The following is a 55,359-nucleotide window of genomic DNA, read 5'->3' as shown; positions in this document are numbered from 1 at the left end:
GAGACGATCGCGCAGTTGTGGAAGCCGCCGGACTCCGGCAGGTGGTAGTCCACGATGTCCGGGACGATCACCTTGAGCAGGGGCAGGAAGAAGCGCTCGGTGGCGCGGCCGAGGGGGCCGTCCTCCGTCGGCGGGCGGCCCACGACGATCGACTGGAGCAGCGGACGCTTCCGCATCGTCACGCAGTCGATCTTCAGGGCGGGGAACGGCTCCTGCGGCGTGTAGAAACCGGTGTGGTCGCCGAAGGGGCCCTCCGGGAGCATCTCGCCCGGCTCCAGCCAGCCCTCGATGACGACCTCGGCGTGCGCCGGCACCTGGAGCGGGACCGTCTTGCAGTCGACCATCTCGACGCGCTTGCCCTGGATGAACCCGGCCAGCATGTACTCGTCCATGTCGCCGGGCAGCGGCGCGGTCGACGCGTACGTCACGGCGGGCGGACAGCCGAAGGCGATCGCGACCGGCAGCTTCTCGCCCCTGCGGGCGGCCACCTGGTAGTGGTTGCGGCTGTCCTTGTGGATCTGCCAGTGCATGCCGATGGTGCGCTTGTCGTGGCGCTGGAGGCGGTACAGGCCGAGGTTGCGGACGCCGGTGTCCGGGTCCTTGGTGTGGGTCAGGCCCAGGTTGAAGAAGGAGCCGCCGTCCTCGGGCCAGGTGAAGAGCGCGGGCAGCTTCTCCAGGTCGACGTCGTCGCCGGTGAGGACGACCTCCTGCACGGGCGCGTTGTCGGACTTCACCTTCTTCGGCGGTACATGCGTCATCGCGCCGAGCTTCCCGAAGGCCTCGCGCACGCCGACGAAGCCGTGCGGCAGCTCCGGCTTGAGGAGGCCGCCGATCTTCTCGCTGATCTCGCTGTACGACTTCAGGCCGAGCGCCTTCAGGAGGCGGCGGTCCGTCCCGTACACGTTCATCGCGAGGGGCATCGCCGAGCCCTTGACGTTCTCGAAGAGGAGCGCGGGGCCGCCGGACTTCTGCACCCGGTCGGTGATCTCGCCGACCTCCAGATGCGGATCGACCTCGGCCTTGATGCGCTTGAGATCGCCCTCGCGCTCCAGTGCACGGAGCAGGGAGCGAAGATCGTCATAAGCCATGCGTTCCAGTATCGGTCACGGGCTACCCTGGCCGGGTCACCGGGGCCCGCACGCCGCCCTTCCTTCGTCCTTTGGGGAATCGCGCCACCATGCTCAGGTATCTGCCGTTCCTGCTGGTCCTGGCCGTGTGGATCTACGCCTTCATCGATGTCCTGAACACTCCGGAGAAGGAGATCAGGCATCTGCCGAAGGTGGTCTGGGTCATCATCGTGCTGCTCTTCGGCGAGGTTCTGCTCGGTCCGATCGCCTGGTTCGTCACGGGCAAGGTGCGTCACGCTCCCGCCGGAGGCGGCCCTCGCGGCGAGCGCGGCGGGCAGTGGGTCGCGCCGGACGACAACCCGGAGTTCCTGAAGTCCCTCAGGGACGAGGACCCCGGCAAGGACCCCGACGACAAGAAGCGGGACAGGGGCACGGAGAGCTGATGCCAGATCCCTCCCCAAGCTCTCGGCTTCGCTCGACCAGGGGAGACCCGATCTGGAGTCCTCGCCCGGCACCGAGCTCTTCGACCGGCTCGGCAGCGGCATCCGCCTGACGGAGGCCGGTGAGCGCCTGCTCCCCTACGCGGCACGATCGAGGCCACCCAGCGGGGCGTCCTGCCGATGGGGTCATCGGCGGGGACGATGACCCCTGACGAAAGGTGCTCGGATGGATCAGACACCGGTGGATCAGGCACAGGCCCGCGCATGGCTCGCGACCGCCGTCGACGAGGCCAGGCTGAGCCTCGCGGAGGGCGGTGTCCCGGTCGGCGCCGCGCTGTACGGAACGGACGGGGCCCTGTGGGGGCGCGGGCGCAACCGCCGCGTCCAGGAGGGTGATCCGTCCCTGCACGCGGAGACGTCGGCGTTCCGGGCCGCGGGGCGGCGGCGCACGTACCGCGGGACGACGATGGTCACGACGCTCTCCCCGTGCTGGTACTGCAGCGGCCTGGTGCGGCAGTTCGGGATCTCGCGGGTGGTCGTCGGTGAGGCGCGGACGTTCCAGGGCGGACACGACTGGCTGGCGGAGCACGGCGTGGAGATCGTGATCCTCGACGATCCGGCGTGCGCGGCGATGATGCGGGACTTCGTCGCGGCGCGGCCGGAGCTGTGGCACGAGGACATCGGCCTCGACTAGCCGGCCTGCCCGGCCGCCGAGCGGTCCGGCCGGTCCGTGTGGTCCGAGTGGTCCGGCCGCAGGACCAGGGCGAGCAGCCCGGGGAAGCGCGCCTCGAACTCCTCCCGGCGCAGCCGGTTGACCCGCTTGGGCCCCTCGTCCCGCTGCTCGACGAGCCCCGCTCCCCGCAGCACCCCGAAGTGATGGCTCAGCGCGGCCTTGCCGACGGGCACGTCGAAGCTGCCGCAGCTGCGGGTCCAGTCGGGGGACGAGGCCAACTCCCGTACCAGTTCGAGGCGTACGGGGTCGCCGAGCGCGGTGAGCGCGGCGAGCACGGACACCTCGTCGGGATGGACGTGCACCGGCGCCGCGCGGTGGTGCGTGTTCGCCACGACCGGACTCCCTTCACCTCGGCCTTCGACTCGACCCCTTGCCGAGTGTTCGATGAAAACCATACACTCCTGAGTGTTCGCTTCCCGTTGAACACTCATCGGGCTCCTGCTTGACCACTCGAAGGGTGCACAGCCATGCCCACCATGCGCGCGATCCAGTTCCAGGAGTACGGCGGCCCCGAGGTCCTCACGGTGACGGAGGCTCCCGTCCCCGCACCCGCGGCGGGCCAGATCAGCATCGACGTCGCGTACACCGGCGTGAACTTCGCCGACCTGAAGGCCCGCTCCGAGGGCTACCGCGTGCCCTCGCTCCCCTACGTACCCGGCCTCGAGGTCTCCGGGCGCGTCCGGGAGGTCGGCGCGGGCGTCGAGGGGTTCACGGCCGGGCAGGAGGTCGTCGCGCTCACCGAGGGCGGCGCGTACGCGGAGGTCGTGGTCGCCGCGGCGGCGACGGTGTTCCCCCTGCCGGACGGCGTGGACCTGCGGACGGCGGCCACCCTGCCCACGGTCCTGCCCACCGCGCACGCCCTGCTCCACGAGGTGGGCAGGCTGAGCGCGGGCGAGAGCGTCCTCGTGCAGGGCGCGGCGGGCGGAATCGGCACGGTGGTGGGCCAGTTGGCGAAGGCGGCGGGCGCGGGCGCGGTGTACGGCGTCGTGTCGAGCGGGTCCAAGGCGAAGTACGCCCTGGAGCACGGCTACGACGAGGTGTTCGTCGGGGACTCCGGCGACGGCTTCGCCGCCGAGGTCCGTGCCGCCACCGGCGGACGCGGCGTCGACCTCGCCCTCGACCCGGTCGGCGGCGACGCCTTGCGCGGGGGCCTCGACGCGCTCGCCGTCTTCGGGCGGCTCGTCTCCTTCGGCAACGCCAGCTCGGCCGAGCCGTGGCGGGTGGGCCAGCCCGAGCTGTACCCGGCGGGCCTCGGCGTCTTCGGCTTCTCGATCCTGTCCCTCGCCGCGTCGGCGCCGCAGGCCCTGCGCGAGATCGCCGCACGGGCCTTCGCGAAGGTGGCCGACGGCACGGTGACGCTGCCGGTGACGGCGGAGTTCCCCCTGGCCGATGCCGCCGAGGCACACCGCCTGATGGGCGCCCGCACGAGCACGGGAAAACTGCTCCTGAGGGTCACCGCAGCCTGACTACAGCTCACTCCCGCACGGCCGGCCGGTCACTGCTTCCGGTACGTCTCGCGCAGTTCCCGCCACGGTTCCAGGCTCCAGGTCGACCAGTCCTTGGGCCGCCCGTCGAGCGCGTCGACGAGGAACTCGAAGTGGTTGTGCCAGCCGGCGAGGCAGTCGAGCCGCAGCGCGTCGTCGCCGTCGAACTCGTTGGTGAAGCGGAGGGTCGTGCCGGTCTTCCCGTCGGCCGCCTCCAGGTGGAAACGGCACCGTCCGTGCAGGTCGATCGTGTACTCGGCGACCCGCTCCGGGTCCCACGCCGTGATGTGCCCGGAGTGGGAGGCCGACTCGTCACCGTTGAGCCACCGCAGCGTGACGGCTCCGCCGAGCCTCGGCTCGAACACGTCAGCGGCGGCCAGCCACCCCGGAAGCCCCTCCGGGGTGGCCACCGCCGCCCAGACCTTTTCCACAGGGTGGGGAAGGTGAAGTGCGTAACGGAGATGCTGCGTGGAGCCGTCCGTCCGGCTCGCACCCTGCCCGATCGTCGCGGTCATGCCCCAACCCTCACCCGACACGGGCCACCTCGCACTCCCGGCGGGTGCTTACGGGCGCTGCGGGTCAGACTCCGGCGTACGAGTGTTTGCCGGTGACGAAGATGTTCACGCCGTAGTAGTTGAACAGCCAGCAGCCGAAGGCGATCAGGGCGAGGTAGGCGGCCTTGCGGCCCTTCCAGCCTGCCGTGGCGCGGGCGTGGAGGTAGCAGGCGTAGGCGACCCAGGTGATGAAGGACCAGACCTCCTTGGGGTCCCAGCCCCAGTAGCGGCCCCACGCGTCACCCGCCCAGATCGCGCCCGCGATGATCGTGAACGTCCACAGCGGGAAGACGGCGGCGTTCACGCGGTACGAGAACTTGTCGAGGGTGGCCGCGGCGGGGAGACGCTCCAGGACGGAGGAGGCGAAGCGGCCTGGCTTGCCGCCCGCGGCCAGCTTGTTCTCGTAGGAGTCGCGGAAGAGGTAGAGGATCGTCGCGACGCCGGCCAGGTAGAACGTCGCGCCGCAGAAGATCGCGGTGGAGACGTGGATCCACAGCCAGTACGAGTGAAGGGCGGGAACCAACTGGTCGCTGGCGGTGTACAAGACAGTGACGGCGAGACCGAGATCGAGGAGGACCGTGGTGACCAGCGGAAGGCCGAGCCAGCTGACGTTCTTCTTCAGCGCCATGAGCACGAGGTACACCCCGACGGCCATGGTGGAGAACGTCAGGTTGAATTCGTACATGTTGCCCCACGGCGCCCGCTGCACCGACAGCGCGCGGGTGAGCACACCACCGGCCTCGACGAGGAACGCGAGCACGGTGAGGGACACGGCGATACGGCCGTAGAGGTCCCCCTTCTCGTCACCGCCCGAGGCGCCGGGGCCGTCCGGCACGTCGCGCGTGCCGGTGACGGAGCGGGTGACGACCTTGGGGGCCGACGCGGGGCGGTCGAGTACGGCGGTGCCGGTGCCGTTCCTGGCCTTGACGGTGACGGCGGGCGCCTTGGCGGAGGCCTCGGTCCGGGGGGTCAGCGCGGCGGCCGTGCGGCCGACCTTGCTGCGGCTGCCGAGGATCCACTCCGCCATGTGCGCGAAGAAGGCAAGGAGATAGACGGCCATCGCGGAGTAGACCAGCACATTGCTGATGTGCGCGAGGTTCTCGTTCGGTTCGGCGGCGAGGGTGGTGGCGAGATTCACTTCTCAGCCCCTTCGGCAGGAACATCTTGGGGGGTGGAGTCGCCATGCGCGGCACTTGCGTGAGCTGCGTGATCGGCATGATCGGCTTGATCGGCGGGGTCTGTTTCGGGCGCGCTCGGCGCCTTCTCGTAGAGGTGCGCGGCGAGGTCGCCCAGCTCTTCGGGCAGCTTCGCGGACTCGCTGCGGCCGAGCCCGGCCATCTCGACGACGGTGACGCCGTCGGCGCCCCGGACGGCCCGCACCCACACGCGGCGGCGCTGGATGAACAGCGATCCGGCGAGGCCGACGATGGCGGAGACCGCCCCGACGAGCGCCCACATGGAGCCGGGCTGCTGGGAGACCTGGAAGGTCGCCCACCGCTTGATGTCCTTCTCGAAGGTGATCGAGCCGGCACCGCCGGGCAGCTTCATCGTCTCGCCGGGCCGCATCCGCTGCTTGAGGAGCTCGCCCTTGGAGTCCTTGAACTTGTCCATCTTGCTGGTGTCCAGCTGATAGACGTTCTGCGGCAGACCGGAGTCCACGCCGAGGCTTCCGTGGTACGCGGACAGCGCGAGCACGGGGTAGTCCAGTGCGGGGAACTGGGAGAACATCTGGCCCTGGCCCTCGCCCGCGAACGTCGGCACGAAGAAGGCGTTGAAGCCGAGCTGCTCCTTCTTGCCATTCTGGTCGCGGTAGCCGTCGAGCACCTTGATGGCGCCGGTGGCCGTGCCGTTCGAGTCGATGGGCAGCAGCGGCACGGACATCCTGGAGACGACCTTGCCCTTGCCGTCCCGGACGGTGACGGTCGGCGCGTAGCCCTGGCCGATCAGGTAGACCTTCGAGCCGTCGACCTCGAGCGGCTTGTTGACCTCGATCGACTTCTTCTTCTCCGGACCGTCGACGCCCTCGGTGTAGGTGACGTTCGCCCGGTAGGTGCGGGCGGTCCCCTTCTCGGGGCCCTTCCGCTCGAACGTCGACTCGAAGCTGTCCAGCTTGAAGCTGAACGGCGCCAGGTCGTCGGTGTTGAAGAGGCTGCCGGACTTGAAGTTGTCGTACTGGGTGAGGGTGTTGGCGAACCCGTCGCCCTGGACGATGAGCTTGCCGCCCTCGGACTTGAACAGGGCGCCGACGGCGAAGGCGATCAGGAGCACGATCAGCGAGATGTGGAAGAAGAGGTTGCCCGCCTCACGCAGGTAGCCCTTCTCCGCGGCGACGGACGCCCCCGCGCCGCCCTTGCCCACCGTGAGGTCCGCGCGGAAGCGGCGGCCCTTGAGCAGGCCGAGCGCGGCGTCATGGACCTGCTCGGGCTCGGCCTCGGTGCGCCACGTGGTGTACGCGGGCAGCCGGTCGAGCCGCCTGGGCGCGCCCGGCGGCCGGCCGCGGAGCTGGCCGACGAACTGCCAGGTGCGGGGCACGATGCAGCCGATGAGGGAGATGAAGAGCAGGATGTAGATCGCCGAGAACCACACGGAGCTGTAGACGTCGAACAGCTGGAACTTCTCGTAGATCGGCGCGAGCGTGGTGTGCGCGGTCTTGAAGTCCTGGACCTTCAGCTCGTCGATGCTGGTCTGCGGGATCAGCGAGCCCGGGATCGCGCCGAGCGAGAGCAGGAGCAGCAGGAGCAGCGCGACCCGCATCGAGGTCAGCTGCCGCCACATCCACCGCGTCCAGCCGACGACTTCCTTGCCGGTCCAGACGAGCCAGCCCGCGGCGCCCGGGGCACGCTTGCCGCCGAAGGAGCCGGGCATCGCCCGGTCGACGGGGGCGGTGGACAGCTGGGAGCCCGCGGCACCCAGGTCGCTCTGTTCTTCAGGGGCTTCGGTCTTGCTCATGGATCAGATCCCCACCGTGTAGCCATTGGACCAGACCTGCATCTGCTGCACGATGGTGTCCCAGACGCCGGTGACGAGCAGCAGTCCGGTCGCGATCATCATGATGCCGCCGATGCGCATCACCCAGACGTAGTGCTTCTTGACCCAGCTGAACGCGCCGAGCGCCTTGCGGAAGGCGATGGCCGCGAGGATGAACGGCAGCCCGAGCCCCAGGCAGTACGCGACGCTCAGTATGGCCCCGCGCCCCGCGCTCCCCTGGTCGAGGGCCAGGGAGTTGACGGACGTCAGCGTGGGCCCCACGCAGGGCGCCCAGCCCACGGCGAACAGCGCGCCGAGCACCGGGGCGCCCGCGAGTCCGGCGGCGGGCTTCTTGTGGAAGCGGAACTCCCGCTGCGACAGCCAGGGCATGAGCCCCATGAAGAAGATGCCGAGGACGATCATCAGCACGCCGAGCACCTTGGTGATGACGTCCTGGTATTCCTGCAGGTTCTGCCCGACGAACCCGAAGAGCGCGCCGGTGGAGACGAAGACGGCGGTGAAGCCGAGCACGAAGAGCCCGGCCCCCGCGGCCATCCGCCCGCGCTTGGCCTCGGCCAGGTCGGTGCCGCCGACGCCGGTGACGTACGACAGATAGCCCGGCACCAGCGGGAGTACGCACGGGGAGAAGAAGGAGACGAGACCGCCGAGGACCGCGACGGGCAGCGCGACGAGAAGCGCTCCGTTCATGACGGTCTGGTTCGCTTCGCCGACGGCGGCGAGAGTGGACATCACGGGGAAATCACTTCTCCGCGATCAGCGGGTCGATCATCTTGCGCAGCTTCTCTTCGTTGAGCGCCTGCTGCGAGCGGGCGGCGATCTTTCCCTCGCGGTCGAGGATGATCGTGGAGGGGATGAACTTCGGGTTCATCGTGCCCTTGGGGAAGCGCAGCATCAGCTTGCCCATCGGATCGTGCAGGCTCGGATAGGAGATCTTCCACTCCTTCTCGAACGCCAGCGCAGGGTCCTTCTGCGGGTCCCGGGTGTTGATCCCGACGAACTGCACGTCCTTGCCCTTGAGGTCCTTCGAGACCTTCGCGAAGTTCGGCGCCTCGGCCCGGCAGGGCGAGCACCAGGAGCCCCAGACGTTCAGGACGACGATCTTGCCCTTGTAGTCGTCGACGTCGAGGTGCTTGCCCGTGAGGGTCTCCCCCTCGAGCTTCGGCCCGTCCTGGCGGTCACCCTTGCCCGCGGTGGCGATGCCGTCGGAGCCGGTGACGAAGTTGGTGTTCCCGGAACCGCCGGACGTGCCGCCGGAGCTGCACGCCGACAGGGTCAGCGCGGCGACCGCGGCCCCAGCGCCCAGGAGGGCGGCGCGGCTGCGGCTACGGCTGCGGTTCGTGCTGTGGGGGGCGCGGCAGGCGGCACTCATGTGAAAAGTTTCGCATGTCTGTTTCGGGGATCTTCCGCACCCCCCGGGGTTGCGGAAAGTCCCATTTCAGACGGCCTTCCCGAGTCCCTTCCAGCCACCGGTCGGCGCCTGGCCGACTTCGAGGCCCTGCAGGTCGGCGAGGACCTTCGGGTCCTGGACGTCGAGCCAGTCGACGAACTGCCGGAAGGAGACCAGGCGTACGTCCTTCTTGCCCGCGATGTGCTTCAGGGCCGCCTCGACGGCGTCCATGTAGATGCCGCCGTTCCACTCCTCGAAGTGGTTGCCGATGAAGAACGGGGCGCGGTTGGACTCGTAGGCGCGCTTGAATCCGGCGATGTAGGACTCGGTGGCCTGCTTGCGCCAGCCCGGGTAGTTGGCCGGCGGGGCCTTCGTGGAGTTGTTCGACTGGTTGGCCAGGATGTTGTAGTCCATGGACAGGACCTCGAAGGAGTGCCCGGGGAAGGGCATCGCCTGCAGCGGCAGGTCCCAGATGCCCATCTTCTTCTGGGGCCAGCGCTGGCGGCCGCCGGGCGACGAGGCGTCGTAACGCCAGCCGAGCTTCTTCGCCGTCGGCAGCAGATTGTCCTGGCCGAGGAGGCAGGGGGTACGCCCGCCGACGAGTTCCTTGTCGTAGTCGAAAGGCAGCGACGGCAGGTCGGTCCAGCCGGTATTCGTGCGCCATTCCTTCACGAAGGAGGTGGCCTGGTCGATTTCGCTCTGCCATTGCGCGGGCGTCCAGTTGGCGACCGTGCCGTTGCCCGTGCAGAAGTGTCCGTTGAAGTGCGTGCCGATCTCATGGCCCTCGAGCCATGCCTGGCGTACGTACTTCAGCGTCTCCTTGATGTGACCGTCGGTGAGATAGCCGATGTCGGAGGCGCCGACCGCGTTGTTCGGCGGCTTGTACATCCGCTTCTTCGATTCGGGCAGCAGATAAAGACCCGAGAGGAAGAACGTCATCCGTGCGTCGTGTTCCTCGGCCAGCTTGAGGAAACGCGGGAAGAGACCGTTGCCGACCTCGCCGGCCCCGTCCCAGGAGAAGATCACGAACTGCGGCGGCGTCTCACCCGGCTGCAGGGGGACGGGCTTGCCCGGCTGGTTCGGCTGCTTCCCCGTGTACGAGGTGGAGCCGTCGCCGATCGGCTTGGCCGGGTGCTTGTCGCCGCCCCGGCCACCGTCCTCGCGCCCCGATGAGCCGGTCGAATTGCCGTCGCTCGTGCCGCAGCCGGCAAGTCCCAAAGCGGCTGCGGTCCCGACTCCGAGGCCGAGCATTCCCCTGCGACTGATGTCGCGCATTCCATCCCCATTCGTCGCGCCCTGCAGCCCTGCATGCGTCCATGCACGATGGACGCCCCGTTAGAGGGCGCGACGAACAATGAGGTTCCTGCAACAAGCACATATTTAGCGCTTTTTGCCGAGAAGGGACATACAGTCGCCAGCCAATTACTCGACGTCGACAACGAATCGAAGGTATGCCCCCGAAGGCCCAGGCGCTGCGACGCTATGCGCCGAACGCCTTGGCCTTCCCCTTCACCGGCTTGGCGCCCGCGAGGAGATGCGCGGGGACGAGATCCCGCGCGGGCTCCGTGTACCCGACGGACACGATCTTGTCGCCGCGGTACGTGAACGTCGTCAGCGAGGCCAGCGTGCACTGCCGCTTGCGCGGGTCGTGCCACAGGCGCCGCTTCTCCACGAAGCTCCGCACGATCCAGATCGGCAGCTGATGGCTGACGCACACCGCTTCATGTCCGCGGGCCGCGTCCTTCGCCGCGTCCAGGGCGCCCATCATCCGCACGACCTGCTCGACGTACGGCTCGCCCCAGGACGGCTTGAAGGGGTTGACCAGGTGCTTCCAGTTCTCCGGGTTCTTCAGGGCGCCGTCGCCGACACCGAAGGTCTTGCCCTCGAAGACGTTGCCCGCCTCGATGAGCCGCCCGTCCGTCGCCAGCTCAAGGCCGTGCTCCTTGGCGATCGGCGTCGCCGTCTCCTGCGCGCGGTCGAGCGGCGACGCCACGACGTGCGTGATGTCACGCGGGGCGAGGTGCTCGGCGACCCGGTCGGCCATCTGCCGCCCCAGCTCGGAGAGGTGGTAGTCGGGAAGGCGCCCGTAAAGGATCCCGTCCGGGTTCTCCACCTCCCCGTGGCGCATCACATGGACGACTGTGAGCTCGCTGCCCGCGCTCATGCGGTGGCCTCCGTGGTGGTCTCAGTGGCTTCGGCGGCCGCGCGCGCCGCCGACGGCAGGGCCGCGGCGATCCGCTCGATCGCCCGGTCGTCATGGGCGGTGGACACGAACCAGGACTCGAAGGCCGACGGCGGGAGATACACGCCCTGCGACAGCATCGAGTGGAAGAACGCGGTGAAGCGGAACGACTCCTGCTTCTTCGCGTCGTCGTAATTGCGCACCTCACCGTCGGTGAAGAAGACGGAGAACATGTTCGACGCGTTCTGCAGCCGGTGCGCGACGCCCTCCTTGGAGAGCGCGTCCGTGACGAGAGCGCGCAACTGCCCGGAGACGACATCGACCTTGTCGTACGCGTCGTCGTCCAGGAGCCGCAGCTGGGCGAGGCCCGCGGCCGTCGCGATCGGGTTCCCCGACAGGGTGCCCGCCTGGTAGACGGGGCCGACCGGGGCGAGGTGCTCCATGACGTCGGCCCGGCCACCGAAAGCGGCGGCCGGGAAGCCGCCGCCCATGACCTTGCCGAAGGTCATCAGATCGGGACGCACCCCGTCGACGCCGAACCAGCCCGCCTTCGACGTACGGAAGCCGGTCATCACCTCGTCCGAGATGTACAGCGCGCCGTTCTCCCTGCACAGGTCCGCGAGCCCCTGGTTGAAGCCCTCGCCCGGCGGGACGACGCCCATGTTGCCCGGCGACGCCTCCGTGATGACACAGGCGATCTCACCGGCGTTCGCGGCGAACGCGGCACGCACGGCATCGAGGTCGTTGTACGGGACGACGATCGTGTCGCCGGCCTGGGCGCCGGTGACGCCCGGGGTGTCCGGCAGGCCGAACGTGGCGAGGCCGGAGCCGGCCGCGGCGAGCAGCGCGTCCACATGGCCGTGGTAACACCCGGCGAACTTGATGATCTTGGCGCGGCCGGTGAAGCCGCGGGCCAGCCGGATCGCGGACATCGTTGCCTCGGTGCCACTGGAGACCAGACGCACCTGCTCGACGGGCGCGATGCGCGCGACGATCTCCTCGGCGAGCGCGACCTCGCCCTCGCCGGGCGTGCCGAAGGACGTGCCGCGCGAGACGGCCTCCTGGACTGCGGCGATCACGTCGGGGTGGGAGTGGCCGAGGATCATCGGCCCCCACGAGCAGACGAGGTCGACGTACTCACGGCCGTCGGCATCCGTCAGGTACGGACCGGTACCGGACACCATGAAGCGGGGCGTACCGCCCACAGCGCGGAAAGCGCGCACGGGAGAGTTCACACCGCCGGGCGTCACGGCCGCCGCACGGTCGAAGAGAGTCTGCGAAACTGGGGCGCTATACGGGAAGCTCACATGAACCATGGTGTCAGAGGCTTCGGACATCCTGCGGACAGGTGTTTCACTCCACGTTTTAGCCGGTGACCGTGGGGGAGGTCACTGACACGATGATCGGGTTGCGCGGCGGGGCCGCGAGGCCTAGAAAAGCAGGGGCGGGCGCCCTGGAAAAGCAGTCGGGTGGAGATATGCATCGCGGTGGCGGACTGGGCGAGGGGACCGACGGCCTGGGTCCGCGGCGTGCCCGGCGGATCGGCAAGCACCGGCGCGAGGCGGAAGCGGCCGAGGCTGAGGCCTTGGCGCGGGGCGAGACGGAGCAGGACCGGGCGGGAAGCAGGAGTGGCCGGGTGGGCGGGGTGACCTACAAATACTTCGGGGCCCCGGACGGCGCGACCGCCGCCCGCGTACCCATCTCGATGCGTCCCGAGGAGCTCGGGGGCGACGAGCTCGGCATGAACGGCATGTTCACGAAGATCAAGCCGGAGACGGTGGCCGCGATGGTCCTGACCGGCATCGAGGGCATACCCCTGTCCAAGGTGCCCCCGCTCGAACTGGTCGTCATGCACCCCGACTACGCCGTGGTGAAACTCCCCATGACGGTCGTCGACCCGCTGCGCGGCATCGGCGAGGAGTCGGTGGGCGCCGCCGCGTTCATCTGGTCCACGGTCCCCGACCGCGGCGGCCCGCGCGACGCCTTCAACGTCTACCAACTGCTGCACGAATGGCAGGACTTCAGCCACCGCCTGCACGACGCGGGACACCAGGCGTACTGCCTGGTGTGGCCGTGAGCGTGGGGCCGTGAGCCCCGCGTCCGGGCCTACTCGGGCCTGAGCGCCGCCAGTTGCTTCTCGAAGGGGATCAGCTCCTCCGCACGCACCGGCGCCGGCCGCATGATTCCGGCCAGTTCGGCCGCGGCCCTCTCCACACGCTCGTCCAGGCCGTCCGCGCCCCAGTGCTCGGACGCCGCGTACACGGCCGTCGGCAGGACCACCGCCCGCAGGTACGCGAACAGCGGGCGCAGCGCGTGTTCCAGGACCAGCGAATGGCGCGGGGTGCCGCCGGTCGCCGCGATCAGGACCGGCGTACCGGCGATCGCGTCCTTGTCCAGGACCGTCAGGACGTCGAAGAACGACTTGAACAGGCCGCTGTACGAGGCGGAGAAGACCGGCGTGACGGCGATGAGCCCGTCCGCGCCCTTCACCGCTTCCGCCGCCGCGCTCAACTCCGGGCCGGGGAACCCGGTGACGTAGTTGTGAGCGATCTCCACGGCCAGGTCGCGGAGTTCGACGACCTGGATCTCGACGTCGGCGTGGCGTCCGGTGGCCGCGGCGAGGCGGTCGGCGAGGAGGCGGGTGGAGGAGGGAACACTCAGTCCCGCGGAGACGACGACGAGCTTCATGCGCTTCATGCGCTTCATGCGGTGACCTCATCACTCTGATGGGCCGCCACGCGGGCGGCGTGCGTCGGGGCGTCCGGGACGTTCGCCGGGCGGTTCTTGGCGAACTCCTCGCGCAGGACCGGGACGACCTCCTCGCCGAGGATGTCCAGCTGCTCCAGGACCGTCTTGAGGGGCAGACCGGCGTGGTCCATCAGGAAGAGCTGGCGCTGGTAGTCGCCGACGGAGTCGCGGAAGGACAGCGTCCGCTCGATCACCTGCTGCGGCGACCCGACGGTCAGCGGCGTCTGGGAGGTGAACTCCTCCAGGGAGGGCCCGTGCCCGTACACCGGCGCGTTGTCGAAGTACGGCCTGAACTCGTTCACCGCGTCCTGGGAGTTCTTCCGCATGAAGACCTGCCCGCCGAGCCCGACGATCGCCTGCTCGGGCGTGCCGTGCCCGTAGTGCGCGAACCGGCGGCGGTAGAGGTCGACCATCTTCTTGGTGTGCTCCTGCGGCCAGAAGATGTTGTTGTGGAAGAAGCCGTCGCCGTAGTACGCGGCCTGCTCGGCGATCTCCGGGGAGCGGATGGAGCCGTGCCAGACGAAGGGCGCGACGCCGTCCAGCGGGCGGGGCGTCGAGGTGAACGACTGCAGGGGCGTACGGAACTTGCCCTCCCACGTCACGACGTCCTCGCGCCACAGGCGGTGCAGGAGCGCGTAGTTCTCGACGGCGAGGTTGATGCCCTCGCGGATGTCCTTGCCGAACCACGGGTACACCGGGCCGGTGTTGCCGCGGCCCATCATCACGTCGGTCCGGCCGCCGGCCAGGTGCTGGAGCATCGCGAAGTCCTCGGCGATCTTCACCGGGTCGTTCGTGGTGATGAGGGTGGTGGAGGTGGAGAGGATCAGGTTCTCGGTGCGGGCGGCGATGTAGCCGAGCATCGTGGTGGGCGAGGAGGGGACGAACGGCGGGTTGTGGTGCTCGCCGGTCGCGAAGACGTCGAGCCCGACCTCCTCGGCCTTCAGCGCGATGGCGACCATGGCCTTGATGCGCTCGTGCTCGGTGGGGGTGCGGCCCGTCGTGGGATCCGGCGTCACGTCGCCGACGCTGAAGATCCCGAACTGCATGCCGGATCCGGACTGCGACTGCATGGCTGACTCACTCTCCGCAGGTTGTTGACGGTTCAACTATACCTACGGAACTGTGGTGGGGTGCGGGGTATTCCCGGGAGCGCCGCCCGCCGCGGCGCTCGATGTGGACCTGGGGCTGGACCTGGGCCGCGGAGAGGGGTTCGGCGCGTTACGGGGTCCAGCGGGGGTCCCGGCCGGTCTCGGCCAGGAGCCGCTCCAGCTCGGAGGCTCCCTCGGGCACGGGGAGCGGCTCCCCGAAGACGCCCATCTTCCGGGCCGTCGGACCCAGGTTCGCGACGGATTCCCGCAGCGCGGCGACGACGCCGCTGCTCTCCGGGGCGGGCTCGTAGTCCTGACCCGTGGCGCGGGCCAGGTCCCAGGCGTGCACCGTCAGGTCGAGCAGCACCATGCAGCCGACGGTCCTCGCGGGCATGTCCATCGCGCCGGTGGTGCCCTCTTCGGCGCCGGGGGCGGCCCAGGCCGCGACCAGCTTCCCCGCCTCGTCGGCGAAACGGCCGCGCCAGTCGGGGGTCTCGGCGACGTAGTCCGGGGAATCACCGAAGTCGGAGTTCTGCTTCGCGGCCAGCGCCTGGAACTGGACGATCACCTGGAGGAGGTGGTTGACCAGGGCCTTCACGTCGTACTCGGCGCAGGGCGTGGGGGCGGCGAGGCGGTCATCGGTGATGGCGCGGACCACGGGAACGGCTTGGGTGGTGGCCGCCTTCAGAAGGTCGGCGATGCTGTTCTCACTGGGGGCGGTGCTGTTCTCACTCATGGTCCGACCGTAGGGCGGCGGCCACTCCCTGGCTTGAAGAAACGCGACACGGGTTCGGGACCCCGGCATACGATCCAGCCATGGCCGACGCCGACGCCTCTGCCGCTTCCTCCGGCGCTTCCTCCGCACCGGCTCCCGGGCCGCGCACGGACACCCGCGGCATCGTCGATGCCGCCGGGCTCTTCGCCCGCGTGGACTTCCGCCGCCTCGCGCCGGGGGCGACCGCCCTGCACCCTTATGTGGAGCAGTACTGGCTGATCGACTGGGACCTGTCCGAGCCGTACGCCTCGCACATCGTGCCGCACCCGTCCGTGAACGTCGTCTTCCAGAGGTTCTCCGGGCAGGAGCCCTTCGCCGAGGTGGCCGGGGTCGGGCTCGGCCTCTTCACGCAGAAACTGGAGGGGACGGGACGGGTCTGCGGGGTGAAGTTCCGTCCCGGCGGCTTCCGGCCGTTCGCCCCTTCGGCGCCGGTGTCCGCGTGGACGGGGCGGCGGCTGCTGCCGCTGGAGGAGGTGTTCGGGGAGGTCCCCGAGGGTGCGCTCGACGCGGTCCTGTCCCCCGACGAGGAGCACGCGCGCGTGGCGGCGCTCGACGCCTTCCTGCTGGGCCTCGGGCCCGCACCCGACCCGCAGGCGGACCTCGCCATGGCCCTGGCCGAACGCATCCGCACGGACCGCGGGATCCGCCGGGTCGGCGAGTTCGCGGAGGCGGAAGGGCTTTCGGTCCGGGCACTTCAGCGGCTGTTCTCGGCGTACGTCGGGGTGGGCCCGAAGTGGCTGATCCTGCGCCACCGGATCCACGAGGCGCTGGAGCGGGCGGAAACGGACCGGGAGGTGGACTGGGCAGCCCTGGCAACGACCCTGGGCTACGCCGACCAGGCCCACCTGATCAGAGACTTCACCACCACGGTAGGCGTCCCGCCCACGGCATACGCCCCGCAGCCGCACCCCTCGCAGTAACCCACCCCAGCCTCACCCGAGCCTCACGCCTGCCTCACCCCCACCTCCCCGCGCCCCGCCACCTGCCTCACGCCTGCCCGCCCCCCTCACCCGGCGCCTCACCACCGCCTCAGCCGAGCCTCGCCCCACACCTGCCTGACCCGCGCCTTACCGTGCCCGCACCTGCTCACGCCTGCCCCGCCCCCCCCTCAGCCGGCGCCTCACCCCCGCCCCACACCTGCCTCACCCGCGCCCTACGCCTGCCCGGGGCCCCTCGCCCCCGCCTCACCCCTCCCCCAGATCAACCCTCCAGTCGTTGCACCGCATCCAGTGCCCCTTCGGGTACTCGAAGTCGGACTCGCCCCGGAGCGTGAACCCCGCCTTGCGGCATACGCCGTTCGAGGCGGGGTGCTCCCGGGAGGGGAAAGCGTGAAGGTAGCGGTGCCGGCCCGCGGCCCTGGCCTCCGCGATGACCAGCCGGGCGGCGGCCGCCGCGATGCCGCGCCCCTGGAACTCGGGGAGCACGCCCCACCCCGTCTCCCACGCGGGCGCGCCCTGCCAGGTCGTCTCCCAGTACCCGATGGAGCCGACGGCCTCACCGTCCAGCGCTATCCGGAACATCCGCCCCCGCTCCTCCAACGCGAGGTAGCGGCGGTGCCGCGACACCAGCTGCTCCTGCGTCTCGGGGCCGCCCAAGTGCGCCGTCATCTCAGGCGAGTTGTTGGCCTCAAGCAGCGCGAAGTCCCCCTCCGACCAGGGAACGAGTTGCAGACCCGCAGATCGCTGTCTCTCCATACCCGCCAAGGTACGGCGAGCCACTGACAACGCCCCCGCCCGGCACGCACCACGTACAGCACGTGCCGCACGTGCAGCGGACGCCGCCCAGCCACGCCCCTCCTGCGAACCGCCTTGACAGTACGAGCCCCATGCCGCACATTTATCTGCGTGACGCAGCTTCTGCACAGCGCCGCACACTTTCGTGCCCCGCCGTGACTGCGTACCGCCTCTCTCTCGCTCTCCCAAGACCTCGCAAGACCTCGCGAACGAAGGACCCTCCCGTGCCCATGGACTCCCCGACCCCCGCCCCCGCCCACACTCACGACGCACCCCCACCGGACACCGCCCCACTAACCCCGCTCACCCCCCGAAAACGCTGGGCCGTCCTCGCGGTGATCATCGCCGCCGATGTGCTCGACCTCGTGGACGCCACTGTCACCAACATCGCCGCCCCCACCATCGCCAAGGACCTCGGCGGCGGCCCCGGCCTCATCCAGTGGCTCGGCGCCTCCTACGCGCTGGCCCTCGGCGTGCTCCTCGTCCTCGGCGGACGGCTCGGCGACAAGTACGGCAGGCGGCGGCTCTTCCTGCTCGGTCTCGGCGGGTTCACGCTCGCCTCGGTCGCCTGCGGGCTCGCCTTCAGCCCCGAGTCGATCACCATCGCCCGCCTCGCACAGGGCGCCTTCGGAGCACTCGTCATCCCGCAGGGCTTCGGCATCCTCGGCTCGGTCTGGCCCCGCGAGGAGATCGGCAAGGCGTTCAGCCTCTTCGCCCCCGCCATGGGTCTCTCCGCCGTCGGCGGCCCCATCCTCGCCGGGTTCCTGATCGACGCCGACCTCGCCGGCCTCGGCTGGCGCCCCATGTTCCTGGTCAACCTCATGCTGGGCGGCGCGGCCCTCATCGCCGCCCTCCGCCTGATCCCCAAGGACCCCGGTGACCGCGCCACCTCGATCGACGGCGCAGGCTCCGCCCTCCTCGGCGCCACCATGCTCGGACTGCTCTCCGGCCTGATCGAGGGCTCCACGAACGGCTGGACCCCCGCACCCCTCCTGCTGATCGCCGCGGGCCTCGTCTTCTTCGCGCTCTTCTGCCGCCGCCAGCGCACCGCACCGAACCCGCTGATCCAGCCCTCGCTGCTGCGCAACCGCGGCTTCACCTCGGGGCTCGTCCTCTGCGTCGCCTTCTCCGCCGCCGTGTCCGGGCTGCTCTACGTCATCTCGCTCTACCTGCAGGAAGGGCTCGGCCGCTCACCCTCCGACACCGCGCTCGGCCTCGTCCCGCTCTCCGCGGGCATCGTCATCGCGTCCATCGCCTGCCACGGCCTCATCGGAAAACTCGGCCGCAAGCTTGTCCTCATCGGCCTGCTGATCATGCTGACCGGCACCGGATATTTGTTGGCACTCGTCGCGAACTCACCGACCCACCCCGCCGGCTGGGCCCTGCTGCCGCCCATGCTCATCATCGGCCTGGGCATGGGCACCTGCTTCGGCACCGTCTACGACATCACCATCGGCGACATCGCCCCCGACGAGGCGGGCAGCGCGAGCGGCTCACTCAGCGCGGTGCAGCAACTGGCCAACGCGATCGGCGCGGCCACCGTCGTCACCGTCTTCTTCAAGACCGTCGACGGCGGCCCGGCCCACGCCATGACCGTCACCCTCACCGTCGTCGCGGGCGTCACGCTGCTCTGCTGCGGCCTCGTAGGACTCCTGCCCCGCAAGGCGCAGGAGGACCAGCACCACTGAGCCCCGCCCGGCCTCAGTGCCCGCTACCCGTCCAGCTCCCCGCCCCGCAACCGCGCCACCTGCGCCGCACTGAACTCCACGGTGCGGCGCATGTGCGTGATGAGCAGGGCCAGTTCGGCATCGTCGTACCGCTCGAAGAGCGCGAACCAGCCGCCCCCGAGCTTGTCCCACATCCGCCCGAACTCCGCCACCTTCTCCGGCACCGTCGACACGAGGACCCGCCGCCGGTCGGCGGCATCCCGCTCCCGTACGACATAGCCCGCCTTCTCCAGCCGGTCCACGAGCCGCGTCGCCGAACCGGTCGTGAGGCCGGTCAGCTCGGCGATGCGGCCCGTGGTGACCGGCTTCTCCTCCAGGCCGAGCAGGTTCACGCACTGCAGGTCGGTGGGGTGCAGGTTCAGGTGGTCGGCGACGGCCTGATTGAAGAGGGCGTACGACGCCATGTAGCGCCGCGACTCGACGGACAGCTCGTCCAGCAGGGCATCGCGCCGCGCCCCGGCACCGTTCTTCTCGCTGGCCACGGCGGACCACCCTCCTCCAGGTATCTGCGTCAGACAGAAAGCGTACGACGCAGACTTCCGAAGGCCCGCCGGATTCGGCGCCCATGCCACGATTCCCCCATGCTCATCGCCCGCTCCGCCGCCCTCTTCGTCCTCGCCGCGCTCTTCGAGATCGGCGGCGCCTGGCTGGTCTGGCAAGGAGTGCGCGAGCACAAAGGGTGGGCGTGGATCGGCGCGGGCGTCATCGCACTCGGCGTCTACGGCTTCGTCGCCACGCTCCAGCCAGACGCCGAGTTCGGCCGCATCCTCGCCGCGTACGGCGGCGTCTTCGTCGCGGGATCCATCGCCTGGGGCATGGTCGCCGACGGCTACCGGCCCGACCGCTGGGACGTGACCGGAGCGCTGATCTGCCTGGCGGGGATGGCCGTGATCATGTACGCGCCACGGGGCCGCTAGCCGGTCGGCCTCCGGCCCTCGGCCTGCACCCCTCGGCCTGCGCCCCTCGGCATCCGGCAGCCGACCTATCCTGGCGGGACGACAGGCAGGAACACACGTACGCCCAAGGAGCAGCCATGACCGCCGCCGCGAACGCCGCGCCCGCCGCCACCCGCATCGCGATCGTCACCGGCGCGAGCAGCGGCATCGGCGCCGCCACCGCGCGCGGCCTCGCGGCCGCCGGCTACCGCGTCGTCCTCACCGCCCGCCGCAAGGACCGCATCGAGGCCTTGGCGGCCGAGATCACGGCCGCCGGGCACGACGCGATGGCGTACGCCCTCGACATCACCGACCGCGCGGCCGTGGACGAGTTCGCCACCGCCTTCCGCACGGTCGCGGTCCTGGTCAACAACGCGGGCGGCGCGCTCGGCGCCGACACCATCGCCACCGGTGACCCCGCCGACTGGCGCCAGATGTACGAGACGAACGTCATCGGCACCCTGAACGTCACCCAGGCCCTGCTCCCCGCGCTCACCGCGAGCGGCGACGGCACGGTGGTCGTCCTCTCCTCGACCGCCGGGCACGGCACGTATGAGGGCGGCGGTGGCTACGTGGCCGCCAAGCACGCCGAGCACGTCCTCGCCGAGACCCTCCGCCTGGAGATCGTCGGCACCCCGGTCCGCGTCATCGAGGTCGCCCCCGGCATGGTCAAGACGGAGGAGTTCGCGACGACCCGCTTCGGCGGTGACACGGAGAAGGCCGCGAAGGTCTACGCGGGCGTGGCCGAGCCCCTCTCGGCGGACGACGTGGCGGACACGATCACCTGGGCGGTCACCCGCCCGCCGCACGTCAACATCGACCTCCTGGTGGTCCGCCCCCGCGCCCAGGCCTCGAACACCAAGGTCCACCGGGAACTGTGACGCGGACGCAGGACGCGGAAGGCGGGGGCAGGGCCATGAGCGGCTCTGCCCCCGCCTTCCGCACGCGCCTCAGCCCTTCACGCAGATGACCTGCTTGAGCTTGGCCACGACCTGAACCAGGTCGTTCTGCTGTTCCATGACCTGCTCGATCGGCTTGTACGCGCCCGGGATCTCGTCCACGACGCCCGAGTCCTTTCGGCACTCGACGCCCCGCGTCTGCTCCTCCAGGTCCTTCGTCGAGAAGCGCTTCTTCGCCGCGTTCCGGCTCATCCGCCGACCCGCACCGTGCGAGGCCGAGTTGAAGGACGCCGTGTTTCCGAGGCCCTTCACGATGTACGAACCGGTGCCCATCGAGCCGGGGATGATCCCGAAGTCGCCGCTGCCGGCGCGGATGGCGCCCTTCCGCGTGACCAGCAGGTCCATCCCGTCGTACCGCTCTTCGCTGACGTAGTTGTGGTGACAGGAGATCACCGGCTCGAAGGTCACCTTGGCCTTCTTGAACTCCTTGCGGACCACGTCCTGGAAGAGCCCCATCATGATCGAGCGGTTGTACTTCGCGTACTCCTGCGCCCAGAAGAGATCGTTCCGGTACGCCGCCATCTGCGGGGTGTCCGCGATGAACACCGCCAGGTCGCGGTCGATGATTCCCTGGTTGTGCGGCAGCTTCTGGGCGACCCCTATGTGGTGGTCGGCCAGTTCCTTGCCGATGTTCCGGGAGCCCGAGTGCAGCATCAACCAGACCGCACCCGACTCATCGAGACAGAACTCGATGAAATGGTTTCCGGATCCGAGCGTTCCCATCTGTTTCGTCGCCCGATCCTGACGAAATTTGACCGCATCGGCGATCCCGTCGAAGCGTGACCAGAAGTCGTCCCAGGCGGACGTGCCGAACCCATGGAGCCGCCCCGGATCCACGGCGTCGTCATGCATCCCCCGTCCCACCGGAATCGCCTGCTCGATCTTCGAGCGCAGGCGGGACAGGTCGCCCGGCAGGTCGTTCGCCGTCAGGGAGGTCTTGACCGCCGACATTCCGCAGCCGATGTCGACACCCACCGCCGCGGGGCACACCGCTCCCTGCATGGCGATCACCGAACCGACCGTCGCGCCCTTGCCGTAGTGGACGTCCGGCATGACGGCCAGGCCCTTGATCCACGGCAGGGTCGCCACGTTCTGGAGCTGCTGGAGTGCGACATCCTCGACCGAGGCCGGGTCCGTCCACATCCGGATCGGTACTTTTGCCCCCGGAACCTCCACGTACGACATAACGTCCTCATTCCCCCGTAGTTGAACAACACCGCTGAAAGTCTTGAAGCGCAAATACCGGCGCCAAGGTCAACGAAAGGGATCGCGGACCGGCATCCACGGCATTGCGTGCGATACACATTGTGTCCACCGGTCGCCCACCAGCGGCAACCCAATATCCCCGGCGAGAAGGAGCCCATCGGTGCAGCGGAAGGCGTATGTACCAGGCGTCGCGGCTCTCATCGCGGCGCTGCTCGCCGGATGCACGGGCGGAGGTGCGCTCGGCGGTGAGCCGGACGACTCGAAGCCCGGCGACACCGGCGGGACGACCGCGGCCGCCGAGCCCGGCAAATACCGCACCCTCCCCGAGCCCTGCGGCCAGGTCGACCGCGGCACGCTCGACTCGATGCTGCCCGGCATCGAGGAGATCCCGGGCGAGGAGCAGCAGGAGAGGGCGTACGAGGGTGCGCCCACCGTCACGTACGACACCGACCGGCGTGTGGGCTGCCGCTGGAAGGTGGAGTCCTCGGACGCCACCCACCATCTGCTCGTCGACTTCGAGCGCGTCGTCTCGTACGACAACTCTGTGAGCGATGACACCCGTGCGACGGAGGTCTACTCGTCGAAGGCGCAGAAGGCGGATCTGGCCGCGCCCTCCGGCACCCCGTCCGCCGGTGCCGCGGACGAGGGCGGCGCGGAGGGTTCGGCTCCCGAGCCGTCCGACGGCGCCGAGACGGGGAAGGGTGACGGAAAGGGCAAGGGCCAGGACAAAGGCAAGGGCAAGGGGGACGCGGGCGGGAGTGCCTCCAGCGACTCCAGCGGCTCCAGCGGCTCTCCGGAAAACGGCGTCACGGCGCCCGGTCTCGAGCCCCGCATCCTCGACGACCTGGGCGACGAGGCCTTCCTCGACGACGCGCTCACGACCTCCGGGTCCGCGACCCGGCACCGCACGGTGACTGTGGTGTTCCGCACGTCGAACGTCATCGTGACCGTCGAGTACGACGAGCAGCCCGGGCGTCGCACGGAGATCCCGGACAGCAAGGAAATGCAGGAAAAGGCGCAGGAACTGGCCGGAAAGCTGGCCGACGGGTTCAGCGAATAGCGGCGGTTCGGACGGGGCACCGGCTGTCCGGAAGCGGAGTCGTCCGCGTCGGGCACGGCGTACCGTGGCCCATCGAACCGACGACAGCCGTCTTGAGTGACTTGAGTGAAGGAACCATGCACCGACCAGCACAGCGACTCACCCGCATACTCACCTGCGCAGCCGCCGTACCGGTGATCCTCGTTGCCTCCGGCTGCTCCTCCGACTCGGGCTCGGACGGGGCCAAGAAGGACTCGGGCTCGAAGGCCTCCGCCTCGGCCTCGGGCAAGGACAAGGACAAGGCCGCGAGTGTGGAGAAGGCAGCGTTCAGCAAGCTGCCCGAGCCCTGCGAGGTCCTGTCGAAGAAGACGCTCGAGGACCTCGTACCGAAGGCCAAGGACAAGTCGGGCAAGGCGGGCACGTCCGATGACACGTCGGCGCGTGGCACCTGCTCCTGGGACAGCCTCGACAACAACGGCGTCGACGGCTCGCAGTTCCGCTGGCTCCGTGTCTCGCTGATGCGCTTCGACTCGGACGCCTCGCTCGGCAGCGGCGCCAAGCGCGCGCAGAACAACTTCGCCAAGCAGGTCGCGGACGCGCAGGCGACGGAGGGCGCGAAGAGCGTCAAGACGGAGCCGGTGCCGGGGATGGGCGACCAGACGACGGTCGTGCACTACGACCTGAAGAAGGACAAGGAAAACTTCAAGCAGCAGACGGTCGTGACGCGCGTGGAGAACGCCGTCGTCACGATCGACTACAACGGCGCGGGCCTCGCGGGCGACAAGGCGCCGAGCTCGAAGGACCTGTCCAAGGCCGCCGAGAAGGCCGCGAAGGAAGCCTCCGAGGCGGTCGTCTCCGCGAACAAGGCGGGTGGCGCGGGCGGCACGGGTGGCACGGGCGACGACTCGAAGTCGAAGGAGTCCTCCGCTCCCAAGGGAGACTCCAAGGACGACTCCAAGGACGACTCGAAGGCCTCCAAGCCCAGCTCCAAGCAGAGCTCCAAGTCCGCCTCCAAGTCCAGCTCCAAGACCAAGAGCTGACGCCGGGCGCGTAAAGCGCGGCGCGCGTCATACGCGCGTCACGCGCGCAACTCGCGGCGCAGTCACGGCAGTTGCAGAGCCCGGCCCCTGGTGGGCCGGGCTCCTGCCGTACCGGCACACCGGCTTCCGCATACGTGTGCCAGGCTGTCGCTCGCAACAAACCGAACAGGGAGGGGTTCGCGGGTGGCCGCGATGCAGCTGACACGCACGCACCGAATACTCATCGGCGTGGTCGTCGCCGGTGCGGTCGTCATCGCCGGCATCGGTTTCGCGGGGTCGTACGCGGCCGTACGCGAGCTGGCCGAGAAGAAGGGCTTCGGCAGCTTCTCGGCGGTCTTCCCGATCGGCATCGACGCGGGCATCTGCGTCCTGCTGGCGCTGGACCTGCTCCTGACCTGGATCCGTATCCCCTTCCCGCTGCTGCGCCAGACGGCGTGGCTCCTGACGGCGGCGACGATCGCCTTCAACGGCGCGGCGGCCTGGCCGGACCCGCTGGGCGTGGGCATGCACGCCGTCATCCCGGTCCTGTTCGTGGTCGCCGTCGAGGCGGCGCGGCACGCGGTGGGCCGGATCGCGGACATCACGGCCGACAAGCACATGGAGGGCGTACGCCTCACGCGCTGGCTCCTCTCGCCCGTGCCGACGTTCAAGCTGTGGCGCCGGATGAAGCTGTGGGAGCTGCGCTCCTACGAGCAGGTCATCAAGCTGGAGCAGGACCGCCTGATCTACCAGGCCCGCCTGCAGGCCCGCTTCGGCCGCTCCTGGCGCCGCAAGGCTCCGGTGGAGTCGCTGATGCCGCTGCGGCTCGCGCGGTTCGGCGTGCCTCTGGCGGAGACGGGTCCCGCGGGGCTCGCGGCGGCGGGCATCGAACCGGCGCTGCTTCCGCCGGCGCCGGTGCCGGTGCCTACGGCGGTGGCCGGGGAGGCGCAGCAGTCGCAGCATCCGGAGCTGGTGGCGCCGCCCGCGCCTCAGCTGGAGGCCGAGCCGCAGGTGCAGCACGCGCAGCCGCAGGATCAGGGCCAGGGCCAGGGCCAGCCGCAGCCCGCGCAGGAGGCCGAGGGTGCGCATGTGAGCCCCTGGTTCGCGGCTCAGCAGCCTTCGTACGTTCCTGAAGAGCCGCACGACCAGTGGTACGCGGACCAGCAGGCGTACGCGGAGCAGCAGGCCTACGTCGAGCAGCAGGAGTATCTGGAGCAGCAGCAGGCGTACTTCGACGAGCAGGACCGTGCCGGTCAGGCGGAGGTCGACCCCGCGTTCCAGGTCCCCTCGGGCGCGCCCGGCCGCACCCGGCCCCTCAGCGGCCAGCATCTGATCCCGGGCCCGCGCGAGGAGGCCGAGACGGCACAGCAGCCGGCCGAGCAGGCGGAAGAGGCGGCGGAGGAGCTGCCGATTCCGGATGACATTCCCGGGCTGCCGGACGACGTGTCCCGCGAGGAGGCGTACTTCGTGGCGTTCCGGAAGTACGTGAGCGAGCTTGGCGATTACCCCAACGCCCGGCAGTTCGGCCTGTACTTGATGGACCTGTACGGCGTCACCGGCCAGGCGGGCGGCCCTCCCGCGGAGAGCACGCTGCGCCCGTACCTGCGTGACTTCCGGGGCCGCTACCAGGAGGACCTGGACTCCGAGTACAGCGCGTAGCGGCGCTCGGGGCCCGGTGGCTCAACCGCTGCTGCGGGCGCGCTTCTTGCTGCTCTCGCCCCAGATGGCGAGGGCGGTGCCCACGGCGAACAGGGCGAGGTATCCGGGGGTGGGGATGTCCCACCACTTGTGGAGGAGGCCCCACGACTCGCCCCCGAAGATGCGCCCGGCTGCGCCGAGGGCTCCCTGAATCCCGACGACCCATCCGACGATGGAGATGATTTCCTTCATACGTCCACGATCACTCGCCCCTGGGCGCCGTTCGTCCTGCCCGGGACGGATCCCGGAGTAATCCAAACGATGCAGGCCTGCGGCAGCGCCCCCTCCCCCACCTCCCGCCGCTTCGCGGCGGATGTCTCCCACCCGCCCACCCGGCACCCCGGGGCAATCGGGTGGGTGGGCGGGAAAACTCTGCCGCGAAGCGGCAGTCCAGTCCGCGGCACGCGAAGCGAGGCGCCGCCGAAGACGCCCGCCCAGCCCGCGGCACGCGAAAGGGGCGGCGCCCGTGACAGCTGGGCGGCGCCCCTTACACGTAACGCAAAGCGCGAGCGCTACGCGCCCAGGAGCTTGCGGACCCGCTCCGCGCCCACGGCGAGCAACAGCGTGGGCAGGCGCGGCCCCGTCTCCCGGGTCACGAGGAGGCGGTAGAGGAGGGCGAAGAAGGACCGCTGCGCGACCTTGATCTCCGGCGGGAGTTCCTTCGCCGTGGCGTCCGCGGAGAACCCGGCCTGCACCTTCGGCACGCCGTACACCAGGTGCGTGAGCCCGTCGAGGGACCAGTGCGAGTCGAGGCCCTCAAGGAGCAGCCGCAGCGACTCGCGGCCCTCGTCGTCCAAGGACGCGAGGAGCTCGGCGTCCGGCTCCGAACGCACGATCGTGCGCGCGTCGGCCGGGACCTGGGTGGTGATCCAGTTCTCGGCACGGTCGAGCCGCGGCCGGGCCTCGTCCAGGGACGAGATCGGGTCCGACGGGTCCAGGTCCCGCAGAATGCGCAGGGTCTGGTCCTCGGCGCCCGCCGTGACATCCGCGACGGACGCGAGCGTCCGGTACGGAAGGGGACGCGGGGTCGCGGGCAGCGGCCCCGCGGCCGTACGCACCGCACGCGAGTGCGCGGCGGCGTCGGCGGGCAGCACGGAGCCGTCGGCGACCTTCGCGTCGAGCTTGTCCCACTCGTCGTAGAGCCGCTGGATCTCCTGGTCGAAGGCGATCTTGAAGGACTGGTTCGGCCTGCGGCGGGCGTACAGCCACCGCAGGAGCGGCGCCTCCATGATCTTCAGCGCGTCGGCCGGAGTCGGCACGCCGCCCTTGGAGGACGACATCTTCGCCATCCCGGAGATGCCCACGAACGCGTACATCGGCCCGATCGGCTGCACGCCGTCGAAGATCTCGCGCACGATCTGCCCGCCGACGACGAACGACGACCCGGGAGACGAGTGGTCCACGCCGCTCGGCTCGAAGATGACGCCCTCGTACGCCCAGCGCATGGGCCAGTCGACCTTCCAGACCAGCTTGCCGCGGTTGAACTCGCTGAGGTGGACCGTCTCGCTGTGCCCGCATTCCGCACACACGTACGACAGCTCGGTGCTGGCGTCGTCGTACGACGTGACCGTCGTCAGGTCCTTCTCGCACGCCCCGCAGTACGGCTTGTACGGGAAGTACCCACTCCCGCCACCGCTGCCGTCGTCCTCGCTCGCGGCGCCGGACCCCTCGGCGGCCTCCAGCTCGGCCTCGTCGACCGGCTTCTGCGACTGCTTCTTGCCGGGCGCCTTCTTGGTGCGGTACTGGTCGAGGATCGCGTCGATGTCACCGCGGTGCTTCATGGCGTGCAGGACCTGCTCGCGGTAGACGCCCGAGGTGTACTGCTCGGTCTGGCTGATCCCGTCGTACTCGACACCCAGCTCGTCGAGCGCCTCGGTCATGGCCGCCTTGAAGTGCTCGGCCCAGTTCGCGTACGCGGACCCGGCCGGGGCGGGCACGGAGGTGAGGGGCTTGCCGATGTGCTGGGCCCAGGACTCGTCGATGCCGGGGACGCCTGCCGGGACCTTGCGGTACCGGTCGTAGTCGTCCCAGGAGATGAGGTGGCGGACCTCGTGCCCGCGCCGCCGGATCTCGTCGGCGACCAGGTGCGGGGTCATGACCTCGCGGAGGTTGCCCAGGTGGATCGGCCCCGAGGGCGAGAGCCCGGAGGCGACGACGACCGGTTTGCCCGGGGCACGACGCTCCGACTCGGCGATGACCTCGTCCGCGTAGCGGGAGACCCAGTCGGTGGTATCGGTGCTCTGAGCCACGATCGGCACGCCTCTCTTCTTCCACTCTTCTTCTACGTGAGTACCGCTTGACGGAGTCATTCTCCCAGGTCGACCCGTAACCGCGAAAACCGCTTTTCACCCCGTGGGATACTCGAATTTCTCGACCCCCAGCAACCAGGCACCCGAGCAGAACGGCACCCATTCATGGCCTCGGTCACGTCCCTCACCGCCTCCGTCCACCAGCGCCTCGCGGACGCCCTCTCGGCTGCCCTGCCGGAGGCCGGCTCCGCCGACCCGCTGCTGCGACGAAGCGACCGGGCCGACTACCAGGCCAACGGGATCCTGGCGCTCGCCAAGAAGCTCAAGGGCAACCCGCGGGAGCTGGCCACGCAGGTCGTCTCGGGGATCACCGCGCCCGACCTGATCAAGGACATCGAGGTCTCCGGACCCGGCTTCCTGAACATCACGGTCACGGACCGGGCGATCACCGAGAACCTGTCCGCCCGCGCGGCGGACGCCCGGCTCGGCGTCCCGTACAACGAGAACGCCGGGACGACCGTCATCGACTACGCCCAGCCGAACGTGGCCAAGGAGATGCACGTCGGCCACCTCCGGTCGGCGGTCATCGGCGCGGCCATGGTGGAGATCCTCGAGTTCACCGGCGAGAGCGTCGTCCGGCGCCACCACATCGGCGACTGGGGCACCCAGTTCGGCATGCTCATCCAGTACCTCCTGGAGCACCCGTCGGAGCTGGACCACGGCGACGCCGCGAGCGTGGACGGGGAGGCGGCGATGTCCTCCCTCAACAAGATCTACAAGGCGTCCCGCGTGCTCTTCGACTCCGACGAGGAGTTCAAGACCCGCGCCCGGGACCGGGTCGTCGCGCTCCAGGCGGGCGAGCCCGAGACGCTCGCGCTGTGGCAGCGGTTCGTCGACGAGTCGAAGATCTACTTCTACTCGGTCTTCGACAAGCTGGACATGCAGATCGCCGACCCCGACATCGTCGGTGAGTCCGGCTACAACGACATGCTCGAAGAGACCTGCCGCATCCTGGAGGAGACCGGCGTCGCGGTCCGTTCCGAGGGCGCGCTCTGCGTCTTCTTCGACGACGTCAAGGGCCCGGACGGCAACCCGACCCCGCTGATCGTCAAGAAGTCCAACGGCGGTTACGGGTACGCGGCCACCGACCTCTCCGCGATCCGCAACCGCGTCGGCGACCTTAAGGCGACCACCCTGCTGTACGTGGTGGACGTCCGGCAGTCGCTGCACTTCAAGATGGTCTTCGAGACGGCCCGCCGGGCGGGCTGGCTGACCGACGAGGTCAAGGCCCACCAACTGGGCTTCGGCACGGTCCTCGGGAAGGACGGCAAGCCGTTCAAGACCCGTGAGGGCGAGACGATCCGGCTGATCGACCTCCTCGACGAGGCCGTCGACCGGGCCACCTCGGTGGTGCGCGAGAAGAACAACGCGAAGATCGGCCTGAGCGAGGCGGAGATCGTCGAGAACGGCGCGCAGATCGGCATCGGTGCCGTGAAGTACGCCGACCTGTCGACGTCCGCCGCCCGCGACTACAAGTTCGACCTGGACCAGATGGTCTCGCTGAACGGCGACACGAGCGTCTACAGCCAGTACGCGTACGCCCGCATCCGGTCGATCCTGCGCGACGCGGGCGAGCGCACGCCCGTGGCGCACCCGGAGCTCGAACTCGCCCCGGCGGAGCGGGCGCTCGGCCTGCACCTCGACCAGTTCGGCGAGGTCGTGGCCGAGGCGGCGACGGAGTACGAGCCGCACAAGCTGGCCGCGTACATCTACCGCCTGGCGTCGCTCTTCACGACCTTCTACACCGAGTGCCCGGTCATCAAGCCCGCACCGGCCCTCGAAGTCGCGGAGAACCGCCTGTTCCTGTGCGACCTGACGGCCCGCACGCTCCACCAGGGCCTGGCCCTGCTGGGCATCAGGACGCCCGAGCGCCTCTGACCGTCCGTACCCGTCGTCGTACGGGGTGAGGCCCCGCAGCCCGTAAGGGTCCGGGGCCTCACCCCTGCCGGGGGCAGCCCGCGGCTACCCCCCAAGCGCCTCCCCCAGCCTCCCAAGCCCCTCCGCGATCTCCTCGGGCGTCTGCGTCACGAAGCACATCCGCAGGGTGGCGACGTCCGGCTCCCCCGCGTAGAACGGCGCCCCGGGAACGTACGCCACGTCGTGCTTGACGACCTCCGGCAGCAGCGCGGTGGTGTCGTACCCCTCGGGCAGCTTCGCCCAGATGAACATGCCGCCCTCGGGCCGGATCCAGCTCGACCCCTCGGGCAGCGCCGCGCCGAGCCCCGCGAGCATGGCGTCGCGCCGCTTCGCGTACGCGTCCGCGACCCGGGCCACGTGCGCGTCGAGGTCGTTGTCCGCCAAGTACCGCGCCGCCGCGAGCTGGTTGACGGTCGGCGTGTGCAGATCCGCGGCCTGCTTGGCGATGGCGCAGGCCCGCAGCGAGGCCGCGGGCCCTCGCATCCAGCCGAGGCGCAGGCCGGGTGCCATGACCTTGGAGAAGCTGCCGAGCAGCACCGTGCGGTCCTCGGCCCCGGGGTACGTCGCGATCCACGGCACCCGCTCGCCCTCGAACCGCAGCTCCCCGTACGGGTCGTCCTCGACGATCCACAGCCCGCGCCGGGCGGCCACGGCGGCGATCTCCGCGCGCCGTCCGGCGGGCAGCGTGCGGCCCGTCGGGTTCTGGAAGGTGGGGACGGTGTAGAGGAGCTTCGGCCGGTGCGCGGCGACGAGTCCGTCGAGCGCGGCCGGGTCGAGGCCTTCGTCGTCACCCGGTACGGCGACGACGTGCGCCCCGGCGAAGGAGAACGCCTGAAGTGCCGCCAGATAGCAGGGGCTTTCGACGAGGACGGTGTCGCCGGGCTCGACGAGTGCCGTGGCGAGCAGCGAGAGCGCCTGCTGCGAGCCGGTGGTGACGAGGATGCCGTCCGCGTCAGTGGGCAGACCGCGCGCCGCCGTCCGGCCGGCGATCGCGGCACGGAGAGCGGGCTCGCCCTCCGTGGTGGAGTACTGCAGTGCCGTCCCGGGCGTCCCCGTCAGGACCGCCTGGAACGCGGCGGCGACCCCCACCGCGTCGAACAGCTCGGGCGCGGGCAGCCCGCCCGCGAAGTTGATGACCTCGGGGCGGGCGGTGACCGCGAGGATGTCCCGTACGGGCGAGCCCCCGACGGCGGCGGCGCGGGCCGCGAACGCGGGGACGGGCGCCGGGCCCTGGGACTGGCCGGTGGGGACGGGGGCAGGGGCGGGGGCGTCGGTGACGGTCATCTGCGGCTCCTTTGCTTTCCGGCAGCGTAAGGACCTGCATGCCGCCTACATGCACTGTTCCGGGATACGGACGCACCCCCGCCGCTACGCCGGCGGGTCCGGCACGTCGTCGTTGTCGCGGTTCGTCTTCGTCCACTTCTTGCTGTTGAGCGAGAACCCGTAGACGGGACGGTCCTTGTCGCCGCTCGTGGCGAACGGCTTGCCCGTGTCGTCGATGCGCACCGTGCCGTGCCGGGTGCCGCTCGACCAGTCGAGCTCCAAGTACCAGCGCACGTAGCGGGTGTTGGCGGTGGCGTCGATGAAGAACGCCTCCGGGTCGCTCGAATTCACCTTGTACGGGAAGCCGCTGTCCCCTTCCAGCGGGGTCGGGCGGGGCACCGCCGCGTCCAGATTGACGGCGAACGAGCGCTGGGGGATATTGCCTCCGCAGCCGACACCGAGGTAGCCCATCTTGTAGTTGGTCCACGTGAGCGGTGCGCTGGTTCCGACGACGCGGACGTTCAGGGACTCCAGGACGACGGTTTCCTTGCCCTTGCCCTGCACGGTCAGCTTCACGGTCTGGTCCCGGGCGGAGACCGCGCCGTTCGCGGCCACCCAGCTGGCGGCGTCCTGCTCGTTCGGGGGCGGTGAGAGGGTGCCCGGAGACTTGTTGACGAGGTAGGGGTGGCCGCACGGATCGGCCCAGTACTGGGGCTGGACGGACACGGTCACCGGGGCGCCCTTGCCGGTGGCGGTCCCGCCCTTGCCGCCGTCTCCGGCCGCGGGGCCTCCGGTCCCGCCCCCGACGCCCTTGTCGTCGCCCCGCGATGTGTCGGAGCCCGTCCCTTCCTCGCCCTGCTTGCCCTTGCCGGACTCCTTCGCGGAGGGCGACTCGGACCCGGAGCCGTCCGGGCTCCGCTCCCGCTCGCCGCCGTACGGACTCGGGGAGTTGACGGCCGCGCGGTCGCCGTCGCGATCACGGTCTCCGTCACCGGAAGCCGCCTGTACGGCGACGGCGGTGGCCCCGAGCGCGAGAATCGCACCGGCGGCGACGAGTACACGCGCCCTGGTCAGACGCCTCCCCTCGCGCTTGCCCGCCGCGGCGCGGGCCGGGCCGATAACGATGTCGGGGGCCTCGTCGGACGCGCTGTCGGACGGTCCCACGTCGGAGCCCACGTCCGGGCCCACGTCGGAACCCTCGTCCGAGCCCGAAGCCGCGGTCCCGGCCGCCGGGGCCTTCACCGGATCAGTGGCCGCTCCGCGAGCGGGCGGCTCCCCCTCCTTGCGGTCGCCTCTCGACGCGTCGGCCAGAATCCACCGCCGGTGGACCTCGACCATCTGCTCCCGCGAGGCCCCGCACGCACGGGCGAGCCGCTCCAGCGGAGCGAACTCCGTCGGTACGGCCGATCCGTTCACATAGCGGTGCAGCGTCGACGTCGACACATGCAGCCGCTTGGCCAGGGACCCGTAACTGAGCCCCGACCTCTCCTTCAACTCCCGCAGCAAGTCCGCGAGATCGCCCGCCCCCACGTTCTCTCCCATTCCATCCGGCCGTTCCATGGAACGGGGTCGTCGCAGTTCACGGCCGCCCGAGTGTCCCGGCATCCCCAACTGCCGTCCCACAGTGGCCGCTGGGACAGAACCCCGCACAAGCTGTGGCCATACAAGCACGCCGCATCGGGGAGTCCCCCGGCGCGGCTCGCGTCTCCCGCATCACACCGAAAGAGATCAGCCATGCGACTCACCACCAAGGCCACCGCCGCTGCCGCCGCCCTCGCCGCCGCGCTCTCGCTCACCGCGCTCGGCAGCGTCGCCTCGGCCGCGGCCCCCGCCGCCAAGGCGGCCCCGGTCACCTGCAGCGCGGCCGTCACCAAGGTCACCGTGGACCAGGTCGACCGCCCCCTCAACCACCTGCTCCTGAAGGCCAAGAACACCGGCACGAAGACCTGTTACGCGTACGGCGCCCCGTTCCTCCGCTTCGACGACGGGCAGGCGGCCACGCCGTGGCTGGACGAGAGCACGCCCCAGGCGGTCGTCACGCTCGAGCCGGGCCAGACGGCCTACGCGGCCATCGGCACGTCATCGCCCGACGGTTCGGAGGGCTACCAGGCCCACAAGCTGGGCGTCCACTTCGCGAACCGCGCGATGAACGGCAGCGTGGGCGGCTCGGCGGCGGCGAAGCTTCCGCAGGACGGGGTGTACGTGGACAACTCGGCGTACGTCACGTACTGGCAGACGTCGGCGTCCGACGCGCTGCAGTGGTGACACCGCGCTGACCGGATCCGCTCGCTGAGGGGCGGCTTGGGGGCCGGTGGAGCCCAGGTCAGGCGACCTTCTCGATCGGGTGGACCTTGACCTGGGTTCCGGGCCCCTCCGTGGCGGGGAGCGTGGCGGCACCGGGCCAGTCGAGAGTGACCGCCTGCGTCTCGTCCGGCACGGTCACCAGCAGCCCCGTGACGCGGACACCGGAGCCGCCCGGTTCGTCGAGCGGGTAGGTGATGCGGAACTCGGCCGACTCGCCGTCCCTGAGGACATCCGCGCCCGTCCACGCACCGCTCCGCCTCGCGGAGAGCGGCCCTTCGCCGGTCCGCAGGCCGACGTCCGCGTACCCGGAGATCGCGCAGTCCCGGCCGCCGCCGTTCGTCAGGCGCACCGTGACCATGCCGTCGGGACCGCCGTCGACGTCGGTGTCCGACGCCGTGATCTCCAGCGCGCCGGAGCGGCACTTGGCCGCCGTGCCGCCGGTCTCCACCGAAGCCGAAGCCGAAGCGTCCCTCACGCCCATGCCGTCGTCGCTGTCGCACGCGGTGAGCGTGAGCGCGGCGACAAGGGAGACCCCGGTGAGCACCGAGCCTGTCGTGGTGCGCGTGAACTTCATGGCCTGGAGCCAAACAGCCCCGTTCCGGCCCGCACAAGGAACCCCGGCCGATCTGGAACGCCGGAACGGTTCCGCCCCCGTGACCTGCGGGACCGGCACTTCCCTGGAACACCGCCCTGGGACACCGGGGCCCGCGCGGCCACGGCGCCCCTCACCAACCTCCTGGTAAGTACGCACAAAAAAGTCGGTACTTGTCCGCCTCTCCGCACCCGGCAAGGATCGAAGGCGTTCCCACCCCACGCCTCCGATCGGAGCCCCACAGCCATGCCCGCACAGAACTCCCAGAACGCACAGAACGCACTGCCCGCCCAGTCCCCCGTAACCCTCCTGGGCCTCGGCCTCATGGGCTCCGCGCTCGCCTCCACGCTCCTCAAGGCGGGCCACCCCACCACCGTGTGGAACCGCACCGCCGCCAAGACGGGCCCCCTCGTGGCGCAGGGCGCGACCCCGGCCGCCACGGCGAAGGACGCGGTCCGGGCCGCGCCCCTCGTCATCGTCTGCCTCACGACCAACGACGACGTCCGCGGCCTCCTGGAGCCCGAGGCGGCCCACCTCAAGGGCCGCACGCTCGTGAACCTCACCAACGGAACGCCCGTCCAGGCGCGGGAGTTGGCGGACTGGGCGGCGGCGCACGGCATCGCGTACATCGACGGCGGCATCATGGCCGTCCCCCAGATGATCGGGGCGCCCGGCGCGTACATCCTCTACAGCGGCACGGACGAGGCCGCGTACGCCACGCACCGCCCCACGCTGGAAGCGCTCGCCGCCACCAAGTGGGTAGGCGGGGATCCCGGCGACGCCGCGCTGTACGACCTGTCCCTGCTCACCGGGATGTACGGCATGGTGATGGGCGTGGTCCAGGCGTACGCGCTGATCGGCAGCGCGGGCGTACCGGCCCGCGCGTTCGCGCCGCTGCTCAGGGAGTGGGTCAACGCCATGACGGACGGCCTGGTGCCGGGCATGGCCGAGGCGCTGGACTCCGGGCAGCACCTCACGGACGTCTCGTCCCTGGGCATCAACCAGGCCGCGCTCCCCAACTTCCTTACGGCGTACGCCCAGGCGGGGGTCAGCGACGAGCTCTTCAGGCCGCTCCAGGGCCTCCTGGACCGCGCGATCGCCGAGGGCCACGCGGCGGACGGCCTCTCCCGCCTGACCACCCTGCTCAAGCAGGCCCAGGGCGTCGGCAGCAAGCAGGACCAGGGCGCCGCCAGCACACAGGGCTAGGGCACCAGCACGACCTTCCCCGTGGTCCTGCGCCGCTCCATGTCCGCGTGGGCCAGCGCCGCGTCCGCCAGCGGAAATGTCTGCACCGCGGGCACCAACTCCCCCTTGGCGGCGGCCTCCAGGGCCCGTCGTTGCTGCTCGGGGCCGTTCTCGGGGTGCTCGATCAGCTGCACCAGTGCGTTGGTGACGGAGATCCGCCGCTCCGCCACGGCCTCCGCGTCCGGCTCGAACCCTTCCTGCGAGGACCAGCCGATGACCACATGGCGCCCGCCGTCACCGAGCAGTCCGAACGCGGCGGCGGACTTCTCGCCGCCCACCCCGTCGAGGACGACGCTCACCCGGCGCCCGTCGAGCCGTTCCCGCACGACGTCCGCCCAGCCGGGCTCGTTGTAGTCGACGGCGAGGTCGGCGCCCAGTTCCCAGACGGCCTCGACCTTGTCGGGCCCGCCGGCGGCGCCGATCACCACCGCCCCGACGGCACCGGCGTACTGCACCACGAGCCGCCCGACACCCCCGGCGGCGGACGTCACCAACACCACGTCGTCCGGGGTGAGTCGCGCGATGTCCAGCAGCCCCATGGCCGTCGCCCCGGTCATCACCATGGTCACGGCGGCCTCGTACCCGAGCCCGTCCGGCACCTCATGCAGCCGCCCGAGGTCGGCCACCACGAGCTCGGCGTACCCGCCGGGCTCGCTGCGCGGGGTCACGACGGCCCGCCCCAGCCACGCGGGATCCACGCCGGGCCCCAACGCGTCGACGACTCCGGCGACTTCACCGCCGAAGACGGCGGGCAGCTCGGGCAGCGGTGGCGCCATGTCACTCGCGGCGCCCCGCCGCATGACGGTCTCGACGTAGTGAACTCCCGCCGCCCGTACGGCGATCCGCACCTGGCCCGGCCCCGCGACGGGGTCGGGCCAGGTCTCGTACGTCAGGTTCTCGGCGGGCCCGAACTCGTGCAGCACAACGGCGCGCATACGTCCTCCTCAGAACGTCGGACGCCGGCAGCCTCCGCCGGACGTCGATGCACACCACCCTGCGACCTCAACCAAACTTGAGGTCAAGCCGTAGGTCCGCGCGGGGCCTCAGAGCTTCCGCGCCACCTCGGTCGCCCAGTACGTGAGGATCATGTTCGCGCCCGCACGCTTGATGCCGGTCAGCGACTCCATGATCGCCTGGTCCCGGTCGATCCAGCCGCGCTCGGCGGCGGCCTCGATCATCGAGTACTCACCCGAGATCTGGTACGCGGCGACCGGCACGTCGACGGCGTCGGCGACCTTCGCGAGGATGTCGAGGTAGGGGCCCGCGGGCTTCACCATCACCATGTCGGCGCCCTCTTCGAGGTCGAGCGCCAGCTCGCGCAGGGACTCACGGCTGTTGGCCGGGTCCTGCTGGTAGGTCTTGCGGTCGCCCTTCAGGGACGAACCGACGGCCTCGCGGAAGGGGCCGAAGAACGCGGACGAGTACTTGACGGTGTACGCGAGGATGGAGACGTCCTCGTGTCCCACCTGATCCAACGCGTCGCGTACGACACCAATCTGACCGTCCATCATGCCGCTGGGGCCCACCACGTGGGCGCCCGCGTCGGCCTGGACCTGCGCCATCTCGGCGTACCGCTCCAGGGTGGCGTCGTTGTCGACGCGCCCCTCGGAGTCGAGGACACCGCAGTGCCCGTGGTCGGTGAACTCGTCGAGGCACAGGTCGGACATGACGATGAGATCGTCGCCCACCTCGGCGCGCACATCGCGCAGCGCGACCTGCAGGATCCCGTCCGGGTCGGTGCCGACGGTCCCGGCTGCGTCCTTCTTCGACTCCTCCGGAACGCCGAAGAGCATGATCCCGGAGACCCCGGCCTCCATCGCCTCGACGGCGGCCTTCTTCAGGCTGTCGCGGGTGTGCTGGACGACACCGGGCATGGCGCCGATCTCCACGGGGGCGCTGATGTCCTCGCGCACGAACGCGGGGAGGATCAGGTCGGCCGGATGCAGCCGCGTCTGCGCGACCATGCGCCGCATCGCGGGAGTGGTCCGCAGCCGGCGGGGCCGTGCCCCGGGGAAGGATCCGTACTTGGTCACTGTCTCTCTCACCTCACGAAAAGACTCCGGCCCCGGCTGAGGATCTCAGCCGGGGCCGGGGAAGTTACTGGCCCGTCCGGCGTTTGAGGACGAACTCGGCGAAGCCGGTGATGAACGGTACGCCGGGCCCGCCCTGCCGAAGGCTACGGTGCCGTACGCCTCCGGCGGGAACCCGGGCGCCGCTCACTCGGCCGGGTCACAGGATCCCCCGCTTCGAGCGCAGCCGTCCGGCGTCTCGTGCCGAACTCCGCCAGGGCCTCGGCCAGCTTGTGCACCGAAGGCTCCGGAGCCATCACGTCCACCCGGAGCCCGTGCTCCTCCGCGGTCTTGGCGGTGGCGGGGCCGATACAGGCGATGACGGTCACGTTGTGCGGCTTGCCGGCGATGCCGACGAGGTTCCGCACGGTCGACGAGGAGGTGAAGAGCACGGCGTCGAAGCCGCCGCCCTTGATCGCCTCACGCGTGTCCGCCGGGGGCGGCGACGCACGCACCGTCCGGTAGGCGGTCACGTCGTCGACCTCCCACCCGAGATCGATGAGCCCGGCGACCAGCGTCTCCGTGGCGATGTCGGCGCGCGGCAGGAAGACGCGGTCGATCGGGTCGAAGACCGGGTCGTACGGCGGCCAGTCCTCCAGGAGACCGGCGGCCGACTGCTCACCGCTGGGCACCAGGTCGGGCTTCACTCCGAAGGCGACGAGCGCGGCAGCGGTCTGCTCGCCCACGGCCGCGACCTTGATCCCGGCGAAGGCACGCGCGTCGAGCCCGTACTCCTCGAACTTCTCGCGCACCGCCTTGACGGCGTTGACGCTGGTGAAGGCGATCCACTCGTAGCGACCGGTGACGAGTCCCTTGACCGCGCGCTCCATCTGCTGGGGCGTGCGGGGCGGCTCCACGGCGATGGTCGGCACCTCGTGCGGCACCGCGCCGTAGGAGCTCAGCTGGTCGGAGAGCGAGGCCGCCTGCTCCTTCGTCCGCGGCACGAGCACCCGCCACCCGAAGAGCGGCTTCGACTCGAACCAGGAGAGCTGGTCGCGCTGGGCGGCGGCGGACCGCTCACCGACCACGGCTATGACGGGCCGGCCTCCGTCGGGCGAGGGCAGCACCTTCGCCTGCTTGAGGACCTGCGCAATGGTGCCGAGGGTGGCCTGCCAGGTGCGCTGACGCGTCGTCGTACCGGCGATCGTCACCGTCATCGGGGTGTCCGGCTTGCGTCCGGACGACACCAGTTCACCGGCGGCCGCGGCCACGGAGTCCAGGGAGGTCGACACGACCACGGTCCCGTCGGACGCCCCCACCTCGCTCCAGCAGCGGTCGGACGCGGTGCGCGCGTCGACGAAGCGCACGTCCGTGCCCTGGGCGTCGCGCAGCGGAACACCCGCGTAGGCGGGTACACCGACCGCCGCCGCGATGCCGGGCACGACTTCGAAGGAGATGCCCTCGGCGGCGCAGGCGAGCATCTCCTCGGCCGCGTACGTGTCGAGGCCGACGTCGCCGCTGACGGCACGTACGACCCGCTTGCCGCTCCGTGCCGCCTCCATGACAAGATTGGTGGCGGCTCGCAAAGACGACGCTCCGGCGATCGCTGACGCGTCGTCAACTGCCCCTGGCTGAGGTGTGTCCACACCTCCCCTGGCATGCGCGCGCACGACGTCGAGCACATCCGGCTCGGCGATCAGCACGTCCGCTCGGGCCAGCGCCTCTACGGCGCGCAGCGTAAGTAGTCCCGGATCGCCGGGTCCGGCACCCAGGAAGGTGACGTGCCCGTGTGCGGGAAGGCCGGGAAGGTTCGAGGTGGGGCTCAAAGTGCTCGCTCCCCCATCAGACCGGCCGCGCCCTTGGCAAGCATCTCGGCAGCGAGTTCGCGGCCGAGCGCCAAGGCTTGGTCATGCGTCTCGGGCACGGGACCGGTGGTGGACAGCTGCACCAGCGTCGAGCCGTCGGTTGCCCCGACGACGCCGCGCAGGCGCATTTCCTTGACAATCTGCCCGTCGGCCAGCAGGTCGGCCAACGCACCCACAGGTGCGCTGCAGCCGGCCTCCAGGGCGGCGAGCAGGGATCGCTCGGCGGTCACGGCGGCCCGGGTGTACGGGTCATCGAGCTCGGCGAGCGCGGCGGTCAGTGACGCGTTGGACGCGACACATTCGATCGCCAGTGCCCCCTGGCCGGGGGCGGGCAGAACTGTGTCGACCGACAGGAAGTCGGTCACCTCGTCGATCCTGCCGACGCGGTGGAGCCCGGCGGCGGCGAGTACGACGGCATCGAGCTCGCCCTTGTGCACGAACCCGATGCGGGTGTCGATGTTCCCGCGGATCGGCACGGTCTCTATGGCGAGTCCGTGGTTGCGGGCGTAGGCGTTGAGCTGCGCCATGCGACGGGGCGAGCCCGTGCCGATGCGCGCGCCGCTCGGAAGCTCCGGGAAGGTCATCCCGTCGCGCGCGATGAGCACGTCGCGGGGGTCCTCGCGCAGCGGGACGGCGGCCAGGGCCAGGTCCTCGGGCTGCGCGGTCGGCAGGTCCTTCAGCGAGTGGACGGCGAAGTCGACCTCGCCGCCGAGCAGCGCGTCGCGCAGGGCGGTCACGAAGACGCCGGTGCCGCCGATCTGTGCGAGCTGCTCACGGGACGTATCGCCGTACGTCGTGATCTCCACGAGCTCTACGCGGCGGCCGGTCAACGTGCTCACTGTGTCGGCCACTTGCCCGGACTGGGCCATGGCCAGCTTGCTGCGCCGTGTCCCGAGCCTGAGTGCCCTCTCGGTCATGCCCGGCCTCGATTCGGATCTGTTTGTGGTGCGTTGTGATCGGTGGATTCATTGATCTTGTCGGCCCTGCTGACGGCGGCGACCGTCTGCGGGTCGAGGTCGAAGAGGGTGCGCAGCGCGTCCGCGTACCCGGCGCCGCCGGGCTCGCTGGCCAGCTGCTTGACCCGCACGGTGGGTGCGTGGAGCAGCTTGTCGACGACGCGGCGGACGGTCTGGGTGATCTCCGCGCGCTCCTTCTCCGGAAGTCCGGGGAGCCGTCCGTCGAGCCGCGCGATCTCGTTCGCGACGACGTCGGCGGCCATGGTGCGCAGGGCGACCACGGTCGGCGTGATGTGCGCGGCCCGCTGTGCGGCGCCGAAGGCGGCGACCTCGTCGGAGACGATCGCGCGGACCCGCTCCACGTCGTCGGCCATCGGGGCGTCCGCGGAGGCCTCGGCGAGCGACTCGATGTCGACGAGGCGTACGCCGTCGATGCGGTGCACGGCGCCGTCGATGTCGCGGGGCATGGCCAGGTCGAGCAGGGCGAGCAGGACGTTGCCCGTCTCGACGAGCGAGGGACGGCGGCGGTTCTCGGGCACGCGTCCACCGGCGGCCACGGCCGCGGCGAGCGCGGCGATGGTGTCGGCCTCGCTCTGCGGGTCGTCACGGCGCACGGCGGGCGCGTTGTCCACCCAGGCGGCGTGCTGCTCCAGCGTCGCGGCGTCCATTCCGGCCACGGCGTCCTCGCCCATGACGGAGAACCCGACCCCGCGGCCCACGGTCCCGTCGCCGGAGAGCCCGAGCGGGCAGGCCTCGTCGGTGTCGGTGCCGTGCGCGGCGGCCGGAGCCGCCGAAGACGTGTCCGCGGCGGGCACGCGCGGCGCACCCACGGTGACGGGGGCGCCCGTGCGGTCGGCCACGCCCGCCGCGACGGCGTCGGCCGTCAGGACGAGGCCGGTCGCTCCGGTGCAGGAGACGGCGACATCTGCACGTGTCAGTTCGGCCGCCACCTGGTCCATCGGAACGGCGCGGGCGACGGTGCCCGTGCCGCCCTCGGCCAGGCTGTGTCCATATTGCTCTCCGAGCAGGGCGGCCAGGCGCTGCGCCCGGTCGAGGGTGCGGTTGGCGACGACGACCTCGTGGACCCCGGCGCGTGCGAGCGTCGCCGCGGCGAGCGAGGACATGGAGCCCGCGCCGATGACCAGGGCGCGCTTGCCCTTGGCCCAGGTCTCGACCGGCTCGCGCCCGGCGAGCTGTTCGAGGCCGAAGGTCACGAGCGACTGCCCGGCCCGGTCGATGCCGGTCTCCGAGTGCGCGCGCTTGCCGACCCGCAGGGCCTGCTGGAACAGGTCGTTGAGGAGGCGGCCCGCGGTGTGCAGCTCCTGGGAGCGTGCGAGGGCGTCCTTGATCTGGCCGAGGATCTGCCCCTCGCCGACGACCATCGAGTCCAGGCCGCAGGCCACCGAGAACAGGTGGTGGACGGCTCGGTCCTCGTAGTGGACGTAGAGATAAGGAGTGAGCTCTTCCAGGCCCACGCCGCTGTGCTGCGCGAGCAGGGTCGACAGCTCGGCGACGCCCGCGTGGAACTTGTCCACGTCGGCGTACAGCTCGATGCGGTTGCAGGTGGCGAGCACCGCCGCTTCGGCGGCGGGCTCGGCGGCCAGGACGTCCTGCAGGAGCTTGGCCTGGGCGTCGGCGGTCAGGGCGGCCCGTTCGAGCACGCTCACCGGAGCGCTGCGATGACTCAGCCCCACGACGAGGAGACTCATGCCGGCATCACGGCGGGGACGTCCCCGTCGGGTCCTTTGCGCTGCTGCTTGGCGGCGGCGGGCGGCACGGCACCGTCGGCCGCGGCTTCCTCGCCGGCCTTGCGCTGCTCGTGGAAGGCGAGGATCTGCAGCTCGATGGAGAGGTCCACCTTGCGTACGTCGACGCCATCGGGCACGGAGAGAACGGTGGGCGCGAAGTTCAGGATCGAGGTCACACCGGCGGCGACGAGCCGCTCGCAGACCTGCTGGGCGGCGCCCGCCGGGGTCGAGATGACGCCGATGGAGACGCCGTTGTCACTGATGATCTTCTCGAGGTCGTCCGTGTGCTGCACCGGCATGCCCGCGACGGGCGTGCCCGCCATCGCCGGGTCGGCGTCGATCAGGGCGGCGACCCGGAAGCCGCGCGAGGCGAACCCGCCGTAATTGGCGAGGGCCGCGCCGAGGTTACCGATGCCGACGATCACGACGGGCCAGTCCTGCGTCAGGCCGAGCTCGCGGGAGATCTGGTAGACGAGGTACTCGACGTCGTAGCCGACACCACGCGTCCCGTAGGAGCCGAGGTAGGAGAAGTCCTTGCGCAGCTTCGCGGAGTTGACCCCCGCGGCGGCCGCGAGCTCCTCGGAGGAGACCGTGGGCACCGAGCGCTCCGACAGTGCGGTGAGGGCTCGGAGGTACAGCGGAAGCCTGGCGACGGTGGCCTCGGGAATCCCTCGGCTGCGGGTCGCCGGTCGGTGAGTTCGGCCAGTTGCCACGGTGCTCCTGCGGGTAGAGCGGGGCTGCAGGCGGTCACACGTCCCCAGACCGCCCCGTCGAATGCAGGCTATGTCTTTGTGAACGCGTGCACAAAGATGGTGTCCGATTTGCCCGGCCAACGTGACCGGGGTCACGCGCCCCCGGCGCGCGTTTCTGGAACCAGCGCACAGGCGGCGGCGTTGCTCATTTGATGGGGGCAAAACCGCACACTCTCCTCACGATCATCGCCCCCGAGACCAAACCGCCCACGATCCTAAAGGACCTTTCGGGCCGTTTGGACTGCCCGGTCAGTAACCGTTCGGTCTACGGGGCGAGCTCGCGGCGGAGCCGATCTTCGTTCACCCGCCAGAAGGTGTGCTGTTCACCGTCCACGAGCACCACCGGGATCTGTTCCCAGTAGGCCTTGTTGAGCTCTTCGTCCTGAGTGATGTCCTTCTTCTCCCATCCGACTCCCAGCTCGCCGCAGACCTTCTCGACCACCAGCTGTGCTTCATCGCACAGATGGCAGCCGGGCTTTCCGATCAGGGTGACCGTCCGGTCCTGGGGCTTCTTCTTCTCCGTACGGCGAAAAATCGGGCTCATGACACCATTCTCGCCCCGCCGACGCGCCGTGGAGGCCCCCTCTTTAACGGTGCGGTCGCGCAGAGTTCACAGCGTCGAATCCTGCCGACTCCGGAACGACCGAACGAACTAGCTATGCTCACGACATGGCCGCTCTCGGATGGCTCACCCCCCGTAGGCGCTCCGCCACCGCGCGGAGCGTGTTGGCAGGCGAGGCCTCGGCTGAGGCAGCGCGCAAGACCTCCCAGGAGCTGGAGGCCCTCGACGACCTCGCGGCGGCGTCCGCCCCCGAGGAACCGGAGGAGCCCGAGTTCCCGGTCTTCGGAGACGACAAGGCCGCCGCCTTCTTCGACCTCGACAACACCGTGATGCAGGGCGCCGCGATCTTCCACTTCGGCCGCGGCCTCTACAAGCGGAAGTTCTTCGAGCGCCAGGAGCTGGCCCGATTCGCCTGGCAGCAGGCGTGGTTCAGGCTCGCGGGCGTCGAGGACCCCGAGCACATGCAGGACGCCCGCGACAGCGCCCTGTCCATCGTCAAGGGCCACCGGGTCGCCGAGCTGATGTCCATCGGCGAGGAGATCTACGACGAGTACATGGCCGAGCGCATCTGGCCCGGCACGCGCGCCCTGGCCCAGGCCCACCTGGACGCGGGCCAGAAGGTCTGGCTGGTCACGGCCGCCCCGGTGGAGACGGCGACGATCATCGCCCGGCGCCTGGGCCTGACCGGCGCCCTCGGCACGGTCGCCGAGTCCGTCGACGGCGTCTATACGGGAAAGCTCGTCGGCGAACCCCTGCACGGCCCGGCGAAGGCCGAGGCGGTGCGCGCGCTCGCGTCGGCCGAGGGCTTGGACCTGGCCCGCTGCGCGGCGTACAGCGATTCGCACAACGACATCCCGATGCTGTCGCTGGTCGGGCATCCGTACGCGATCAATCCCGACGCCAAACTGCGCAAGCACGCGCGCGAGCGGGACTGGCGCCTGCGGGACTACCGCACCGGCCGCAAGGCCGCCAAGGTGGGCATCCCCGCCGCCGCGGGAGTCGGCGCCCTCGCAGGTGGCACGGCCGCGGCCATCGCCCTGCACCGCCGCCGCCACTGAACATTCTCTCGGTCCTACCCCGCCCGGGCTCCCGCCAGTCACGTTGGTAGCACCCGACCACAACACGCCTCGCGCATAGCCGGAATGTGAACCATTTCGATCAACAACCGATCACTGTCTGCTACTTGAACGGGCATCGACCGGCTACAGAAGCGACGTAATCGGTGATTTGAGCAACTGGGTGTAGCGCCGCCTGTACGAAGCGTTATTCTCCTCAGACGCATTACGGACCCCACACGTCGCTACGACGGGTGAACGGTTCCGCACTGCACGTGATGGAAGCTCTGCCTCTGGGAGTCCCGTGTACCCACACGTCGGGGTTGACGCCTCGGGCCTGGCTACGCTGCGCGCAACGGTCGCCGACCGCTTGCGCGGCTTCGTCCCCACCGCGTACGCCGGCCCCGCCGTCCCCGCATTTGCCGTCCCCACACCCGCCGGGCCCGTCTATGCCCTGGCGGACAGCATCGAGGAGGGGTCGGTGCGTAGTGCCGTCGTTGAGGGGCGGAGGTCGGGAGACGGGCGGGCGGTCAGCAGACGGGCTCGTTCCGCCTCTGCCGCCACCTCAACCCCCACCCCACGCCGTCCCGCCGCGGACAGCGACAGCGCCCGCATGATGGACCTCGTCGAACGCGCCCAAGCGGGCGAGTCCGACGCCTTCGGCCGTCTCTACGACCAGTACAGCGACACGGTCTACCGCTACATCTACTACCGCGTCGGCGGCAAGGCGACCGCCGAGGACCTGACCAGCGAGACCTTTCTGCGCGCCCTGCGCCGCATCAGCACGTTCACCTGGCAGGGCCGCGATTTCGGCGCCTGGCTCGTCACCATCGCTCGCAACCTGGTCGCCGACCACTTCAAATCGAGCCGTTTCCGCCTCGAAGTGACCACAGGCGAAATGCTCGACGCCAACGAGGTCGAGCGCAGCCCCGAGGACTCCGTCCTGGAGTCCCTCTCCAACGCCGCACTGCTCGACGCCGTGCGCCGCCTCAACCCCCAGCAGCAGGAGTGCGTGACCCTGCGCTTCCTGCAGGGTCTCTCGGTCGCCGAGACCGCTCGGGTGATGGGCAAGAACGAGGGCGCGATCAAGACCCTCCAGTACCGCGCCGTCCGCACACTGGCCAGGCTCCTCCCCGACGACGTGCGCTAGCGCCGCACGCCGTCTGTAGCCGTCCATAGCCCTCTGTAGCCGTGCGGAGCGTTCAACTCACCCTCCGTGGCGGCCAGATGGCCGTCACGGAATTTGGGCGGTCCGATCATCCTCCGTCCGTAACCCAAGTGCCGCGACGCTCGTTGTGCGGGATGCAGGCTCCCTGTGGTCGCTCCCTGACTACCTCCGCTCACTCGATCGAGTGGAAGTGCTCAGGTCGGGCAACCCTCAGGACCCCCTGGGGAGTCGACCGTCATGACGAGAGGAGGTGCCGCCAGTGATCGCGAACGTATCGGCACACCGGCGGGCGAACGCCTTCGCCCAGGCCCTGGAGGAGCAATCCGACCAGGGCCCGGCGGCCGAGCAGTCCGAAGGTTCCGTCACGCCCGATTCCGGACCGTCCGAACAGACGGCCCCGGACCGGATGGTGACTTTGGCGACGGGTCTCGGCGAACTGCCGAAGCCGGAGCTGGATCCCGAGGTCAAAGTGGTCCAGCGGGCCCAGCTCGTAGCTGCCATGGAGGCCATGCTCCTTGAGGGCACGGCCGCGGGCGGTGGGACCATCGGCACCTCGGTGCCCGAACAGCGGTCCCGCAAGGGTGCCCACCGGGCCACGGGACTGCGCAAACTGAAGCCGCGCTCCCGGCTGTCGCAAGGCATCGCAGCGGGCGGGCTCACCGTCGGCGTGGCCGCTGGCGCGTTCAGCGGGGTGGCCGCGGCCAGCTCGGACGCGCTGCCGGGCGATTCGCTGTACGGCTTGAAGCGCGGCATGGAAGACCTCAAGCTCGGCATGGCCGACGGCGACAGCGACAAGGGCGAGGTCTATCTCGACCACGCGTCGACGCGCCTGAACGAAGCCCGCCGGCTGATGGAGCGTGGCCGCACCGGCAGTCTCGACCACGAGTCCCTCGGCGAGGTGAGGCGCGCCCTCTCGGGCATGCGGCACGACGCCACGGAAGGCCACCGCCTGCTGCACCAGGCGTACGAGAGGGACGGCTCTCTGGGTCACATCCAGACCCTGTCCGCCTTCGCGGAGTCGCATCGTAGGAGCTGGAGCGACCTGCAGAGCAGGCTGCCCGCCCAGCTCGGTGACGTGGGCGATCAGGTGAGCTCGGTGTTCGACGCGATGGACCAGGAAGTGGACCCCCTCCGCTCCCTCTTCCCCCGCACCCCGGACAAGAGCGACTCCCCCGGCAAGCCGAGCCAGGGCTCCACGGGCTCCACCACCCCGGACAGCCCCTCCTCGCCCACGACATCCCCCCGGGACGGCGCGAGCAAGGACAGCAAGCCCCGCCCGTCCACACCGGACGGCGGCAGCGAAAGCGACGGCCTGCTCGGCGGCAACACCGGCGGCCTCCTGGACCCGCCGAAGTCCGACACGACCCCCACCCCCTCGGACGGCAAACCCGACAAGGCATCCCCGTCGGCCAAGCCGGACGTCACGGTGCCACCGATCCTGCCCGGCCTGCTGCCGGGCCTGGGCATCAACGAAGAGGACGCGAAGTAGTCGTAGCTGGAGCATGAGGGAGGGGCCGGATCCAGTGGATCCGGCCCCTCCCTCATGCTGTCCGGGAAACGCTCAGGGTGCGGGAAACCCTCAGAAGAAGACCGACCGCCGCTGCACCAGCAGCTTGTACAGCGTGTGCTGGATCTGCTCCCTGACCTGATCGGTCAGGTTGAACATCAGCATCGGGTCCTCGGCCGCCTCCGGCGGATACCCGTCCGTCGGGATCGGCTCCCCGAACTGGATCGTCCACTTCGTCGGCAACGGCAACGCCCCCAGCGGCCCGAGCCAAGGGAACGTAGGCGTGATCGGGAAGTAGGGGAAGCCGAGCACCCGCGCCAGCGTCTTCGCGTTGCCGATCATCGGGTAGATCTCCTCCGCCCCCACGATCGAGCAGGGAACGATGGGCGTGCCCGCACGCAGCGCGGTGGAGACGAAGCCGCCCCGCCCGAACCGCTGCAGCTTGTAGCGGTCGCTGAACGGCTTCCCGATGCCCTTGAACCCCTCCGGCATCACCCCGACCAGCTCGCCCCGCTCAAGGAGACGCTCGGCGTCCTCAGCACACGCCAGCGTGTGCCCCGCCTTGCGCGCCAGCTCGTTGACCACCGGCAGCATGAAGACGAGATCCGCCGCGAGCAACCGCAGATGCCGCCCCGCGGGATGGTTGTCGTGCACGGCGACCTGCATCATCAGGCCGTCCAGCGGCAGCGTTCCCGAGTGGTTGGAGACGATCAGCGCCCCGCCCTCCGACGGGATGTTCTCGATGCCCTTCACCTCGACGCGGAAGTACTTCTCGTACAGCGGCCGCACCAGGGACATCAGGACCTGGTCCGTGAGCTCCTCGTCGTAACCGAAGTCGTCGACCTCGTAGTCACCCGTGAGCCGCCGCCGCAGAAACGCGAGACCACCCGCGACACGGCGCTCCAGGCCACCGCCACCGCCCCGCGGCTCCGGACGGGCCCCGGGCCCCGCTTCCGTCCCGGGAGCCCCCTGGGGCGAGGGCTCCGGCTCGGCCCGCTCCACCTGCGGCCCTCCGTCCTGCTGGCCCGGCATGGCCGTGACCTCACGCACGGCTGCCGGATCGTTCTTGCGCCGGACCGCGCTCCTTCGCCGCGGCGGGCGCTGCGCACCCGCGCGCGACCGGTCGTCGTCGAACGGAATGACCTTGGCGTCCGCCATCGTTGACGCTCTCCTCAGTTGACGCTCTGGCTGCCCGCGAAGGGCAGCGTGGCGATCCGGTCGATTGCCCCCGCGACGGCCTGCGGCGGCATGAGTCCCGGACCCCGGCTGCGTACGAAGTCCGCGAAGGTCTCCGCGGTCGTGTACTTGGGGCTGAAGCCCAGTGTCTCGCGCATCTGCCGGGTGGCGACGACCCGGCCGTGGGTGAGCAGCCTGATCTGCTCGGGCGAGAAGTCCGTCATGCCCAGGGTGCGCAGCGCCTGGCCGACCCAGGTGACCGCGGGCATGAACACCGGCAGCGTCGGACGCCCCAGGCGCCGCGCGCACTGCGAGAGCAGCAGCAGGCCGTCGCCGGCGATGTTGAACGTGCCGCTGTTGAGCGTCCCGCGCTCCGGCTCGTGTGCCCCGAGGCGCAGGACCTCGATCGCGTCGTCCTCGTGCACGAACTGCAGCCGCGGGTCGTAGCCGAAGACGGTCGGCAGGACCGGCAGCGAGAAGTACTCGGCGAGCGGGGAGTCCGCGGCGGGGCCCAGGATGTTCGCGAAGCGCAGCACGCAGACCGCCACGTCCGGGCGGCGGCGCGCGAATCCGCGCACGTATCCCTCGACCTCGACGGTGTCCTTGGCGAAGCCACCGCTCGGCAGCGACTTCGGCGGCGTCGTCTCGGTGAAGACCGCGGGGTCGCGCGGCGCGGAGCCGTACACGTTGGTGCTCGACTTCACCACGAGCCGCTTGACCGTCGGCGACTTCTGGCAGGCGCCGAGCAGCTGCATGGTGCCGATGACGTTGGTTTCCTTGAGCGAGCCGCGGTTGCCGCCGGCCAGCGCGGTGCCGGTGACGTCCAGATGCACGACCGTGTCGACGGAGAACTCGGCGAGCACCTTGGCGATCGCGGGCTGCCGGATGTCGGCCTGGACGAAGTCGGCGCCGCCCAGATGGTGCTCGGGAGGGACCGCGTCCACGGCGACCACCCGGTCGACCTCGGGATCCCGCAGGACACGCCGGACGAACCGCCCGCCCAGTTGTCGGGCCACCCCGGTCACGAGCACGACCTTGCCCAAGATCAGCGCCTGCCTTCCCCAGCCCTCGAAGTCCTGCCGCGCCCCGTCATTTCTCTCCTGGCACACGCTAGCGGGTCGATGTTGCGCTGTGATGACCGCCCGATGCAGGAAGTGACGACAGCCACATACATGCACACAGACCAGGCTGTACGCCCAGACCAGGACGTACGCCGGATCGGGACGCACATCCTGCCCAGGGCGTACGTTCGAAACAAGCCCCCGGGCGGTCCGCCACGGCCCGAAAACCGGCCGGAAGACGCCTCGGAGAGTACCCCTTCGAAAAACGAGTACCCCGGGACCAGGGACTACCGACCGGCGGGCACCCCTGAAAAAACGCCGAAGCCCTCCCGTCGGATGACGGGAGGGCTTCGATACGCGCTGTACAGCTGTCGCCTACTTCTTGTTGCGACGCTGAACGCGGGTGCGCTTCAGCAGCTTGCGGTGCTTCTTCTTGGCCATCCGCTTACGCCGCTTCTTGATAACAGAGCCCACGACTACCCTCGCTCACTTCTCATCACTCGGTGCGGGGCAGCTGACTGGGCCCACACGACCTACGTCGGCCCTAGCCTACCCGCCCCAGGGTGAGGGGCGTAATCGAGGGGGATCGACCGGCTCCGGTCAGCCCGCCTCGACCCCTACATAGGACTCGCGGAGGTACTCGTGAACCGCCTGCTCCGGGACCCGGAAGGACCTTCCGACCCGGATGGCGGGCAGATGACCGCTGTGCACCAAGCGGTACACGGTCATCTTGGACACTCGCATCACCGAGGCGACTTCCGCCACGGTCAAGAACTGGACCTCGTTCAGCGGCCTCTGGTCTGCAGCCATGACACCCCACCTGAACCTTCCGCACATGACGGGCACCGGCTTCCCCTTCCGGTGACTCTTCGTCTCTGCGCGCTCACTCCCCAGACTAGGGGCGGATGATGCGAGTGGGGAAGAGGAGTAGCGATCGGCCGCCTACTGTGACAGACACGCTCGATTGAGTACATAGCGAGTAAGCGGTCGGTAGTAATCAGACCGCACAGCGTCATCAAGCGGAACGACGACGGACACCTGCCCCTCGGCCTCTCCGACGAACAGCGCGGGATCATCCGTATCCGCCAGACCGATCGCCTCGAACCCCAGCTGACCTGCCCCGCAGACCCATCCGTGGTCCCCGATGACGAGCTCGGGAAGCGGTCCCTCAGCCTCCGCCGCGGCCGCGAGAGCGGCTCGAACCGGGAGCGGGGAGTGGGAGTGTGCGCCGGTCTCACTCCCGGTGGGACGCGCGCCGGGTTCCCGCACCAGCGCGACTCCTTGTACGTAGTCAAGGTTGTACGTGCGTAGGCCGAACCGGGTCGTTATGTCGACACTGTTGCCCTGCGCGGGGGTGAGGACGGTGCACCCGGCCGCCGACAAAGCGTCCGCCAGGGCGGCGTAGAAACCGAGGAGCCGGTGCGGATGCCCCGTCCCGAAGAGCACGGGAAGCCGCCTTCGCGCCGCGTCCGCGAGCCTCTCGGCGAAGGCGTCGAGCGCGGCCAGCGTCCGCTCCGGGTCGATGACGTCGACCCCCGAAGTGTGCCGCGGATCGGCGGACACCCCGCACTTGTCGGCCATCAGCCCCAGCAGGTCACCGGGGCCCCAACTCCACTCGGGATCAAGACCGAGCAGTATCCGCGGGTCCCGGGCCGCGAAGAGCCGATAGCTCCGCAGGCTCTCTTCCCGCGTGGTGGCCACGGGCCCGGCCAGCCGGGCAGCCAACAGATGCGCACGCAACGCTCCGGTGCTCAACACGGCACGATGCTGACGCACGGCCCGGACGCCCACCCCCAAAACCCCGGAAACCCCCCACAGTTGGGCTAACGCGGGCACAATCCCTGCGGGCCCGTCCGGCGTTGAAGACGGCCACCCGCCCCAGCGCCCTCCCTCTAAGGCAGCAACCCCCGCAGCGGATACGCCGCACGGCGAGCAGCGAGCACCGCCTGGTCGAGCCGGTCCGCGGGGTCGTACCCCTCGGACCACTCCGCCCAGGAGACGGGCCACCGCCCATCACTCATCCGCGAGGGCGCCAACTGCCGGGTCCGCGCATAGGCTTCCTGCCGCCAGGCCTCAGGAATCTCCGCCGAGGGCAGCACCTCCCGCCCCGCGGCAATGGCGGTCAGATGGGTCCAGGACCGAGGCACCACATCCACCACGGCGTACCCGCCCCCGCCCAGAGCGACCCACCGGCCCTCGGCATGCGCATGCGCCAGCTCATGGCAGGCCACCTGCACGGCCCGCTGCGCATCGAGCGACACCGCCAGATGAGCCAGCGGATCCTCGAAATGCGTGTCGGCACCATGCTGGGTCACCAGCACCTGCGGCCGGAACTCCGCCAGCAGCTCCGGCACCACGGCGTGGAAAGCCCGCAGCCACCCCGCGTCCCCGGTGCCGGCCGGCAACGCCACATTCACGGCCGATCCCTCGGCATCCCCGGCCGCACCCGTCTCCTCGGGCCACCCGGTCTGCGGAAACAGCGTCCGCGGATGCTCATGCATCGAGATCGTCAGAACCCGCGGATCGTCCCAGAAGGACGCCTGCACCCCGTCCCCGTGGTGCACATCCACGTCCACGTACGCGACCCGCTCGGCGCCCAGCTCGAGGAGCCTCGCGATGGCCAGCGAGGCGTCGTTGTAGATGCAGAACCCCGAAGCGGATCCCGGCATCGCATGATGCAGCCCGCCCGCGAAGTTCACCGCGTGCAGCGCTTCCCCGCGCCACACCGCCTCGGCCGCACCCACCGACTGCCCGGCGATCAGCGCCGACACCTCGTGCATCCCCGCGAAGGCGGGATCGTCCGCGGTCCCGAGGCCATAGCTGCCGTCCGCCGACGCCGGATCGGCGGACGCGGCCTTGACCGCATCCACATAGTCCCCGCGATGCACGAGCCGCAACGTCGAGTCACCGGCACGCTTGGCCGCCACCACTTCCAGCTCACGGTCGAGCCCGAAGGCACCGACCAGGCTTCTGGTCAGCGCGAGCCGGACCGGGTCCATGGGGTGCTCAGGACCGAAGTCATAGCCCGTTACTGCCTCGTCCCACATCAGCTGTGCGTGGCCGCTCATGCCCGTCACCGTATCGGTCCGCTCCGGGGGCGAAAGACCGGGCGTACAACAAGGTCACGAGCACCAACACCATGGGAACGAGCATCGCCCCGCGGTAGTTCCAGGCATCCCCGAGCGCCCCCACCAGCGGTGAACCGATGAGGAAACCCACGTAGTTGAAGACATTGAGCCGCGCGACAGCGGCGTCCGAAGCCCCGGGGAAGAGCCGCCCCGCCGCGGCGAAGGTCTGCGGGACGATCACGCACAGCCCGAGCCCGAGCACCGTGAAGCCCAGGATCCCGGTCCACGCCCCGGGCGCCACCGCCACGATCGCGAACCCGAGGGCTGCCACCACCGACCCGACCCGCACCACCGCCACGGCCCCGAACCGCCGCACGCCCAGGTCCCCGAGCCCCCGCCCCAGCAGGGTCATGACCATGTAGACGTTGTAGGGGACGGTCGAGACCTCCTCCGAACTCCCCAGCACGTCCTGCAGGTACTTCGCGCTCCAGTTGGAGACGGTCGAATCCCCGATGTACGCGAAGGTCATCACCATGCAGAGCGGCAGGAGCAGCTTGAAGACGACGGGCCCGCCCTTCCCCGCACCGGCATCACCCGTAGTACCCGCAGCACCCGCAGTACCCGCAGCACCCGCAGCACCCGCAGCACCCGCACCAGCACCGGCCCCGTCACCGGCATCGACGTACCACCGGCTCCCCACCAACGCCGCGGGCAGCAGCACCACGACCACCGGCAGATACGAGACGAAGAGCGACAGATCCCAGTGCGCCCCCGCCCAGGCGAGCGACGCCCCCGCGATCCCGCCCAGGCTGTACGCCGCGTGAAACCCCAGCATGATGCTGCGCCCGTACGCCCGCTGAAGACTCACCCCGAGCATGTTCATGGACGCGTCGAGCGCCCCCACCGAAAGCCCGAACGCCCCCAGCGCCACCGCCACTTGCCACAGGGCATCCCCCGCGCCGGCCCCGAGCAGCGCCAGCAGCACCACGGGCTGCACCCACCGCAGCACGCGGCTGGGCGGCACCCTCTTGACCAGCCATTCCGTGCCTACGCTGCCGACCCCCGCGAGGATCGGCACGGCGGCCAGAAACACCGGCAGCAGGCCGTCGGATATCCCGTACTGATCCTGAAGGGCGGGGATCCGTGTCACCAGCAACGCGAAGGTGACGCCCTGCACCAGGAAGCTGAACGCCAAAGAGGCCCTGCCGCGCCGCAGCTCATCTGTCATGGCTGCTGAGCGTAGGACCCCTGACTACCGGTGGGTAGATAGATCACCCACCCAATTCCCCGCGCCTCCCACCTGGCGAGGCGCATCTCCTCCCCGGAGGGAGGCCTTCCGCACCATCTGAGCTCACCTCGGGCTTTCCCCGGGCTCACTCCGCGCTGGGCCCACCCCGGGCTCAGCGTCCGAGCTTGGCGACCTCTTCGCTCACCTTCGCCTCCATCGGACCGACGACCCGGCGGCCACTGGCCATAACCGTCGCCGTGATGGTGACACCGGCGATCACGCTGCCGAGCCACACCATGGTGTCGATCGGCAGCGAGTAGGCCCCCACGACCCGCACCACGGCCTCACCGAACAGCGCCACACCCCACATCACCGAGAACGTGCGCTCCATCCGCGCGAACTGCCCACGCTCGGCGATCAGCCGCTCCCACACGGCGGTCCGCACCGGATTCCCCTTGGTCACCCAGGGCTTGAGCCCCGCGGTCATCAACGGCCGCCCGGCGGCCACGGACACCAGGATGGCGATCCCGATCGTCGCGGTGATCCCGCTGTCCTTGGCGAGCATCAGCCGCGGATCACCGGCCAGCAGGCTGAGCAGCAGCCCGACGACGTTGGCGGTCAGGATGAGCGCCGCGAGGCCGTTGACCTTCCGCTCCTTGGCCACGCTCCACAGCGTCCGCCCGGCGGGCACCACACTGCTCCAGGCGAGCGCCGCCAGCGTGCCCATCCCAAAGCCCTTGCTGAGCAGGTAGTACGAGGCAGTGGGCACCACCGCGTCCAACACCAGCGGCTTCAGCGACTCCCAGCGGGACTGTCGTACGGAGGTTCCCGCGGGGGCGGCTTCCGCGGCGATGGCTGCTGTGTGCGTGGCCGGGGCGGTGATCTGGCTCATGGCGTTCGGTCCTCCGTCGTCACTGTCACTGGGTGCGTGCCGTTCGTCTTCGATGCACTCAGCTTCGCCGCAACCACCCATCGGCCGACAGAAACGATCGTCCGGAGCTGGCCGTGACAAATGTCAGGCCGCTCCCCCTGCCCGCGTCATACCAGCAGGTCAGCCAACTCCCCCATGTCCCCGAAGAGTTCGGTGGCCCCTGAAAGCCGCTCGGCCGGCGTCATGGCGGTGAACCCGTACACGTCCATCCCCGCGGCCACAGCGGCCTTCACGCCCAGCGGACTGTCCTCGACCACCACACACTTCTCAGGCGCCACACCCCTGCGCTCGGCGGCATACAGGAAGAGATCCGGCGCCGGCTTGCCCCGCCCGACGTCCTCGGAGCTGAAGATCCGCTCGTCATCGAACCACCGGTCGAGGCCGGTCCGCCGATGTCCGACCCGGATCCGCTCATGACTCCCGGACGAGGCAAGGCAGTACGGCACTCCGCCGGCCGCCAGCTTCTCCAGTACGTCGACGGCCCCCGCCACCGGCTCCAGCTCCCGCTCAAAGGCCGCGAAGACGCGCCCGTGGAAGGTCACGTCAAAATCCTCGGGCAACCGCTGCCCACTGCGCTCAAGAACCAGATCATGTACGCGATGGACGGCGGCCCCCATGTAGTCACGCAGGGAGTCCTCATACGTGGTGGGGTGGCCGAGCTCGGTCAGATAGGCGGCGAGGATGGTGTTGGAGAGCGGCTCGCTATCGACGAGAACGCCGTCATTGTCGAAGATGACCAGGTCGTATCGCATCACCCGACCCTAAACGCAGAAAAGGCCCTTCGACGCTTCGAAGGGCCTGGAACGCAGAAAACCCCCGCACCCAGAGGGTGCGGGGGTTTCCCGTTAATAATAGTTCGGCGGCGTCCTACTCTCCCACAG

General features: G+C 70.1%; 54 protein-coding genes (1 of these 54 only partly in view). 17 read left to right on the top strand and 37 right to left on the bottom strand.

The window, feature by feature from the left end; translation table 11 throughout:
* Positions 1-1,088: the 5' portion of a menaquinone biosynthesis decarboxylase gene (locus AB0E78_RS40895; protein ID WP_361844478.1), read on the bottom strand. It extends 370 nt beyond the left edge of the window; only the first 1,088 of its 1,458 coding nucleotides appear in the window; the start codon lies at positions 1,086-1,088; its stop codon lies beyond the left edge, outside the window.
* Positions 1,089-1,177: 89 nt separating this feature from the next.
* Between AB0E78_RS40895 and AB0E78_RS40890 the strand changes: the two genes are divergently transcribed.
* Both AB0E78_RS40890 and AB0E78_RS40885 read left to right on the top strand, forming a co-directional pair.
* Positions 1,178-1,510: a PLD nuclease N-terminal domain-containing protein gene (locus AB0E78_RS40890; RefSeq protein ID WP_361844475.1), complete on the top strand. Its 333-nt coding sequence runs from the start codon at positions 1,178-1,180 to the stop codon at positions 1,508-1,510.
* Positions 1,511-1,733: 223 nt separating this feature from the next.
* Complete coding sequence (locus AB0E78_RS40885; protein ID WP_361844473.1) at positions 1,734-2,201, top strand: nucleoside deaminase; 468 nt, start codon at positions 1,734-1,736, stop codon at positions 2,199-2,201.
* On the opposite strand, the gene AB0E78_RS40880 is transcribed toward AB0E78_RS40885, so the two are convergent.
* Positions 2,198-2,572: a helix-turn-helix transcriptional regulator gene (locus tag AB0E78_RS40880; protein WP_361844470.1), complete on the bottom strand. Its 375-nt coding sequence runs from the start codon at positions 2,570-2,572 to the stop codon at positions 2,198-2,200. The two genes, AB0E78_RS40885 and AB0E78_RS40880, sit on opposite strands and share 4 nt — an antisense overlap.
* Before the next feature lie 144 nt (positions 2,573-2,716).
* Here AB0E78_RS40880 and AB0E78_RS40875 point away from each other — a divergent pair, with 144 nt between their 5' ends.
* Positions 2,717-3,706, top strand: a complete 990-nt coding sequence (locus AB0E78_RS40875; RefSeq protein WP_361844521.1) for a zinc-binding dehydrogenase — start codon at positions 2,717-2,719, stop codon at positions 3,704-3,706.
* Positions 3,707-3,735: 29 nt separating this feature from the next.
* Here AB0E78_RS40875 and AB0E78_RS40870 read toward each other — a convergent pair whose 3' ends face one another.
* From AB0E78_RS40870 to hemL, 8 genes are all read right to left on the bottom strand, one after another.
* Positions 3,736-4,239, bottom strand: a complete 504-nt coding sequence (locus AB0E78_RS40870) for an SRPBCC domain-containing protein (RefSeq protein ID WP_361844467.1) — start codon at positions 4,237-4,239, stop codon at positions 3,736-3,738.
* Positions 4,240-4,303: 64 nt separating this feature from the next.
* Complete coding sequence (gene ccsB / locus AB0E78_RS40865; RefSeq protein WP_361844464.1) at positions 4,304-5,416, bottom strand: c-type cytochrome biogenesis protein CcsB; 1,113 nt, start codon at positions 5,414-5,416, stop codon at positions 4,304-4,306.
* Positions 5,413-7,227: a cytochrome c biogenesis protein ResB gene (locus AB0E78_RS40860; protein ID WP_361844462.1), complete on the bottom strand. Its 1,815-nt coding sequence runs from the start codon at positions 7,225-7,227 to the stop codon at positions 5,413-5,415. The genes ccsB and AB0E78_RS40860 overlap by 4 nt, the downstream gene beginning before the upstream one ends.
* A gap of 3 nt (positions 7,228-7,230) precedes the next feature.
* Positions 7,231-7,995 carry a cytochrome c biogenesis protein CcdA gene (locus AB0E78_RS40855; protein WP_361844518.1) on the bottom strand — a complete coding sequence of 255 codons (765 nt, stop codon included), beginning with the start codon at positions 7,993-7,995 and terminating at the stop codon, positions 7,231-7,233.
* Positions 7,996-8,005: 10 nt separating this feature from the next.
* Positions 8,006-8,635, bottom strand: coding sequence for a TlpA disulfide reductase family protein (locus tag AB0E78_RS40850; RefSeq protein WP_361844459.1), 630 nt, complete (start codon positions 8,633-8,635; stop codon positions 8,006-8,008).
* A 66-nt stretch (positions 8,636-8,701) separates the two neighbouring features.
* Positions 8,702-9,928, bottom strand: coding sequence for a hypothetical protein (locus tag AB0E78_RS40845; RefSeq protein WP_361844456.1), 1,227 nt, complete (start codon positions 9,926-9,928; stop codon positions 8,702-8,704).
* A gap of 205 nt (positions 9,929-10,133) precedes the next feature.
* On the bottom strand, positions 10,134-10,817 hold the full coding sequence (locus AB0E78_RS40840; RefSeq protein WP_361844454.1) for a histidine phosphatase family protein: 684 nt from the start codon (positions 10,815-10,817) through the stop codon (positions 10,134-10,136).
* Positions 10,814-12,151, bottom strand: a complete 1,338-nt coding sequence (gene hemL, locus AB0E78_RS40835) for a glutamate-1-semialdehyde 2,1-aminomutase (protein ID WP_361844451.1) — start codon at positions 12,149-12,151, stop codon at positions 10,814-10,816. The genes AB0E78_RS40840 and hemL overlap by 4 nt, the downstream gene beginning before the upstream one ends.
* Before the next feature lie 320 nt (positions 12,152-12,471).
* Here hemL and AB0E78_RS40830 point away from each other — a divergent pair, with 320 nt between their 5' ends.
* Positions 12,472-12,912, top strand: a complete 441-nt coding sequence (locus tag AB0E78_RS40830; RefSeq protein ID WP_361844516.1) for a hypothetical protein — start codon at positions 12,472-12,474, stop codon at positions 12,910-12,912.
* Between the two features lie 29 nt (positions 12,913-12,941).
* Here AB0E78_RS40830 and AB0E78_RS40825 read toward each other — a convergent pair whose 3' ends face one another.
* The 3 genes from AB0E78_RS40825 to AB0E78_RS40815 form a co-directional block, all read right to left on the bottom strand.
* A complete protein-coding gene (locus AB0E78_RS40825; RefSeq protein WP_361844513.1) occupies positions 12,942-13,523 on the bottom strand; it encodes an FMN reductase in 582 nt (193 codons plus the stop codon).
* Positions 13,524-13,537: 14 nt separating this feature from the next.
* Entirely contained in the window at positions 13,538-14,629 is a 1,092-nt protein-coding gene (locus AB0E78_RS40820) for an LLM class flavin-dependent oxidoreductase (RefSeq protein ID WP_361844510.1), read from the bottom strand.
* Positions 14,630-14,801: 172 nt separating this feature from the next.
* Complete coding sequence (locus AB0E78_RS40815; RefSeq protein WP_361844448.1) at positions 14,802-15,407, bottom strand: TIGR03086 family metal-binding protein; 606 nt, start codon at positions 15,405-15,407, stop codon at positions 14,802-14,804.
* 80 nt (positions 15,408-15,487) lie between these two features.
* Between AB0E78_RS40815 and AB0E78_RS40810 the strand changes: the two genes are divergently transcribed.
* Positions 15,488-16,366, top strand: coding sequence for a helix-turn-helix domain-containing protein (locus AB0E78_RS40810; protein WP_361844445.1), 879 nt, complete (start codon positions 15,488-15,490; stop codon positions 16,364-16,366).
* A gap of 264 nt (positions 16,367-16,630) precedes the next feature.
* Here the strand turns inward: AB0E78_RS40810 and AB0E78_RS40805 are convergent, their stop codons facing one another.
* Complete coding sequence (locus AB0E78_RS40805; RefSeq protein WP_361844442.1) at positions 16,631-17,140, bottom strand: GNAT family N-acetyltransferase; 510 nt, start codon at positions 17,138-17,140, stop codon at positions 16,631-16,633.
* Between the two features lie 269 nt (positions 17,141-17,409).
* Between AB0E78_RS40805 and AB0E78_RS40800 the strand changes: the two genes are divergently transcribed.
* Positions 17,410-18,867 (top strand): MFS transporter, encoded by a 1,458-nt coding sequence (locus AB0E78_RS40800; protein WP_361844439.1) that lies wholly within the window; start codon positions 17,410-17,412, stop codon positions 18,865-18,867.
* A gap of 23 nt (positions 18,868-18,890) precedes the next feature.
* Here AB0E78_RS40800 and AB0E78_RS40795 read toward each other — a convergent pair whose 3' ends face one another.
* Positions 18,891-19,310 carry a MarR family transcriptional regulator gene (locus tag AB0E78_RS40795; RefSeq protein WP_361844507.1) on the bottom strand — a complete coding sequence of 140 codons (420 nt, stop codon included), beginning with the start codon at positions 19,308-19,310 and terminating at the stop codon, positions 18,891-18,893.
* A gap of 177 nt (positions 19,311-19,487) precedes the next feature.
* Here AB0E78_RS40795 and AB0E78_RS40790 point away from each other — a divergent pair, with 177 nt between their 5' ends.
* Together AB0E78_RS40790 and AB0E78_RS40785 are read left to right on the top strand one after the other, a co-directional pair.
* The gene (locus AB0E78_RS40790) at positions 19,488-19,823 is read left to right on the top strand and encodes a YnfA family protein (protein WP_135335738.1); all 336 of its coding nucleotides are present in this window, start codon (positions 19,488-19,490) and stop codon (positions 19,821-19,823) included.
* Positions 19,824-19,939: 116 nt separating this feature from the next.
* Positions 19,940-20,722 carry an SDR family NAD(P)-dependent oxidoreductase gene (locus AB0E78_RS40785; RefSeq protein ID WP_361844435.1) on the top strand — a complete coding sequence of 261 codons (783 nt, stop codon included), beginning with the start codon at positions 19,940-19,942 and terminating at the stop codon, positions 20,720-20,722.
* A gap of 69 nt (positions 20,723-20,791) precedes the next feature.
* Here AB0E78_RS40785 and AB0E78_RS40780 read toward each other — a convergent pair whose 3' ends face one another.
* Complete coding sequence (locus AB0E78_RS40780; protein ID WP_361844432.1) at positions 20,792-21,985, bottom strand: RtcB family protein; 1,194 nt, start codon at positions 21,983-21,985, stop codon at positions 20,792-20,794.
* Between the two features lie 181 nt (positions 21,986-22,166).
* On the opposite strand from AB0E78_RS40780, the gene AB0E78_RS40775 reads away from it, so the two are divergent.
* The 3 genes from AB0E78_RS40775 (at position 22,167) to AB0E78_RS40765 (ending at position 25,723) form a co-directional block, all read left to right on the top strand.
* Positions 22,167-23,066 carry a DUF3558 domain-containing protein gene (locus AB0E78_RS40775; RefSeq protein ID WP_361844430.1) on the top strand — a complete coding sequence of 300 codons (900 nt, stop codon included), beginning with the start codon at positions 22,167-22,169 and terminating at the stop codon, positions 23,064-23,066.
* A gap of 116 nt (positions 23,067-23,182) precedes the next feature.
* Positions 23,183-24,085, top strand: a complete 903-nt coding sequence (locus tag AB0E78_RS40770) for a DUF3558 domain-containing protein (RefSeq protein ID WP_361844427.1) — start codon at positions 23,183-23,185, stop codon at positions 24,083-24,085.
* Between the two features lie 183 nt (positions 24,086-24,268).
* Positions 24,269-25,723: a DUF2637 domain-containing protein gene (locus AB0E78_RS40765; protein ID WP_361844425.1), complete on the top strand. Its 1,455-nt coding sequence runs from the start codon at positions 24,269-24,271 to the stop codon at positions 25,721-25,723.
* 21 nt (positions 25,724-25,744) lie between these two features.
* On the opposite strand, the gene AB0E78_RS40760 is transcribed toward AB0E78_RS40765, so the two are convergent.
* Positions 25,745-25,954, bottom strand: a complete 210-nt coding sequence (locus tag AB0E78_RS40760; RefSeq protein ID WP_361844422.1) for a hypothetical protein — start codon at positions 25,952-25,954, stop codon at positions 25,745-25,747.
* A 320-nt stretch (positions 25,955-26,274) separates the two neighbouring features.
* The gene (gene lysS, locus AB0E78_RS40755) at positions 26,275-28,020 is read right to left on the bottom strand and encodes a lysine--tRNA ligase (RefSeq protein WP_361844420.1); all 1,746 of its coding nucleotides are present in this window, start codon (positions 28,018-28,020) and stop codon (positions 26,275-26,277) included.
* Between the two features lie 156 nt (positions 28,021-28,176).
* On the opposite strand from lysS, the gene argS reads away from it, so the two are divergent.
* Entirely contained in the window at positions 28,177-29,949 is a 1,773-nt protein-coding gene (gene argS, locus AB0E78_RS40750) for an arginine--tRNA ligase (protein WP_361844418.1), read from the top strand.
* A gap of 84 nt (positions 29,950-30,033) precedes the next feature.
* Here argS and AB0E78_RS40745 read toward each other — a convergent pair whose 3' ends face one another.
* Positions 30,034-31,272, bottom strand: coding sequence for a PLP-dependent aminotransferase family protein (locus AB0E78_RS40745; RefSeq protein ID WP_361844415.1), 1,239 nt, complete (start codon positions 31,270-31,272; stop codon positions 30,034-30,036).
* Positions 31,273-31,356: 84 nt separating this feature from the next.
* On the bottom strand, positions 31,357-32,793 hold the full coding sequence (locus AB0E78_RS40740; RefSeq protein ID WP_361844412.1) for a helix-turn-helix transcriptional regulator: 1,437 nt from the start codon (positions 32,791-32,793) through the stop codon (positions 31,357-31,359).
* Between the two features lie 192 nt (positions 32,794-32,985).
* On the opposite strand from AB0E78_RS40740, the gene AB0E78_RS40735 reads away from it, so the two are divergent.
* Complete coding sequence (locus AB0E78_RS40735) at positions 32,986-33,516, top strand: DUF4232 domain-containing protein (protein ID WP_361844409.1); 531 nt, start codon at positions 32,986-32,988, stop codon at positions 33,514-33,516.
* Between the two features lie 58 nt (positions 33,517-33,574).
* On the opposite strand, the gene AB0E78_RS40730 is transcribed toward AB0E78_RS40735, so the two are convergent.
* On the bottom strand, positions 33,575-34,129 hold the full coding sequence (locus tag AB0E78_RS40730) for a DUF4232 domain-containing protein (RefSeq protein ID WP_361844407.1): 555 nt from the start codon (positions 34,127-34,129) through the stop codon (positions 33,575-33,577).
* 264 nt (positions 34,130-34,393) lie between these two features.
* Here AB0E78_RS40730 and AB0E78_RS40725 point away from each other — a divergent pair, with 264 nt between their 5' ends.
* The gene (locus tag AB0E78_RS40725; RefSeq protein ID WP_361844404.1) at positions 34,394-35,353 is read left to right on the top strand and encodes an NAD(P)-binding domain-containing protein; all 960 of its coding nucleotides are present in this window, start codon (positions 34,394-34,396) and stop codon (positions 35,351-35,353) included.
* Here AB0E78_RS40725 and AB0E78_RS40720 read toward each other — a convergent pair.
* The 7 genes from AB0E78_RS40720 to AB0E78_RS40690 form a co-directional block, all read right to left on the bottom strand.
* The gene (locus AB0E78_RS40720; RefSeq protein ID WP_361844402.1) at positions 35,350-36,327 is read right to left on the bottom strand and encodes a zinc-binding dehydrogenase; all 978 of its coding nucleotides are present in this window, start codon (positions 36,325-36,327) and stop codon (positions 35,350-35,352) included. The genes AB0E78_RS40725 and AB0E78_RS40720 overlap by 4 nt on opposite strands.
* Positions 36,328-36,435: 108 nt before the next feature.
* On the bottom strand, positions 36,436-37,425 hold the full coding sequence (gene hemB / locus AB0E78_RS40715) for a porphobilinogen synthase (protein ID WP_361844399.1): 990 nt from the start codon (positions 37,423-37,425) through the stop codon (positions 36,436-36,438).
* A 143-nt stretch (positions 37,426-37,568) separates the two neighbouring features.
* Positions 37,569-39,227, bottom strand: coding sequence for a bifunctional uroporphyrinogen-III C-methyltransferase/uroporphyrinogen-III synthase (locus AB0E78_RS40710; RefSeq protein WP_361844397.1), 1,659 nt, complete (start codon positions 39,225-39,227; stop codon positions 37,569-37,571).
* A complete protein-coding gene (gene hemC / locus AB0E78_RS40705; RefSeq protein WP_361844395.1) occupies positions 39,224-40,183 on the bottom strand; it encodes a hydroxymethylbilane synthase in 960 nt (319 codons plus the stop codon). The genes AB0E78_RS40710 and hemC overlap by 4 nt, the downstream gene beginning before the upstream one ends.
* Positions 40,180-41,931: a glutamyl-tRNA reductase gene (locus AB0E78_RS40700; protein ID WP_361844393.1), complete on the bottom strand. Its 1,752-nt coding sequence runs from the start codon at positions 41,929-41,931 to the stop codon at positions 40,180-40,182. Before AB0E78_RS40700 ends, hemC begins: the two co-directional genes overlap by 4 nt.
* Positions 41,928-42,683 carry a redox-sensing transcriptional repressor Rex gene (locus AB0E78_RS40695; protein ID WP_160506462.1) on the bottom strand — a complete coding sequence of 252 codons (756 nt, stop codon included), beginning with the start codon at positions 42,681-42,683 and terminating at the stop codon, positions 41,928-41,930. Before AB0E78_RS40695 ends, AB0E78_RS40700 begins: the two co-directional genes overlap by 4 nt.
* 304 nt (positions 42,684-42,987) lie before the next feature.
* Entirely contained in the window at positions 42,988-43,266 is a 279-nt protein-coding gene (locus AB0E78_RS40690) for a glutaredoxin family protein (protein WP_361844389.1), read from the bottom strand.
* A gap of 125 nt (positions 43,267-43,391) precedes the next feature.
* Between AB0E78_RS40690 and AB0E78_RS40685 the strand changes: the two genes are divergently transcribed.
* The 3 genes from AB0E78_RS40685 (at position 43,392) to AB0E78_RS40675 (ending at position 46,996) form a co-directional block, all read left to right on the top strand.
* Positions 43,392-44,342, top strand: coding sequence for an HAD-IB family hydrolase (locus AB0E78_RS40685; RefSeq protein ID WP_361844387.1), 951 nt, complete (start codon positions 43,392-43,394; stop codon positions 44,340-44,342).
* 301 nt (positions 44,343-44,643) lie between these two features.
* The gene (locus tag AB0E78_RS40680; protein WP_361844385.1) at positions 44,644-45,489 is read left to right on the top strand and encodes an ECF subfamily RNA polymerase sigma factor, BldN family; all 846 of its coding nucleotides are present in this window, start codon (positions 44,644-44,646) and stop codon (positions 45,487-45,489) included.
* Between the two features lie 277 nt (positions 45,490-45,766).
* Entirely contained in the window at positions 45,767-46,996 is a 1,230-nt protein-coding gene (locus AB0E78_RS40675; RefSeq protein WP_361844382.1) for a DUF5667 domain-containing protein, read from the top strand.
* A 90-nt stretch (positions 46,997-47,086) separates the two neighbouring features.
* On the opposite strand, the gene AB0E78_RS40670 is transcribed toward AB0E78_RS40675, so the two are convergent.
* The 9 genes from AB0E78_RS40670 to AB0E78_RS40630 all read right to left on the bottom strand — a co-directional run bounded on the left by AB0E78_RS40670 (position 47,087) and on the right by AB0E78_RS40630 (position 55,230).
* Complete coding sequence (locus AB0E78_RS40670) at positions 47,087-48,172, bottom strand: lysophospholipid acyltransferase family protein (protein ID WP_361844379.1); 1,086 nt, start codon at positions 48,170-48,172, stop codon at positions 47,087-47,089.
* 14 nt (positions 48,173-48,186) lie between these two features.
* Positions 48,187-49,233 (bottom strand): NAD-dependent epimerase/dehydratase family protein, encoded by a 1,047-nt coding sequence (locus tag AB0E78_RS40665; protein ID WP_361844499.1) that lies wholly within the window; start codon positions 49,231-49,233, stop codon positions 48,187-48,189.
* A gap of 393 nt (positions 49,234-49,626) precedes the next feature.
* The gene (locus AB0E78_RS40660) at positions 49,627-49,725 is read right to left on the bottom strand and encodes an AURKAIP1/COX24 domain-containing protein (protein ID WP_003948845.1); all 99 of its coding nucleotides are present in this window, start codon (positions 49,723-49,725) and stop codon (positions 49,627-49,629) included.
* Positions 49,726-49,851: 126 nt separating this feature from the next.
* The gene (locus tag AB0E78_RS40655; protein ID WP_157869005.1) at positions 49,852-50,061 is read right to left on the bottom strand and encodes a helix-turn-helix domain-containing protein; all 210 of its coding nucleotides are present in this window, start codon (positions 50,059-50,061) and stop codon (positions 49,852-49,854) included.
* A gap of 132 nt (positions 50,062-50,193) precedes the next feature.
* Positions 50,194-51,009: a phosphatase gene (locus tag AB0E78_RS40650; protein WP_361844376.1), complete on the bottom strand. Its 816-nt coding sequence runs from the start codon at positions 51,007-51,009 to the stop codon at positions 50,194-50,196.
* Positions 51,010-51,143: 134 nt separating this feature from the next.
* Positions 51,144-52,319 carry an acetoin utilization protein AcuC gene (locus tag AB0E78_RS40645; protein ID WP_361844373.1) on the bottom strand — a complete coding sequence of 392 codons (1,176 nt, stop codon included), beginning with the start codon at positions 52,317-52,319 and terminating at the stop codon, positions 51,144-51,146.
* On the bottom strand, positions 52,270-53,547 hold the full coding sequence (locus tag AB0E78_RS40640; protein ID WP_361844370.1) for an MFS transporter: 1,278 nt from the start codon (positions 53,545-53,547) through the stop codon (positions 52,270-52,272). The genes AB0E78_RS40645 and AB0E78_RS40640 overlap by 50 nt, the downstream gene beginning before the upstream one ends.
* A 172-nt stretch (positions 53,548-53,719) precedes the next feature.
* Entirely contained in the window at positions 53,720-54,439 is a 720-nt protein-coding gene (locus AB0E78_RS40635; protein WP_361844368.1) for a VC0807 family protein, read from the bottom strand.
* Positions 54,440-54,585: 146 nt separating this feature from the next.
* Complete coding sequence (locus AB0E78_RS40630) at positions 54,586-55,230, bottom strand: HAD family hydrolase (protein WP_361844365.1); 645 nt, start codon at positions 55,228-55,230, stop codon at positions 54,586-54,588.
* Between the last annotated feature and the right edge of the window lie 129 nt (positions 55,231-55,359).

Origin of the sequence: Streptomyces sp. NPDC032198, assembly GCF_040636975.1 — a bacterium.
GTDB lineage: Bacteria > Actinomycetota > Actinomycetes > Streptomycetales > Streptomycetaceae > Streptomyces.
The sequence above is the reverse complement of the archived record's forward strand: the minus strand, read 5'-3'. Positions and strand labels throughout refer to the sequence as shown.

Excerpts from the sequence above, each read along its gene's own strand:
- AB0E78_RS40890 (WP_361844475.1), top strand. The coding sequence starts at position 1,178 with ATGCTCAGGTATCTGCCGTTCCTGCTGGTCCTGGCCGTGTGGATCTAC.
- AB0E78_RS40885 (WP_361844473.1), top strand. The coding sequence starts at position 1,734 with ATGGATCAGACACCGGTGGATCAGGCACAGGCCCGCGCATGGCTCGCG.
- AB0E78_RS40875 (WP_361844521.1), top strand. The coding sequence starts at position 2,717 with ATGCGCGCGATCCAGTTCCAGGAGTACGGCGGCCCCGAGGTCCTCACG.
- AB0E78_RS40870 (WP_361844467.1), bottom strand. The coding sequence starts at position 4,239 with ATGACCGCGACGATCGGGCAGGGTGCGAGCCGGACGGACGGCTCCACG.
- AB0E78_RS40860 (WP_361844462.1), bottom strand. The coding sequence starts at position 7,227 with ATGAGCAAGACCGAAGCCCCTGAAGAACAGAGCGACCTGGGTGCCGCG.
- AB0E78_RS40855 (WP_361844518.1), bottom strand. The coding sequence starts at position 7,995 with ATGTCCACTCTCGCCGCCGTCGGCGAAGCGAACCAGACCGTCATGAAC.
- AB0E78_RS40850 (WP_361844459.1), bottom strand. The coding sequence starts at position 8,635 with ATGAGTGCCGCCTGCCGCGCCCCCCACAGCACGAACCGCAGCCGTAGC.
- AB0E78_RS40845 (WP_361844456.1), bottom strand. The coding sequence starts at position 9,928 with ATGCGCGACATCAGTCGCAGGGGAATGCTCGGCCTCGGAGTCGGGACC.
- AB0E78_RS40840 (WP_361844454.1), bottom strand. The coding sequence starts at position 10,817 with ATGAGCGCGGGCAGCGAGCTCACAGTCGTCCATGTGATGCGCCACGGG.
- hemL (WP_361844451.1), bottom strand. The coding sequence starts at position 12,151 with ATGGTTCATGTGAGCTTCCCGTATAGCGCCCCAGTTTCGCAGACTCTC.
- AB0E78_RS40825 (WP_361844513.1), bottom strand. The coding sequence starts at position 13,523 with ATGAAGCTCGTCGTCGTCTCCGCGGGACTGAGTGTTCCCTCCTCCACC.
- AB0E78_RS40820 (WP_361844510.1), bottom strand. The coding sequence starts at position 14,629 with ATGCAGTTCGGGATCTTCAGCGTCGGCGACGTGACGCCGGATCCCACG.
- AB0E78_RS40815 (WP_361844448.1), bottom strand. The coding sequence starts at position 15,407 with ATGAGTGAGAACAGCACCGCCCCCAGTGAGAACAGCATCGCCGACCTT.
- AB0E78_RS40810 (WP_361844445.1), top strand. The coding sequence starts at position 15,488 with ATGGCCGACGCCGACGCCTCTGCCGCTTCCTCCGGCGCTTCCTCCGCA.
- AB0E78_RS40805 (WP_361844442.1), bottom strand. The coding sequence starts at position 17,140 with ATGGAGAGACAGCGATCTGCGGGTCTGCAACTCGTTCCCTGGTCGGAG.
- AB0E78_RS40800 (WP_361844439.1), top strand. The coding sequence starts at position 17,410 with ATGGACTCCCCGACCCCCGCCCCCGCCCACACTCACGACGCACCCCCA.
- AB0E78_RS40795 (WP_361844507.1), bottom strand. The coding sequence starts at position 19,310 with ATGGCGTCGTACGCCCTCTTCAATCAGGCCGTCGCCGACCACCTGAAC.
- AB0E78_RS40790 (WP_135335738.1), top strand. The coding sequence starts at position 19,488 with ATGCTCATCGCCCGCTCCGCCGCCCTCTTCGTCCTCGCCGCGCTCTTC.
- AB0E78_RS40785 (WP_361844435.1), top strand. The coding sequence starts at position 19,940 with ATGACCGCCGCCGCGAACGCCGCGCCCGCCGCCACCCGCATCGCGATC.
- AB0E78_RS40780 (WP_361844432.1), bottom strand. The coding sequence starts at position 21,985 with ATGTCGTACGTGGAGGTTCCGGGGGCAAAAGTACCGATCCGGATGTGG.
- AB0E78_RS40770 (WP_361844427.1), top strand. The coding sequence starts at position 23,183 with ATGCACCGACCAGCACAGCGACTCACCCGCATACTCACCTGCGCAGCC.
- AB0E78_RS40760 (WP_361844422.1), bottom strand. The coding sequence starts at position 25,954 with ATGAAGGAAATCATCTCCATCGTCGGATGGGTCGTCGGGATTCAGGGA.
- argS (WP_361844418.1), top strand. The coding sequence starts at position 28,177 with ATGGCCTCGGTCACGTCCCTCACCGCCTCCGTCCACCAGCGCCTCGCG.
- AB0E78_RS40745 (WP_361844415.1), bottom strand. The coding sequence starts at position 31,272 with ATGACCGTCACCGACGCCCCCGCCCCTGCCCCCGTCCCCACCGGCCAG.
- AB0E78_RS40740 (WP_361844412.1), bottom strand. The coding sequence starts at position 32,793 with ATGGGAGAGAACGTGGGGGCGGGCGATCTCGCGGACTTGCTGCGGGAG.
- AB0E78_RS40735 (WP_361844409.1), top strand. The coding sequence starts at position 32,986 with ATGCGACTCACCACCAAGGCCACCGCCGCTGCCGCCGCCCTCGCCGCC.
- AB0E78_RS40730 (WP_361844407.1), bottom strand. The coding sequence starts at position 34,129 with ATGAAGTTCACGCGCACCACGACAGGCTCGGTGCTCACCGGGGTCTCC.
- AB0E78_RS40725 (WP_361844404.1), top strand. The coding sequence starts at position 34,394 with ATGCCCGCACAGAACTCCCAGAACGCACAGAACGCACTGCCCGCCCAG.
- AB0E78_RS40720 (WP_361844402.1), bottom strand. The coding sequence starts at position 36,327 with ATGCGCGCCGTTGTGCTGCACGAGTTCGGGCCCGCCGAGAACCTGACG.
- hemC (WP_361844395.1), bottom strand. The coding sequence starts at position 40,183 with ATGACCGAGAGGGCACTCAGGCTCGGGACACGGCGCAGCAAGCTGGCC.
- AB0E78_RS40700 (WP_361844393.1), bottom strand. The coding sequence starts at position 41,931 with ATGAGTCTCCTCGTCGTGGGGCTGAGTCATCGCAGCGCTCCGGTGAGC.
- AB0E78_RS40690 (WP_361844389.1), bottom strand. The coding sequence starts at position 43,266 with ATGAGCCCGATTTTTCGCCGTACGGAGAAGAAGAAGCCCCAGGACCGG.
- AB0E78_RS40685 (WP_361844387.1), top strand. The coding sequence starts at position 43,392 with ATGGCCGCTCTCGGATGGCTCACCCCCCGTAGGCGCTCCGCCACCGCG.
- AB0E78_RS40670 (WP_361844379.1), bottom strand. The coding sequence starts at position 48,172 with ATGGCGGACGCCAAGGTCATTCCGTTCGACGACGACCGGTCGCGCGCG.
- AB0E78_RS40655 (WP_157869005.1), bottom strand. The coding sequence starts at position 50,061 with ATGGCTGCAGACCAGAGGCCGCTGAACGAGGTCCAGTTCTTGACCGTG.
- AB0E78_RS40645 (WP_361844373.1), bottom strand. The coding sequence starts at position 52,319 with ATGAGCGGCCACGCACAGCTGATGTGGGACGAGGCAGTAACGGGCTAT.
- AB0E78_RS40640 (WP_361844370.1), bottom strand. The coding sequence starts at position 53,547 with ATGACAGATGAGCTGCGGCGCGGCAGGGCCTCTTTGGCGTTCAGCTTC.
- AB0E78_RS40635 (WP_361844368.1), bottom strand. The coding sequence starts at position 54,439 with ATGAGCCAGATCACCGCCCCGGCCACGCACACAGCAGCCATCGCCGCG.
- AB0E78_RS40630 (WP_361844365.1), bottom strand. The coding sequence starts at position 55,230 with ATGCGATACGACCTGGTCATCTTCGACAATGACGGCGTTCTCGTCGAT.